Raw genomic sequence first — 55961 nt, 5'->3', positions numbered from 1 at the left:
CGCGGGAAGGGTTACAGCTTCGTCACCGTTCCTGAGTTGTACGGCTCGGCAGGGATGCAGGCCGGACACCTGTACCGGTCGGGGAGCGAGCTGCCGGGTAAGCGCCCCCTGACGTAGGACACGTATTGGGGGGACGTATAGTTGGCGCTCGTGACCCGAACCGTTCTGTACGCCCGCCTGCATGTGGACCTCTGCAGGCTTGCGTCCGGGCTGTGTCGTCGTTCTCCCACCTCACCCTGACTTCGACCGCGTTTACCCGCTATGCGCGGGATGCAAACGCGTGACCTTCCGAGGATCTAGCATGGATACAGAGAACGCGCCCCGGGCAACCGCGCCTCGGGCGTCGAGGAGGACTGAGCCGTGACCCAGCGCAGCGAGGGCACCAATGAGCACAGTCGAGTTTCGTTCACAGCACTGACGAGGGAGGCGCTGTGAACAAGCAGGTCCAGCAACTCGACCGCGTGATCATCAGATTCGCCGGAGACTCCGGCGATGGCATGCAGCTCACCGGCGACCGCTTCACCGCGGGCACGGCGGAGTTCGGCAACGACCTGTCGACGCTCCCCAACTTCCCCGCCGAGATCCGTGCACCCGCAGGCACCTTGCCGGGTGTGTCGAGCTTCCAGCTCCACTTCGCCGACCACGACATTCTCACGCCCGGCGACGCGCCGAACGTGCTCGTGGCCATGAACCCGGCCGCTCTCAAGGCCAACCTGGGCGACCTGCCCAGAGGCGCGGACATCATCGCCAACATCGACGAGTTCACCAAGCGCAACCTGCAGAAGGTCGGCTACGACGCCAACCCGCTGGAGGACGACTCGCTCAGCGAGTGGCGCGTGCACGCGGTGCCGCTGACCTCGCTCACCGTCAAGGCCCTCGAGGGCTTCGAGCTGTCCAAGAAGGACGCCGAGCGGTCGAAGAACATGTTCGCGCTGGGCCTGCTCAGCTGGCTCTACCACCGGCCGACCGAGCACACCGTCAAGTTCCTCGAGCAGAAGTTCGCGAAGAAGCCGGACATCGCCAAGGCCAACATCGCCGCCTTCCAGGCGGGCTGGAACTACGGCGAGACCACCGAGTCCTTCTCCGTCTCGTACGAGGTCAAGCCCGCCCAGCTCGCCCCCGGCGTCTATCGCAACATCTCCGGCAACCAGGCCCTCGCGTACGGCCTGATCGCCGCCAGCGTGCAGTCCAAGCTCCCGCTGTTCCTGGGCTCCTACCCGATCACCCCGGCCAGCGACATCCTGCACGAGCTGAGCAAGCACAAGCGGTTCGGCATCCGCACCTTCCAGGCGGAGGACGAGATCGCGGGCGTCGGCGCGGCGCTCGGGGCCGCGTTCGGCGGGGCGCTCGGCGTGACCACCACGTCCGGTCCGGGCGTGGCGCTGAAGGCCGAGACCGTCGGCCTGGCGGTCACCACGGAGCTGCCGCTGATCATCGTGGACGTGCAGCGCGCGGGGCCGAGCACCGGCATGCCGACCAAGACCGAGCAGACCGACCTGCTCATGGCCATGTTCGGCCGCAACGGCGAGTCCCCGGTGCCGATCGTGGCGCCGATGTCGCCGAGCGACTGCTTCGACGCCGCCATCGAGGCCACCAGGATCGCGGTCAAGTACCGCACCCCGGTCATGCTGCTCTCGGACGGCTACCTGGCCAACGGCTCGGAGCCCTGGCGCCTGCCCGAAGTTTCCGACTTGCCGGACATTTCGCAGCCCTTCACCGAGGCCCCCAACGGCGCCGACGGCGAGTTCCTGCCGTACAAGCGGGACACCGAGACGCTGGCCCGCCCGTGGGCCATCCCCGGCACGGCCGGCCTCGAGCACCGCATCGGCGGCATCGAGAAGGCCGACGGCACCGGCAACATCTCGTACGACCCGAACAACCACGACCTGATGGTCCGCACGCGTGCCGCGAAGATCGCCGGCATCGACGTGCCGGAGCTGGCGGTCGACGACCCCGACGGCGACGCGAAGGTGCTGGTCATCGGCTGGGGCTCGACGTACGGGCCGATCGCCGCGGCCGTCCGCCGGATCAGGAGGAACGGCGGCAAGGTCGCCCAGGCTCACCTGCGCCACCTCAACCCGCTGCCGGCCAACACCGGCGAGGTGCTCAAGAGCTACGACAAGGTGCTGCTGCCCGAGATCAACCTCGGCCAGCTCGCGCTGCTGCTGCGGGCCCGCTACCTCGTCGACGTGATCAGCTACAACCGTGTGCGCGGGCTCCCGTTCAAGGCCGAGGAGCTGGCCGGAGTCATCCAGGACGTGATCGACAGTGACTGAGCTCGTTAACGGGAAGGGCCTGTCGCTCATCCCCAAGACCGACGTCAAGCAGACCCTGAAGGACTTCAAGTCCGACCAGGAGGTCCGCTGGTGCCCCGGCTGCGGCGACTACGCCATCCTGGCCGCGGTGCAGAGCTTCCTGCCGGAGCTGGGGCTCAAGCGCGAGAACATCGTGTTCGTGTCGGGCATCGGCTGCTCGTCGCGCTTCCCGTACTACCTCAACACGTACGGTTTCCACTCGATCCACGGTCGCGCGCCCGCCATCGCGACGGGGCTGGCCGCCTCCCGGCCCGACCTGTCGGTGTGGGTGATCACCGGTGACGGCGACGCGCTGTCGATCGGCGGCAACCACCTGATCCACGCGCTGCGCCGCAACGTCAACCTGAACATCCTGCTGTTCAACAACCGGATCTACGGGCTGACCAAGGGCCAGTACTCGCCCACCTCCGAGGTCGGCAAGATCACCAAGTCGACGCCGATGGGCTCGCTGGACAAGCCGTTCAACCCGATCTCGCTGGCCCTCGGCGCCGAGGCGTCGTTCGTGGCCCGCACCATCGACTCCGACCGCAAGCACCTGCAGTCGGTGCTGCGCGAGGCCACCGCGCACCGCGGCACGTCGCTGGTGGAGATCTACCAGAACTGCAACATCTTCAACGACAACGCCTTCGAGCAGCTCAAGGACCCCGAGGTCCGCGACGACATCACGCTGCGCCTGGAGCACGGTCAGCCGATCGTGAGCGCCTCCAAGGCCGTCGTTCGGGCGGCCAACGGCGGCATCGAGGTGGTGGCGCGCGACGGCGTGAGCGAGGACCAGATCCTCGTGCACGACGCGCACGCTCCCGACCCGTCGGTGGCCTTCGCGCTCAGCAGGCTGGACGAGCCGGCGTTCGAGCACGTGCCGATCGGCATCTTCCGGCAGATCGACCGGCCGGCGTACGACGTGCTGATGGCCGAGCAACTCGAGGAGGCCGTGGCGCAGAAGGGCCCCGGCGACCTGAGCGACCTGCTCCTGGGCGGAGACACCTGGCGCATCGGCTAGTTGATGATTAGATGGAGCCGTCGGCTCGAACGGCTCCATCTCCCGCGGAGGTCAATCCACGATGTCGTATTGGCCGGAGACCGTGGTGCTGGTGACAGGGGCGGCCGGATTCATCGGCTCACACCTGGTGACGCGCTTACGAGCGCTCGGCGCTCAGGTGCACGCCGTCAGCCGCCGCCCTCAGCAGGCTCGCCATGGCGAGACCTGGCACGTGGCGAGCCTGAGCGACGCCGACGCGACGACGCGGCTCTTCCGGTCGGTACGGCCGACGCTCCTGTTCCACCTCGCCGGTGAGGTCACCGGATCGAGAGGTGACGAGGTCCTGCGCGCCACCCTGGAGAGCAACGTCATCGGCGGGGTCAACGTGCTGGCCGCCGCGCACGAACGCGGCATCAAGACCGTCTTCACCGGCTCCATCGAGGAGCCGCGCCCGGGCAACGACCAGGCCCCGCCGTCGTCGGCGTACGCGATGTCCAAATGGGCCGCCACCGGCTACGCGCAGCTCTACCACCGGCTCTGGGACCTGCCCGTCACCGTCCTGCGCCCCAGCATGGTCTACGGGCCCGCCCAGCCCGACACCACCAAGCTCGTGCCGTACGTGACGCTCTGCCTCCTGCGCGGCCAGCACCCCCGGCTCACCAAGGCCACCAAGCTCGCCGACTGGATCTATGTCGACGATGTCGTCGACGCGTTCGTCCTGGCGGGCGAATCAGACAAAGCCATCGGACACACGCTGGATATCGGCACCGGCGTCAAGACCCCGGCTCACGAGGTCGTCGAACGGATTTATCGGATCACCGGCACGAGCACGCGACCCGAATTCGGCGCCACCCCCGATCGCCCGCACGATATTACGCAGGTCGGCGACATAGCACCGGCTGCGGACCGGCTCGGCTGGCGTCCTGTCACGGAATTGGACGAAGGGTTGCGCCGAACTGTCGATTGGTATGCGTCGCAAGAATGTCACAAAGAATCACACGCTCAGCCGGGCCCGGGATAATTCTGGGAGCATAGAGGTACTTGTCTGGCCGGAGGAGCGCCTTTATGAGCCGTCTTAATGCCCTGCGCAGCCGTTTCGTGGACGCTCCGGACTCGCTGGGGGCCAAGGCACGGGCGCGACGGTGGCAGTGGTTCGCCGACCGGTTCCCCGACCTCGACCAGATGAACGTGCTCGACCTCGGCGGCACGGCCGGGGCCTGGATGCGCGCCCCGGTCAGGCCGGCCCACGTCCACATCGTCAACCTCGAGCAGCCGCCCGCCGACCTGCCGGGATGGCTGCGGGCCGATGTCGCCGACGCCTGCGACCTACCGGCGGCGATCCGTGGCACGCGCTACGACCTCGTCTTCTCCAACGCGGTCATCGAACACGTCGGCGGGCACCAGCGCCGGCAGCGGTTCGCCGACACCGTGCACGAGATGGCCGACCGGCACTGGGTGCAGACGCCCTACCGCTATTTCCCGGTCGAGCCGCACTTCCTGTTCCCGGGGTTCCAGTTCCTGCCGCTCGCCGCGCGGACGACGATCCTGCGCCGCTGGCCGCTCGTCCACACCCCGACCTCCGACCGCGACGCCGCCCGGATGATCGCCATGGAGGTCGAGCTGCTCAGCGTGACCGAGATGCGGCACTACTTCCCCAAGTCCCAGATCCGCTTCGAGCGGCTGGCCGGGCTGGTGAAGTCGGTCATCGCGATCCGCACCTAGTCCGCGGCCAGCACGCTCGCGCCGCCGCTCTCCCAGGTGTTGCCCTTCCAGACGTTGCCGGGCCCGTTGGAGTCCCAGTACGACACCGGGCCGGCGGAGCCGCCCTTCGGCCACACCTTGCGGCTGAAGACGTTGTCGATCACCTTGATGTTCGAGGACAGGCCCTTCCGGCCGGCGCCCGCGTAGAGCGACCAGCCGCCCCCGGCCAGCAGGTTGCCCTGCACGGTGACGTTGCGGGTCACCCCGAAGTCCTGGAAGAGCGCGATCGCGCCCGTCTGGTCGAGCGTGTTGATCACGGTGTTGCGCCGGATGATCAGCTCGGTGCCGGCAGCGGCGGTGCCCGTTGACATGATCATGTCGGTGTGGTCGCCGGAGTAGTACTTCGGGTCGTGTACGTACGAGTCCTCGACCAGGCCCTGGTCGGTGAGGATGCCGTTGGAGATCGTGTGGATGTCCACCCGGCGCACGGTGATCATCTTGCCCTGGTTGAGGATGCCGAACTGGGTGCGCTGCTTGCCGTTGCCGAAGATCTCGCTGTCCTCGACCTTCAGGCCTGAGAAGCCCTCGCGCTGGAGGATGCCCCAGTAGTCGGTCTGCCCGCGCACCCGGGTGTTGCGGATGGTCACGTTGTCGGCTTCGACCGTGATGTCACCGGTGATGTCCCAGCCGTCGATGACCTTGCCGTCCTCCTTGATGACGATCGAGCCGGTCTTGCGGACCAGCTCGGTGCCCTCGGGGACGCCCGTGTTCCCGGGCCCGGGCCAGCCACCGCTCGGCGGCGGTGCGGTCGTCGGCGTCTTCGTCGGAGTGGGAGCGGGAGTACCGGGAAGCGTCCTGGTGGGAGTCGCCGTCGGAGTCGGAGTCGGCGTCCTGGTGGGAGTCGGGGTCCGGGTCGGGGTGGGGGTCCGGGTCGGGGTCGGCGTCACCGTCGGAATTGGGGTCGGCGTCCGGGTCGGCGTCACCGTCGGCGTCGAGGTCGGCGTCGAGGTCGGCGTGGACGTCACAGGAGGAGGAGTAGGCGTCCTGGTCGGCCGAGGCGTCGGTGAGGAGATCAGGGTCGGCGTCTTGATCGGCGTCGCGGTCGGAGTCGCGGAATCGCCGGGCGCCGGTGTCTCGGGCGGAGTCGCGGAATCGCCGGGCTCCGGCGTCTCCGTCGGCCTGTGCGTCGGCCGGGAGGTCGGCTTCTTGGTGGGCCACCGGGGCCACCACCAATGACCCTTGGTCTTCCGTGGCCGCGGGCTCTCCGTGGTGGGGCGCGGCCGGGACTTCTGACCGGCGGCCGCCCGCGGTGAGGCCGAAGCCCGCGCTCCCCCGCTCGCGTCCGTCAGGGCCGCCTGAGGCTTCAGCACATCAGAGGCGATGACGCCGTATCCGCCCGCCAGCACCGCCACGGCGGAGACACCGGCCAGGGATAACCACCCGGTCCGCCTCTTACTTCGCGTACTCCGCCGATGCCTTGACACAGGTGACTCCTTCCGATCACGGCCATATCGAGTCCCCAAGGGGAGAGAGTAGCCATGCCGGAAGCACTAAGAGGGGCTTTTTGCCGAAAAAGGACTCCTTTACCCCTCAATTCCCAGAAAGCTCAGCTTTCTCAATGATGATCAAAAAGCACGTTATCCCGGACTTACCGCCCCACCGTTTTCCCAGGTGTTACTGTGCCACGTATTTCCGGGCCCGTCCTTATCCCAATAAGAAACCGGCCCGGCAGACCCGCCCTTCGGCCACACCCTGCGGCTGAAGACGTTGCCGATCACCTTGATGTTCGACGAGGTGCCCTTGGCCCCGGCGCCCGCGTACAGCGACCAGCCGCCCCCGGCCAGCAGGTTGCCCTCCACCGTCACGTTCTTGACCACGCCGAAGTCCTGGAACAGCGCGATCGCGCCCGTCTGGTCCAGCGTGTTGATCACCGTGTTACGCCGGATGATCAGCTCGGTCCCGGCGGCGGGCGGCCCGGTCGACATGATCATGTCGGTGTGGTCGCCGGAGTAGTACTTCGGGTCGTGCACGTACGAGTCCTCGACCAGGCCCTGCTGGGTCAGGATGCCGTTGGAGATCGTGTGGATGTCCACCCGGCGCACCGTGATCATCTTGCCCTGGTTGAGGATGCCGAACTGGGTCCGCTCCTTGCCGTTGCCGAAGATCTCGCTGTCCTCGACCTTCAGCCCGGTGCGCCCCTCGCGCTGGAGGATCCCCCACCAGCCCTTGGTGCCGCGGACGCGCGTGTTGCGGATGGTCACGTCGTCGGCCTCGACCGTGATGTAGCCGGTCACCTCGACGCCGTCGATGACCGTGCCGTTCTTGGTCACCCGGATGGATCCGGATTCGCGCAGCGGCACGCCGCTGGGCACACCCGTGTTGTCCGGTCCCGGCCAGCTCCGCTCGGCCGGGTTCAGCGGCGGGGCCGAGGCGGACGTGGTCGGGGTCGTGGCGAGCGACTGGGTGGCGAGCGGCTTGCTCTGGGCGCCGCCGTTCTGGCACCCGCTCAGCAGCACGACCAGGCCCAGGCCGAGACACCAGCCTATGGCGGACGACCTCACTAGGCGTTGGGCTTCCGGCCGCCGACGAGGTCGGCCAGCGCGGGTGGCGTCCAGCGCTTGGCGACCTGGCGCAGGTTGCTCTTCCACGCCTCGCCGGGCCGCTGCTTGAACAGCGTGGTGTGCTCGTCGGTGGCCTCTTCCTCGGGCCGGCCGTTGGAGTAGTAGTAGAGCGCCATCGAGCGCCGCGCCCGGTCCGGCGGACAGGTCAGCGGGTCCGGGTGCCCGTGGTTGGCGTCGTCGGTCGTGGCGAACACCACGAACCGGTTGAAGAGCGGGAGGATCTTGCCCTCGCACTCGGTCATGTCCCTGTTCCACAGCTGCAGGTGCCCGCCGTAGCTCTCCTCCCAGTCCTTGTTGAGGTAGAGCAGGCCGTTGAGCCGGCGGTCGAGGTTGAGCTTCCGGCTCTTGTTGAAGTCGGCGTGCACCTTGAGGAAGCCGCCCGGCCGGATCTGGTGCAGGCCGCCGCCCTCGAAGTGCGGGTCGGAGACGAGCTGCGTGATGCCGGTCAACCGCTCGAGGAACTGGACGAACACCCCACTGTTGAACTCCGCCAGCAGATGCCGGGTGGCCGGCCCCATGCGCTCGGTGTCGGCCAGCGCCAGCTTCACCTCGCGCGCGGTGTCGAACCGCTGCCAGGTGGCGTCCCGCGGCTCGGGGAACTCGTCGAGGACGGGCTCCAGCACCTCGGGCGGCAGGAAGTCGTCGATGACCACATGGCGGAACGGCGAGGCCGTACGGAACTGCTCGGAATACTTGTCCGCCAACGGGAAGAGGTCATCCCGGCGGAAGGTGAAAGCCTGCAGATCCTGCATGAAATGTGTCTCCGTCTCTACGACACCGCGGCCCCTACCTCGTCATCGCCTCAGCCGTGTCATCTGTTACCTGTAACGCTCCATTGCTGGGGTGCGATGGGGACATGTGAAGCCCGGCTGCCCCCGAGTCGCGATCGTGATCGTGACCTACAACAGCGCTCCGGTCCTCGGCGGTTGCCTGGCCTCTCTGCCCGAGGGCGCCGATGGGGTGGATCTCGCCGCCGTCGTCGTGGCGGACAACGCCTCCAAGGACGACTCGCTCCGCATCGCCGAACAGGCCACCGACCTGCCCATGCGTCCCGTGCCAGTGGGCAGGAACGCCGGGTACGCGGCGGCGATCAACGCCGGCATCGCGGCGCTCGACCTCCACGAGCTCGACGCGATCTTCGTGATGAACCCCGACTGCCGCCTTCGTCCCGGTTCGCTGGCCGTGCTGAGCGAGGCCCTCGGGCGTCCGGGCACCGGCATCGCCGTCCCCCGGCTGACCAGCACCGAGGGTGTGCTCCACCACTCGCTCCGCCGCACGCCGGCCGTACGCCGCGCGCTGGCCGAGGCGGTGCTCGGCGGGCACCTGGCGGGCCGCGTCGGCGCGCTGGGCGAGATGATCGTCGATCCGGACCGCTACGAGCGGCCGGGCCCCGCGGACTGGGCCACCGGGGCCGCCATGCTCATCTCCGTCGCGGCGCTCACCGAGGTCGGCCCGTGGGACGAGTCCTTCCTGCTCTACAGCGAGGAGACCGAGTACGCGCTGCGGGCCGCGGACGGGGGCTGGAGCCTCTGGTACGAGCCCGCCGCCGTGGTCGAGCACATCGGCGGCGAGGCGAAGACCAGCCCGATGCTGGCCGCGCTGCTCACGGTCAACCGCGTGCGGCTGTTCCGGCAGCGCCGGGGCAGGATCGCGAGCGCGGGCTTCTATCTCGCGGTCCTGCTCGGCGAGGCCATGCGGGCCGCCGCGGGCCGCCGCACGGCCAGAGCGTCGGTCGTGGCCCTCCTGCGGCCCTCCCGCCGGTTGCGGACCCTACCTGGATGAGAGGAACACCATGAGAGTCGAGCACCTGGAGCTTGAGGGCGTGCTGCTGTTCGTGCCGGCGCCCAGCCACGACGATCGGGGCTTCTTCACCAGGACCTTCGACGCCGTGATCGCCGCGGAGCACGGGCTGGACCACACCGCGTTCGTCCAGGACAGCCAGTCGCGCTCGCGCCTGGGCACGATCAGGGGGATGCACGGCCGCTCGGGCCGGGGCGAGGCCAAGCTGGTACGGGCCGCGCACGGCGCGGTGCTCGACATCCTGGTGGACGCGCGGCCGGCGTCGCCGACGTTCGGCTCCCACATCACCGTCCGGCTCGACGACGTGTCGTTCGCGCACCTCTACGTGCCGCCGGGCATCCTGCACGGCTACCAGGCGCTGACCGAGCACGCCGACGTCTGCTACCGCATCGACCGGGAGCACGACCCCGCCGAGGACCTGGCCGTCCGCTACGACGACCCCGACCTCGCGCTGCCCTGGCCGTTGCCGGTCACCGCGATCAGCGAGCGCGACAGGTCGGCGGGCTCCTGGAAGGAGCTCAGGACCATCTTGTCCGCCTGACCCCGGCGCTCGAACCGCAGCAGCGCCCCCGCCGCGCCGACCAGCAGGAACATCACGCTGGTGATGCCGGGGAAGGAGAGCAGGTCGAAGGTGGCCGCCCCCAGCAGCGGGATCACCAGGCAGGCGGCGATGGTCAGGCCCAGGTTGCGTACGTTCGGGTCGGAGCTCAACCGGCGGACCCAGAGGGCCACGACGATCCCGCACCCGATCACGCCGACGAACCCCAGCACGCCGAGCACCCCGGTCTCGACCAGTGACAGCAGGTACTGGTTGTCGAACACCTGATGCTTGAACGGGTACCAGGTGCCGAGCCCACGGCCGAAGACCGGGCTCTTGTCGAACTCCCGCATCGCGAACGGGTAGTCGTGGGTGCGGTAGATGATGCTGCTGTCCTCGCCGGCGCCGGCGAACAGGTTGTAGAACGTTCCGATCAGACCCGGCGCCAGGACCTTCATGAAGCCCAGGAACACCACGAACGCGCCGATGGTGACGATCCGGCGCCGGTTGGACCAGCCGAGCAGGAGGATCAGCCCCGCCCCCGCCAGGCCGAGGACGGCGGTCCTGGAGACCGAGAACATCAGGCCGGCCGCGATGATGGCGGCGCAGATCCACCAGCGGGTCGCGGCCTGGCCGCGGCTGCGCGCCTGGAAGCCGAGATGCGCGGCCAGCGGCAGCAGCATCGCCGACACCGCGCCGAACTCGATCGGGTGCCCGAGCGTGCCGGCGACGCGGCGCAGGTCCGATCGGGAGATCACGGTCGGCACCTCCTCGACGGAGGAGTGGCGCAGCCCGGGGATCTGCATGTACTTGGTGAGGTCGAAGTCGAGCCTGAACTGCAGCAGGGCGACGATCGCCGCGAACGTGCCGCCGATCACGACCGCCTTGAGCACGAAGTCGAGGCGCTCGCGGCTGTCGATGCCGTCGCAGACCATCAGCAGCAGGCTCACGTAGCCCGCGTAGAGCACGAACGTGTGGTCGGAGAGGTTGAGCTCGTCGGACGGCAGGTACAGGTAGGTCGTGTACCCGTAGATCGCCAGCAGGAGCATGCCGTACACGAAGATCGAGGTGCGGACCGGGTTGCCGCCCTTGGCCACGCCGGCCGTACTGATCATCTGCGCGCACACCCACACCACGCCCAGCACCAGAGCCATGATCTCGGCGGGCGTGAGCGACAGCGGAAGCCCGGCCACCGCCAGGCGGGCCGGAAGCATCAGCAGGACCACGACGAAGAAGCAGACCAGCGTGGCACCGTCGGCGCGCCGGAGCGGCCGCTGGGCCAGGTTGGCCCCGGTCATCCTTCGCGTCCAGCCAGCGACCGCGTTCCGTTGCTCGCGACGGGCTCGTAGAGTCCGAGCTCGGGCGGCGTCGGGCGGCGGCGCGCCCGGCGATGGCGGGCGAAGCTCTCGGCCGCGAAGGCGGCGAACAGGCTCATGAAGAACGCCAGCGCCCCGGTGACCACCGCGCTGCGCATCCGGCTGCCCTTCTTCTCGTCGGGTTGGGTGGGCGGCACCACGACGGTGGCGCTCACGTAGGTGGTGGGCGGCGCCTTGACCTGCCGCTGCCGGGCGCGCAGCTCCTGCTGGGCCAGCTCGGTGACCTTCACGACGATGCCGTGGGCCAGCTCGGCGCTCGGCGCCTCGCAGGTGATGACGATGAAGGGGGTGGCCGGCATCATCTCGGGGTTGGTGCCGCCGCTGGTGATCTTGAGCGTGACGTCGCCGCCGATCGGCGCGCCGACCTTGGCGACCGCCTCAGGGGTGTTCAGCGCCTGGATGAGGATCGACGAGGTCATGCTCAACCCCTGGTCGAAGGAGACCAGGGGGTTGGTGCGGGGGTTGGGGAACCTGGGGTCGCTCGGCACGCTGCCGCCGGTGACCGGCAGGGTGAGGACGAGGGCCGAGCTGGAGATGAAGGTCTTGGGCGCCACGGCGAAGACGCCGACGGCTCCCACGACCGTGAGCAGGAAGGCCGGAATCGTCACGTACCACCGCCTGAACAGAACGGTCGCCGTCGCCCAGAAGTCCATGCGCGGGCCTCATCCCTCGCCGTTGTCCTGGGCCGCCTTGCCGGGCCAGGGCACGGGCGAGAGAGGCTCCCCCCGGTAGATGGGGAACTCCATGGTGCTGGAGCTGTCCTCGTCGAGCTCCGCCAGTTCGACGGGCTCGTCCACCTGCGCCGCCACCGGCTCCGGCGCCGGCGCCGCCACGGGAGTGACCACCGGAACCGCCACCGGGACCGCCAAGGGTGCCGCCAGGGGTACCGCCGGGGGTAGCGGGGGCTCCGGCTGCTCCGGCTGCTTGGGCGCGCGCCTGGTCACCACGCCGTAGGCGATGCCGAGGCCCAGGAGCAGGCAGAGCACGGCGCCGCCGAGCGCCCCCTGCCAGTTCACGCTGTGGTCGGCCTCGGGCCTGGACGGCGGCACGATGTCGGTGGACGTGATGAAGGTGTTCGCCGGAGCGCCGAGCGCCTTCTGCCATTTGAACAGCTCGGTCGCCACGCGCTCGCGCGCCGCCATCAGCACGGCCGTGGCCTGCCGAGGAGACTCGCTGTCGACCCTGATGTAGATGTAGGGCCCGTTGATGTCCAGGACATTGGGGTTGGAGCGCCCGTCGTCGATCGTGATCTCCGTCGGGCCGTCCTTGGGCGCGCCGAGCTGCGTCCAGACGTCCTGCGTGTTCATCGACAGGATGACGATGCTCGCCCCGGTCTTCAGCGCGTCGTTGAAGGAGAGGAACGGGTTGGTGAGCCCCTGCTTGGTCCTGTCGGAGGGGACGGTGCCCCCGTTGACCGGCGTGGCCAGCACGAGGGAGACATCGGTCGTGTAGTGCGCCGGAATGACCGTGTACACCACAACGCCCACCAGGATCGAGAGACAGATCAGTGGCGGGCCAATGAGAACTCGGCGGAGAAGACCAAGGATCGTCTTCCAGAACTCCATTTTGGTACGTTCCCCCGCATCAGCAATGCTTGCTCTATAGCGGACCATCGCCTATTCGCGGCCAGACGTTACATCTCCGTAGAACGGTTACACCGCGCGTAGTCGCAGCGATAGACCTACCGACTACGGCGACGGGGGCTTCGGTGGGGATGACGGTAGAGCGTCCGGCGACGCGGCGCAGGCTGACCGGGCTCGACGGCTTACGGGGGCTGGCGGCGTTGTTCGTCGTGCTGCACCATTGCTGGCTCCTGTCCTTCCCCGGGTTCCCGGTCAACGACGCGCCCTGGTGGACGGGATGGCTGCTCTACGGCCATTTCGCGGTCGTGGTGTTCATCGTCCTGTCCGGCTTCTCGCTGGCGATCTCGCCCGCCCGGTCCGGCTGGCAGCTCGGCGGCATCCCCACGTTCCTCAACCGCCGCGCCTGGCGCATCCTGCCGCCCTACTGGGCGGCGCTGGCGTTCAGCCTGGTGATCGCGTGGACGGTCATCCCGCAGCCCGGGCAGCAGACGCCCACCGGGCAGTCGGCCCTCATCTACGGGCTCCTTCTGCAGGACGTCTTCGGCTCCCCCAGCCCCAACGGGGCCCTGTGGTCGATCGCCGTCGAGGCGCAGCTCTACCTGGTGTTCCCGCTGATGCTGCTGGTCCTGCGCAAGATGGGCGCGGCGGTGATGCTCGGCGCGGTGACCCTGATCGTCGTGGCGGTGGGGGCACTGGCCCCCTCCGTGCCGGCCGTGGACCTGCTGATGCGGCTGACGCCGCAGTTCGCCGTGCTCTTCGCCGTGGGCGCGGTCTGCGCCGGCGTCGTGCGCGCGCAGGAGCGTACGGAGCGCCTGCCCTGGCACTGGTTCGCGGCGGCCGCCGCGGTCCCGGTGCTCCTGCTGATCGTGGTCGCCGGGCCGGTCTGGGTGGTCGCGAACTTCTTCTGGGTCGATCTGGCGGTCGGCCCGGCCGCCGGGTTGTTGCTGACGGGTGTGGCGACGGGCAAGCCGGTCTGGCTCGTACGGCTGCTCGACACGCGTCCGCTCCGGCGGCTGGGCTCCTTCTCCTACAGCCTCTACCTGATCCACTCACCGCTAGTCGTCATGATCAACCGGCTGGTCGTCGCCCCGCACGTGCCACCGGGCATGCCGACCTTTCTCCTCACGCTCGCCCTGGCAGTGCCGGTGAGCGTGGGGACGGCGTGGTTGTTCGCCTCGGTCTTCGAGTTGCCCTTCCAACGGCACCGGAGCTGGAGGGGCCTGCGCGACGCCGTACGCGCGCGGTTCGTCAGGTGAGCTTGGCCAGCGCCTCGGCCTCGGCCTCGTACTCCGCCGCGAGCTCCTCCGGGATGCGCGTCAGGTCGTCGGCCCGGTAGAAGTCGCGCAGGGTGGTGCCGCGGCAGGTGGCGTCCACGTTGGGCGCCGCCGCGCGGGAGCGGACGTCGTCGATGTGGACGGTGCGGAAGTCGATGCTGAACCGGGTCCTGCCGGAGGTGTTGGTGACGGTCGAGTGCAGGTGCGCCCCGGAGAAGAGCAGCATGCCGCCCGGCTCCGGCACCAGCCGGAGCTCGGTTTCGAGGTCGAGCGCCTCCTCCGGCTTGGGCTGCTCCCGGGTGTCGCTGTGGATGTGCTGGGCGGCCGTGGGCCGGCTGACGGCGGTCCACTCCGCGTAGTCGTAGCGGCCGCTGCCGTTGCGTACGGGGCGGTCGAAGTACTGCGGGTGCAGCGCGAAGACGTTCTCCGGGACCACCTCGTAGATCGGGATCCACCAGTTGACCTGGCAGAACGGCGCGGCGTACCAGCAGTCGCGATGAGCGTGGTAGGCGTAGGAGATGCCGGAGTCGAGGTAGTGATCGGCGGTGGAGGTGCGCAGCCTCGGCACGTCGAAGTAGGTCTTGTCCAGCGCCATGCCCAGCTCGTCGAGCAGGGTGACGAGGAGCTTCTTGCTGGTGGGGTGGTGGATGAAGCGCGGCTTGAGGTCCGCGAGCAGTGCCGCGAACTCCTCGACCGGCATCTCGTACTGGGCGGTCTGGGGGTCGCGGCCCTCGAACGCCTCCTCGATCAACTCGCGGGCGAACTCGATCAGCTTGGTCGAGGCAGGCGTCGCCGAGTAGAGGAAGAGGTCTCCCTGGAAGAGCATTTTGCGCCGGACATCATCGTTGATTCGGCTATTTGCCAATAAAACGGACATAGCGAGATTTTCCCCCTCGCGTGGTTCTTTTCCCTTCTCTCGCCTTAGCCCGCATCTTCGTTACAGGGGGTTGGAGGGGTTACAGAGGCAACTGCGTCTGCGTGTCCGGCCTGCCCACGTAGACCGAATAGTCCGGGTGGTCGAAGCGGTGCAGCGCCTGGATGTTGTCGTTCCAGGGAGCCGGAACCGGGCGCTTGTGCCGCAGCCCGTTGATCGGCGCCAGCTTCATCAGCTCGTTGTCCTCGTTGAACTCCCGGATCGCGCTGAGCTCGCCGACGTACTCGTTGTGGATGATCTGGTCGTCGTCGCCGACCGTGTCGTCGAGGTAGCAGAACACGCGGGGCAGGAAGTACTTGTGGTCGCCCCCGAACAGCCGCAGCGCCGCCGCGGTCGAGGAGTAGAAGTCCACGTCGATGGAGACGAACCCGATCGGCGCCGGACGCTCGCCGTCCAGGAACTCGCCGACCGTGTCCTCGATGTTGCCCAGGATCAGGGTGGCCTCTCCCAGCCGGGCCCGCAGGGCGTCGACGTCCATGACGAAGTCGCCTTCGCGCCAGATGTAGGGCAGGTCCCGGAAGTCGGTGGGCTTGGGCAGCCCGGCGCCGGTGTCGAAGCCGTACACGTCGATCTTCACGCCCGACGCGGCCGACGCCAACGCCGCCATGCGGTTGAGCTCCACCATGCCCGCGCCGCCCGCGACGCCGAACTCGACCACGCTGATCCGGCCGACGCCGAGGCGCCTGGCCAGCTCGGCCGCCTGCTGCACGCCGTAGGCGTAGTGCGGCCTCGGGTAGAGGTCGAGCGAGCAGCGCAGCTCGTACGAGCCGAACGGCAGGCGCCGCATGGCGGCCAGCAGGATCCGGCCCGGCTGCATGAGCAGCCGCACGATGCGAATCAACACGAGCAGATCACCCTTTCGAGGAGACGAGTCGGGCGGCCAACCCGGCGAGTTTGCGGCTGCGGTGCGTCAGCATCTGGTGCTGCCGGCGATAGTAGGTACGCAGCAGCACGGCGTGGGCGCGGTTGCGTTGCTCCGTGGACAGCTCCATGAGCCGCACGGCTCGGTACATCGCCCGGAACTGCAGCGTGGTGGCGAAATGCGCGGTCCAGGCCGGCACCCCGAGCGCCGCGGCGATCCCGGGCAGGCGCCGCTCGCGCAGATTGCGGTGGGCGAGCGTCTCCGGCACGTGACCCCAGGGCGCGGTCAGCGCGAGCATGGTGGCGTAGACCTCGTCCTCACGGATCATCAGCGGCCGGGGCACGGCGGCCACCTGCTCGCGCCGCATCAGGCCGTAGAGGGGGTCGAGTCCGTGGTGCTGGGTGGTGACGACGTCCCACAGCTCGTCCAGGCGGTCGATGGGGTCGTCGGAGAGCATCTGGGTGCCGCGGTAGCGGGGCTGGTGGACCGTCCCGTCCGCCCCGGTGTAGCTGACGTCCGAGGTGACCAGGATGAGCCGCTCATCGGCCAGGAACGGCTCCAGGCTCCGGGAGACGTAGCCCGGTTCGAGCAGGTCGTCGTCGCCCATCCAGCGGAAGAACTCCCCCCGCGCCCGCCGCAGCACCTCCACGAAGTTCCCGACCACGTGCAGGTCACGCGGCTGCCGGTAATAGGCGATGCGGCCGTCCTGCCTCGCCAGCTCGCGGCAGAGCTCCTCCGTGCCGTCGGTGGAGGCGTTGTCCGAGATCACCACCTCGATCTCGGCGTGGTCCTGGGCGAGCGCCGAGCGTACGGCCGCCTCCAGGCGGTCCGCACCGTTGCGGACCGGGATTCCGATGGACACCAGCATCGCTTCTCCTCGAGGTCATCGCGCGCGGGCGGGAAGCAGCCGCACCAGGCGATCGCTCACAATGTGGAACTGGTCGCGGGTCACCACGACCAGCACGTAGGCCAGCAGGCCGCCGCCGCCCGCCACGATGAGCTGGACCAGGGGGCTCCCCTGGGTCAGCATCGCGAGGCCCAGCATGACGGCCGCGCACACCAGCGCTCCCGCCGCCGGGCGGGCGAGTCCCGGCAGGGCCGGGGCGAGCCGTACCCCGGCTCTCTGCACGGCGAGCACGGCGAGCGGAAGCGCGACGAGCACGGCGGCGGCCGCCTGCCCGATCGCGGCGCCGCGGATGCCGTCGAGATGCGTGCCGACGATGACCGCCGGGATCATCGCCGCCGCGTGCCCGAGGTTCATCCAGACCGTCGAGCGGGTGGCGCCCTGCCCGTTCAGGATGTCGAGCGCGAAGGAGGTGAGCATGCGCACCACCATCAGGACCGCCAGGAACCGCAGCACACCGGCGGCCAGCTCCCACTTCGGGCCGTAGATGAAGATGATCAACGGGTGCGCGAGCAGCGCCATGAAGACGGCCAGCGGCAGCACCATGGCGATGAGCAGCGGCACGGTTCGCTGCACGCCGAGCGACAGGGACTCCTCGTCACGTTCGGCCAGCCGGGAGAAACCGGCGATCGACACCATGCGGATGGCGCTGCCGATGATGCCGGGCACCCAGCTCGACACGTTGAAGGCCATCAGGTAGAAGCCCAGCCACGCGTCGCCCATGATGTTGCCGACGATGATGTAGCCCACGTTGAGCAGCATGATCTCCAGCGCGATCCCCGCCGCCGAGGGGATGCCGAACCGCAGCAGCTTGGCCGCGATCTGCCGGTCGAACCCGAACCGGTAGGGCAGGCGCGCGTAGAGCAGCATGAAGACGCCGGTGACCACGGCACCCGCGAGCTGCCCCCAGGCGAAGCTGTACGCGCCCGCCCCGTTGACCGCCAGGATGATCGCCACCGGCGCGTTGACCAGGAAGCCGGCGAGGACCGCCTTGGCGTTCTTGCCCGTGCGGAACCAGCGCAACAGGGCCGCGCTGCGCACCGCGGTGACCGCCTCGACGAGGATGACCGCGGTGAGGATGCGCACCACGGACGTGGCCTCCGCGCTGCCCGCCAGCGCCGAGAAGTACGGCGCGCCGACCCAGAAGATCCCGTACAGACCCAGTGCGGAGATCATGGTCAGGGTCGTCGCCGTGGGCGCGATGTCCTCCAGCCGCCCGCGCCACTGCACGACGGCCGACATGACGCCGACGTCCTTGACCACCATGACGAACTGGGTGGCCGCGAGCGCGACGGCGTAGACGCCGAAGTCCTCCGGCGCGAGGAGTCTGGCCAGAATCAGGCCGAGGATGAACGAGCCCGCGCGGGTGACCAGTGTGCCGAGAAAGCTCCACACGGCCCCTCGGCCCGCTTTACGCCCGATGTCGCTGATGTCCGGGCCCGATTGGTCTGCCATGCCGGCCTTCCCTAGCTAGGCTCGCTGATCCGCTCCAGCCAGATCTCCCGCCAGAACGGGACGAACGCGCGGGGGCAGTTGGACTTGTAGACGCCGTCGCAGATGATTCCTTCGAGCGCGATGCAGGGGTTCTTCATCTCCAGCATCTCGCCCGTCTTCTCGTCGATGCAGCGCTCGACGCGGGCGCTCACGCGGGCGACGCGGCCGCACGAACGCGCCATGTCCTCCTCGAAGCCCAGCCCGCGGTTGAACCCCTTGGCGTTCAGCGTGGCGATGATCTCGTCCCTGGACTTGATCCGCACCAGCTCACCCGGCTGGAGGTCGGTCGTTCCCGTCGGCGTGGGGCCGGCGTGCGGGCCCGGCCGTACGAAGCCCCAGGCCAGGCCGTCCTTGATGCGCAACCATTTCGGGAACTTCCTGGACACGCGCTGGTAGCGGTTGAACAGCCCGAAGAAGAGCGTGCGGAGGGTCGGTCCGACCCCGGCGTTGCCCACCTGGATGTCGGTGACGTACTGGCTCATGTCCCGGAACGGGAGCCGTTCCGGGGCGGCGCGCAGCAGCTCGGTGGCCTGGCAGCGGAAGCGCTCCTTGCCCTCCGGCCCCGGCTCCCGCCGGGTGTTGACCTCGAGGATCGGCAGCAGCGGCCGCTCGGGACGGACGGACGGCTCCGAGGTGGGCGGCCCGTCCACCCGCTTGAGCCAGGCGGTCTTCCAGTAGAGCAGGCAGGCCGTCTGGCAGCCGCCGTGGGCCGACCCGTCGCAGCGGGAGCCCGTCAGATGGACGGCGTCCTCCATGCGCCGCATCCCGGTTCTGGTCATCGTGTCGCAGAGCTTGTTGGCCACCTTGTGAACGGTGAGCCGCTGCCCGCAGAATCGCAGCATCTCCGGCATGAAAGGGAGGCTGTCCAGCTCCCCCTTGTCATCGAGCGTGGTGAGGATCTCTTCCGCACTGAGGACCTCGACCACGTCGCCGACTTTCAGCGCCAGGTTCAACCCATCCACTCCTTCACCAGGCCCGCGTTCTGCAGGGCATGAGCCGCGTCCGCTATTGCCTGGAACGGCAGGTTCGACCGTTCCGCGATGTCCAGGAGACCGTTCAGCCCGTCGGAAAGGCTCAACACCCACAACATCGCCATCTGCGCTTGTTTCGTGTCACTGCGCCCGCCGAGTGACCCGTACAGGCCCCGGGCCCCCAGCTGGGGCTCGCCGTACGGGCTGAGGTTCTGGTAGCGGCGGTTGCCCTCCAGAACCCGCACGGCCGTCCACAGCGTCTCAAGGGTGTCCTCCATCGCCTCGGGACGCACGAAGTCGGGATTGTCAGCCGAGGTGTGATATTCCGGGTATCCGCCGTACGGCGTCCTGGTCAACGAGCCGACGGCGAGGTTGAACCCCGGCGAGCAGTACTGCCGCTCGTCGTAGCCGTACGGGGAGAAGTCCAGGACGGTGTGCGGCCGGTCCTTCAGCACGTGCGCGAAGACCTGGTCGATCTCGGCGTCCCCGCGCCTGCTGCGCTTGTAGGTGATCGTGCCGCTGTCCCCCGCGCAGGCCAGGGTCACGCCGTGCCTGATCCGGTCGGTGCGCTCCCGGTTCAGGGCGAGCCAGGTGATCGCGCCGATGGTGCCGGGCGCGAAGATGAACCGGTAGGTGTACCAGGGGTCGGACAACCGCTGCGCCAGGGCGACGGCCACCGCCACGCCGGCCAGGTTGTCGTTGGCCAGCGAGGGATGGCAGACGTGGCAGGAGATCAGCACCTCCTGGGAGCTGCTGCCGGGGATCACGTACTCGCCGTAGGTCAGGTACCCGTCGGCCAGCGTGGAGTCGATCCTGACCTCGTACGGGCCGTCGGCCATCCCGTCCAGGGTGTTCTGGCTCAGGCAGAAGCCCCAGGTCTCGGCGTAGTAGCTGGTCCGGTACGGGATCAGGTCCGGCTGCTCGGGCAGGGTGTGCAGGTGCCCGCGCAGCTCCTCCAGGGACATCGTGGCCTCGACCGGCACGCTGTATCCCACGACGTGCAGGTTGGAGTCCTGGAAGTCGACCACCTTGTTCCCATCGGCGTCCTTGATGGAGGCGTCGCGGATGTTCCACTCCCGGGGGATCGTCCAGTCGAGGACCTTGGTCCCGGTCGGCACCTGGGTGATCTCCAGCGGGATCGACTCGCCGATGATCTCCAGGGTCTGCCGCAGCCCGTCGCCGGTGATGCTCCGACACAGCGGGTAGAGCCGCCGTACCAGAGCGTGCATTTCCGCGCCGGTCATGGGCGCAGGGTGTCGTCGACGGTGCCGGCCTCGCGCCGGTCGGCGAGCCGGGCCAGCCGGGTGAAGCGGCGCTCGAAGTCCTGCTTCGTCAGACCGTGCTCGCGGTAGGCGTCGATCAGCTCCACCGCGCCCGCCTTGACCGTCCAGCGCGCCTCGTAGCCCAGCTCGGCCCTGATCCGGGAGAAGTCGACGCGGTAGGAGCGCGGATCGGATCCCGTCTCGCCGGTGATGCTCAGCGTCGATCCGGGCACCGCGGCGACGACCTCGGCCGCGATCTCGGCGACGGTCACGTTGTTGACCTCGGTGCCGACGTTGAAGGCCGTCGTGTGCACGGCTTCGCGGGGCGCGACGAGAGCGGCCGCGAAGGCGTCGGCGATGTCCCTGGCGTGGACCAGCGGGCGCCAGGGCGTGCCGTCGGACAGCACCCGGACCTCGCCGGTCAGGTGCGCGTGGCCCACCAGGTTGTTCAGCACGATGTCGGCGCGCAGCCTCGGGGAGAACCCGAAGGCGGTGGCGTTGCGCAGGAACACCGGCGTGAAGTCGTCGTCGGCCAGCGTGACCAGGTCGTCCTCGACCCGCACCTTGGACTCGGCGTACGGCGTCACCGGCCGCAGCGGCGCGTCCTCGTCCAGCAGCTCCTCGCCGCCGGACGCGCCGTAGACCGAGCAGGTGGAGGCGTACAGGAAGCGGCGCACGCCCGCCTCCTTGGCCAGCCGGGCCAGCCGCACCGAGGCGTGGTGGTTGATGTCGTAGGTCAGGTCGGGCGCGAGCGCGCCGAGCGGGTCGTTGGACAGCGCGGCCAGATGGATCACCGCGTCGAATCCCGCCACGTGTTCGGGACCCGCGTCACGCAGGTCCACCGCGTGCGCCTCGACCTTCTCGGGCGCCGGGCCGAGCAGGCAGTCGGCGAACAGGCCGGAGTCCAGGCCGACCACCACGTGCCCGGCCTCGGCCAGCATGGGGGCCATCACGGTGCCCAGGTAGCCCTGGTGGCCGGTGAGAAGTACCCGCATCAGTTCTCCAGATCGACGGTGAGCTTGGAAACGTGGAACGCCTCGGCATAGCGCGCGTGGCACTCGATGCCGCGGATGCGGGCCAGCCCCAGGAACGCCTCGCGGTCGTACCAGGGCCGATGCCGCTGGGAGGCGTAGTGGCGCTGGAGCAGATCGACCTTCAGCTCCGCCACCTCCTCCGTCAGCGGCTGGAAAACGGCGGGCGCGGCGAGGTCGCCGTCCCATTTGACGATCTCGTAGCCGAGCGTCAGGTGGTCGCGGAAGGCCGTGGGCACCAGCTTGGCCAGCCCGCGGTGGTCCTGGTGGGCGTCGCCCCGCCAGGGTGCGAAGATCAGGCCGGGGTCGGTACGGGCGCGCAGCTCCTCCACCGCGGCCTTGGCCTCCTCCCACCTGGCCGGCAGGTAGCCGTCGGGCAGCTTCAGCACGGTGACGCGGAGCTCGGCGCCCGGGCAGAAGTCCGCCAGCGCCGCGCGCTCCTCGTCCTCGCGCTCGGTGCCGCCGCCGGACAGCACCAGCGCGTCCACGCGGATGCCGGGACGGGCGGCGCAGACCGTCAGCAGGCTGCCGCCCGCTCCGATCGCCAGGTCGTCACAGTGCGCGGCGAGCGCCACGATGCCGTCGAGCCGCCCCGCGCGCAGACCGATCACCGGGACCGTTCCCAAAGGGCCCACGGGCGCTCGCCCCGGGAGTAGGCCTCGTCCAGCTCCATGCGCTGGTTCACGGTGTCGGTCGGCCGCCAGTAGCCGCGGTGCGGGTAGGCCAGCAGGCGTCCGCGCTTGGCCAGCTCCACGCAGCCGTCGGCGACCAGGTCGCCGTTCTCCGGGATGTGCTCGAAGACCTCCTGGGTCAGCACGAAATAGCCGCCGTTGACCCACACCGGCATCTCGCTGACCGGTGAGATGCCGCCGATCAGGCCGTTCTCGCCCACGTCCACGCAGTGGAAGGTCTGGGACGGCGGCACGACCATCATCGAGGCGGCCGCGCCCGACTCGGTGAAGCGGTCGATGATGTCGGGCAGCGGCGCGTCGGTGAGCACGTCCGCGTAGTTCGCGAGGAACATCTCGTCGCCGTCCAGGTGGTGACGGACGCGGCGCAGCCGTTCGCCGATCGGGGAGTTGGTCCCGGTCTGCACGAACGAGATGGACCAGTCGGAGATGTCGCTCGACAGCAGCTCGACCTTGCCGCCGCGTAAGACGAAGTCGTTGGACGTGGCTTCCTGGTAGCCGAGGAAGAAGTCCTTGATGTGGTGGGCACCGTAGCCCAGGCACAGGATGAACTCCTTGTGCCCGAAGTGCGCGTAGTAACGCATGACGTGCCAGAGCAGCGGCCGCGGGCCGACGAGCGCCATCGGCTTGGGCACCTCGCCCGGCACACCCGTACGCATGCGCGTGCCGAAGCCTCCACAGAACAGGACAACCTTCACACGACCTCCAGGTGTGGGATCGGGAAGACCAGACGGCCTCCCCATTCGTGCACATAGGAGAGCTGAGCGGTGAGCTCTTCGCGCAGGTTCCACGGCAGGACCAGCACATAGTCCGGGCGATCTTGAGCGATGCGCTCCGGAGCGGCGATGGGGATCCGGGTGCCCGGAGTGAATCTGCCGTGCTTGTAGGGGTTGCGGTCAACCGTGTAGGCCAGCAGGTCCTGGCGGATGCCGCAGTGGTTGAGGAGCGTGTTGCCCTTTCCCGGCGCGCCGTAGCCGACGACCGTCTTGCCTTCCTCCGCGGCGTCGATCAGGAAGCGGAGCAGGTCGCGGCGGACGCGTGCGACCCGGTCGGCGAACCCGGCGTAGCCGGACAGATCATGAAGTCCGGCCGCCTTCTCCCGCGCGAGCACGTCGAGCACCCGATCGGACGGGCTCCCCGACGGCCTGGCCCACAGCCGGATGGATCCGCCGTGGGTGGGCAGCAGCTCCACGTCCACCAGCGTCAGCCCGCCGGAGGCCAGCGCCCGCTGCGCGGAGGCGACCGTGTAGTACTGGAAGTGCTCGTGGTAGATCGTGTCGTACTGGTTCAGCTCCATGAGCGTGAGCAGGTGCTGGACCTCGATCGACACCCACCCGTCGTCGGCCACCAGGGCACGCAGGCCCTCGGTGAAGCCGACCACGTCGGGGATGTGCGCGTAGACGTTGTTGGCCACCACCAGATCGGCCGGCCCGTGCTCGGCCCGCACCGCGGCGCCCGTCTCCGGCGTCAGGAACGCGGTGAGCGTCGGCACGCCCTTGTCCTTGGCCGCCTGTCCCACGTTGGCCGACGGCTCGATGCCCAGGCACCTGATGCCGCGCTCGACGACGTGCTGCAACAGGTAGCCGTCGTTGCTGGCCACCTCGGCCACGAACGACGGCTTCAAACGTTCCACAGCGGAGTCGACGAACTGCCGTGCGTGTTCCACCCATGAGGCGGAATAAGACGCGAAGTAGGCGTATTCGGTGAAAGTTTCTTCCGGTGTGATCAGCGGCGGTATCTGCGCCAGCCAACAGCTGGTGCAGACCCGCAGGTGAAGTGGATAAGTGAGCTCGGGCTCGTCGAGCTGTTCCGCGGTGAGGAAGAGCTCACAGGGCGGAGTCGCCCCCAGATCCACCACACCGACCAGGTCGGCCGAACCACACAGCCGGCACGATGTCCTCAACAATGGGCCCCACCCGAAAATGACAAGATTTCCCCCTATGGCAAACCCACAGCCGTACTTCGGGTGGGCGCCAAGGAGTGTTACAAGTATCTTCATGAAGCACCTGAGCATCAGTGGAGCATTTGTCTACACCCCCCGCATCCACAGCGATCCGCGGGGCGACTTCCTGGAAAGTTTCCGCGCCGCCGACCTGCGGGAGGCGCTGGGGCAATCGATGGACCTCGCGCAGGTGAACTGTTCGGTCTCCAGACGCGGCGTGCTGCGCGGCGTCCACTTCGCCGACGTCCCCCCGGGCCAGGCCAAATACGTCATGTGCGTCTCGGGCGAGGTGCTCGACGTCGTCGTGGACGTGCGCGTCGGCTCCCCCACCTTCGGCCGGTGGGAGGCGGTGCGGCTGAACGACGTGTCGCGCTGCGGGATCTACCTCTCCGAGGGCCTCGGGCACGCCTTCATGGCGCTCAGCGAGTCGGCCACCGTCCTCTACCTCTGCTCCACCACCTACGATCCGGCGCGTGAGCACGGCGTCCACCCGCTGGACCCGGATCTCGGCATCGAATGGCCGCTCGACGGGGAGCCGATCCTCTCGGCCAAGGACGGCGCGGCGCCCACGCTCAAGCAGGCTCAGGAAGCGGGGATACTCCCATCGTGGTAAGTGTCGTGATACCGGCCCACAACGAGGCCAAGGTGATCGGCCGCTTGCTGGACGGCCTGCTCCGGGAGGCCACGCCCGGCGAGTTCGACGTCGTGGTGGTGGCCAACGGCTGCACCGACGGCACGGTGGCCGCGGCGCAGCCGTACGACGTCCGCGTCGTGACCACGCCGGTCCCCTCCAAGCGCGAGGCGCTGCGGCTGGGCGACGAGGCGGCACGCGGATATCCCAGGCTGTACGTGGACGCCGACATCGAGCTGAGCACCGCCTCCGTCCGTGCGCTGGCCGATGTGCTGGCCGCGCCGGACGGGCCGCTCGCCGCCGCGCCCGAGCGGGAGCTGGCGCTGGCCGATCGCCCGTGGCCGATCCGGGCCTACTACGCGATCTGGACGCGGCTGCCGCACGTGCGCGCCGGGCTGTTCGGCCGGGGCGTCATCGCGGTGAACGACGAGGGCAACGCGCGGATCCGCGCCCTGCCGCCGGCGATGGCCGACGATCTGGCCGCCTCGCTGGCGTTCACACCGGATGAGCGCGTGATCGTGGCCGGCGCGCGTGCGGTGATCCAGACTCCGCGTACCGTCGCCGACCTGGTGCGCCGCCGGGTGCGTGCCACGACCAGCGTGAGCGAGCTGGAGCAGGCCTCGGCCACGGCCGGGGAGCGCACGGGCATGCGGGACCTGCTGGCCATCGTGGCCGGAGACCCGCGCCTGGTGGGCGCGGCGGTCGTCTTCGTCATGGTGGCGGTGCTGGCCAGGCGGAGAGCCGCCCGCGCGATCCGCGCGGGCGACTACACCACCTGGCTGCGTGACGAGAGCAGCCGGGACTAACCGACCGGCGTGTTCATGTCGGTGGTGATCTCGGCCGCGGTGAGTGCCTTGTTGTAGACGCGGACCTCGTCGATGAGGCCGCTGAAGTACTCGCCGGAGCCGCTGTTGCCACCGATCCGCAACGGACTCGTCCCGGTACGCAGGTTGCCACCCGTCGGATTGGTGGCGACCTGCGCGCCGTTCACGAACATCCGCAACGTCGACCCGTCATACGTCGCCGCCACATGACTCCAGGTGTTCAACGGCAGGTTGCTCGCCGCAGGAGCATTGGCCCCCGACGACGTGTAGATGAACGCCGCCGGGCCGCTGCTCCCGCTGCCCATGATCGCGTAGGCCAGGTCGGCGCCGAACTCCTTCATCAGCACCGTCCGCCACCCCGAGACGTTGTCCGGCCGTACCCATGCCTCCAGGGTCATCCCGCCGGTCAGCCGCAACGACGCGGAGTCGGCCACCGTCACCCAGCTCGACGTGCCGTTGAACGACAGCGCCTGGCCGTACTTGCCGGCCGACCAGGAAGCCGCGGTGGCCGTGCCGTTGTTGCCGTTGCCGGAGGCGTCGGCGACGGCGGTGCCGTTGCCCGTGTTCATCCCGTAGGCGGCCACCAGCCCGCTGACCGTGGGCGGCTGGGTCACGGCGGCCGACGCCTCGTTGGACGACGGGCTGGTGTTGCTGGACCCGTCGAAGGCCACGACGCGGTAGTAGTACGTGCCCGCCGCGACACCCGCGTCGGTGAACGAGGTGCTCGCGGTCGAGCCCACCTGGTTGGCGCCGGACGGGGTGAACCCGGCGGTGGCGGACCGGTGGACGGTGTACCCGGTCACCCCCACGTTGTCGGTCGAGGCCGTCCAGGTCAGCTGGGCGCTGCCCGGGCCGCCGGTCGCCGCCAGCGAGGCCGGTGCGGTGGGCGCCTGGGTGTCGGGCGGTCCCGGCTGTCCGACGGGGGTGTTCATGTCGGTGGTGATCTGTGCCGCGGTGAGTGCCTTGTTGTAGACGCGGACCTCGTCGATGAGACCGCTGAAGTACTCACCCGAACCGCTGTTGCCGCCGATCCGCAACGGACTCGTCCCGGTACGCAGGTTGCCGCCTGTCGGGTTCGTGGCCACCTGCGTGCCGTTCACGAACATCCGCAACATCGACCCGTCATACGTCGCCGCCACATGACTCCAGGAGTTCAACGGCAGATTGCCCGCCGCCGGCGCATTCGCCCCCGACGACGTGTAGATGAACGCCGCCGGGCCGCTGCTCCCACTGCCCATGATCGCGTAGGCCAGGTCGGCGCCGAACTCCTTCATCAGCACCGTCCGCCACCCGGAGACGCTCGTGGGCCGTACCCACGCCTCCAGGGTCATCCCGCCGGTCAGCCGCAACGACGCGGAATCGGCCACCGTCACCCAGCTCGACGTGCCGTTGAACGACAGCGCCTGGCCGTACTTGCCGGTCACGTTCCACGCGGTGTTCGCGGCCGTGCCGTTGTTGCCCTTGCCGGAGGCGTCGGCGACGGCCGTGCCGCCGCCCTCGTCCATCGCGTAGGCGGCCACCAGGCCGTCCGGCGTCTGTGACCGCTGGTAGGTCGCGGTGTAGGTCGCCGCGGTGGCGGGCGCGGTGAGGTTGTGGCTTGCCGCGCCGCCGTCGGACCAGGAGGTGAACGTGTGGCTGAAGCCGTCGGCGCTCTGCGGCGAGGGCGCGGAGACCGAGTTGTGGGAGCCCGCGATCACCGTCCGGGTGAAGGGGGCGACGGTCTGCTCGCTGTTGAAGCCGAGCTGCAGCCCGGTGGGCGCGGTCTGGAAGGTCAGGTTCACCGTCTTCGGCTGGAGTGTCACGCTCTTGGTGTCGGTGAGGCCGTGCGCGTCCGTCACGGTCAGCCTGAGCTCCAGGTGAGCGGGGTATTCGTGGTCCGGCGCGGCGAAGGATCCGCTCGCGCCGGTGAACGTGGTGATCTCGTGCTCGTGGCAGGTGCCGGGGCAGTGATGCATGATCAGCTTCCAGGACATCCGCGACCCCGGGATCGTGCCGTCCTGGGCGTCCGTGCCGGTGCCGGAGAACGCGATCGTGTCCCCGACCGCCCAGGTGAGGGCGGCCGACGGGGAGTTGATGGTCGCGGTCGGCGCCGTGTTGCCCACGTTGATCGTGACGGTGGCGTCCCCCAGGCCGCCGCGCCCGTCGTCGGCGCGCAGCTTCACCACGTAGGAGCCCGGCTGGGTGTAGGTGAAGGACGGGGTGGCCGAGGTGGAGTCGTCGAAGTCGCCGTCGCCGTCCAGGTCCCACCGGAAGGTGAGCGGGTCGCCGTCGGCGTCCGCGGATCCGGCGGAGGTGAAGTTCACGGCGAGCGGCGCGTTGCCCGACGTGGCGCTCGCGCCGATGACCGCGGTCGGCGGGGTGTTGTTGTAGAGGTAGCGGATGATCTGCCCGTTGGTGAAGTCGACCGCGAAGAGGTCTCCGCCGGGGCCGGTCTGCAGCTCCACGGCGGGCATGCCCGAGTCGAACGTGGTGATGGTGGCCGGGTCGGGCAGGCCGTTGGCCCCCTTGGTCATGACCCAGACGCACGATCGGCTGTAGTCGGAGAAGAACATCGCGCCGTCGTAGGCGTCGGGGTAGGGGCCGCCGCTGTAGAAGGCCACGCCGCTGGAGGAGGAGCCGCCGGACGGGCATGGGTCGTTCGGCGCGGGCTTGGAGCCGTGGTTCCAGGAGAAGTACGGCTGCGCGTGCGCCGCGGCGCCTTCCGCGTAGAGGTTCTCGCAGAGGGTCAGGTTGAGGTTGTCGTAGCCGCCCTGCCTGGCGGCGCCCTCGTAGCAGGGCCAGCCGAAGTTCTTCACCGGGCCGGTGGGGTCGGCGATCCGGTTGATCTCCTCCCACGTGTTCCAGCCGACTTCACCGGCCCAGACCTCGCCGGTGCCCGGCCGGATGGTGAAGCGGAACGGGTTGCGCTGGCCGTAGGCGATGATCCTGGCCACGTTGGGGTCGCTGCTGCCGGCGTTGGGGTTGCCGGGGGCGGCCGCGCCGGTGTTCGGGTCGATCCTGATGACGGTGCCGTTGAGTGCCGCGGGGTCGCCGCCGGTGCGCGGGTCCTGCGAGCGCAGCGCGCCGCCCTCGGCGGCCGGCGGGCTGAGCGCCGTGCCGACCGGCGACGGCGGGTCGCCGCACGGGTTGTCCGGGGTGACGTCGGAGCTGGTCAGGTTGTCCTGGCCGTAGTCGGCGAAGTTGAAGCTGGCACCGTCGCCGCCGCTGGCGTAGAGCATGCCGTCGGGGCCGAACTTGAGGTCGCCGACGGAGTGGCTGGGGTGCTGCTGGCACCAGTCGGTGATCAGCGGGGTCTCGACGACCGAGCCGCCCGAGGGCGCCAGCGAGGATAAGCGCCCGGTGATGAGGCACCCGTCGCCGGTGGCGCCGGGCGGGGTCGGGCAGGGGTCGGCGCTCACGCCCGCCGTTCCCCAGCGCGGCGCGGTGCCGCCGGGCACCGCGTCGTAGGCGTACAGGACGTAGATGCGCGGGTCGGCCGGGAAGTTCGGGTGCAGGGCCATGCCGAGCAGCCCGCGGTCCCAGAAGTTGTGCACCTGCGTGCGCAGGTCGGCGTAGATCGCCGGCGTGGTGTCGGTGATCGAGTCGAAGACCTTGATCAGGCCGCTCTTCTCGGCGACGAACACCCGGCCGTCCGAGGCGAACTCGATGTTGGTCGGGTTGGTCAGTCCGCTGAAGACGACCTGTCTCTGGAAGCTGCCCGGTAGCGCCTGCGCCGCGGACGGTGCGATGAGCGTCAGGCCGGTGGTGAGTAGCAGGACGGAAAGGAGCGCATGGCGAAGCCGCCTCAACACGAGAACCCCCTTGAGCCGAAACTCCCCCGAGCCCTGAACTCGATCTATCGCACCGAATCAGGCGGAAGTCACGAGGGCTGTCCACAAGTGGACAGCCACGCGTACAGCAACCACCCCAGCTCGTACGGCCGGCACTCCCGATCGACGGCGACCGGCGGATAGATCCGGTCCAGCACGCCGAGGCGCATCCCCTGATGCACTCCCGTGGCCACGGCCCGCACCCCGCGCACCAGTTTGCGGGGATCCGCCCTGGCCTCCTTGCGCCACGTCAGAGCGAGCTCTTCGAGCACGAAGGACGGCCGCTCGATCATCCAGTCGAGCCCCTTGGAGATCTCCGCCACGTAGGCGGTGCCCCCCGAGTCGGCCAGGTCGAGCAGTGCCATCGGCCCCATCGACAGCTGATGGACGCTGTAGACCGGATAGCCCTCGACCACCGACCCGGTACGGGCGTCGTAGTGCCACCACCACTCCCCCTGCGGGCCCTGCGCGTGGCAGATGCCCTCCGCCACCTGCTCGGCCGCGCGCAGCGCCTCGGCGTCGCCGGTGGCGGCGTGCAGCCGGGCCAGCGCCTGCAGCGGGTAGACCTGGTCGGCGAAGCAGCCCACGTGGGCGCGGTACCGGGGGACCAGCGCCCCCTTGCCGAGCGCGTGCGGGTAGAGCCGGTTGCCCGCCAGCCCGGCCAGCAGCCGCTCACGGGCGCGCTCGGCCCGGCCGTCGGTCACGCCGGCCGCGACCAGGGCGGCCAGCGCCCACGCCGCCTCGACGGTGTAGATCGGGCCGCCCGCGTCCAGCTCCGCGAGCCGGTTCAGCGCCAGATCCAGATCGGCGTGCCCGGCCTCCGCGGCCGCCCAGCAGATCAGCGCGGCGTCGCCGGCCCCCGTCACCTCCGGCAGCCGTTTGATCAGGTTGCCCACCAGGTCGAGGAGGCTGTCACCGGCCAGGGCCGCCCGCTGCCGCTGCTCCGTCAGGGTCCCCACGCCGAGCGCGACGATCGCCGAGTAACGGATGCTGCGCCCTTCCGGCACCGCCGTCCACGTCCCGTCGTCGTTCTGGCGGCCGCGGCGGGTGAACACGAACTCGCCGTCGGCATAGCCCGGCGGCAGCCCGCGTACGGACAGGTCCACCATGCCCGTCACGAAGTCCTGATGTCCGGAGCTCAGCAGAGCGATCCGGTGATCCATCACGTCGTCTCCTCGATCCTGCGTTTGACACCGGCCCGCTCCCGGAGCACCAGGAGCAGGAATCTGCCGTTGGTCCGCACGTAGCGCGGGCCGAGCCGCAACGGCTCCTGCAGCATGCGGTAGAGCCATTCCAGGCCCAGGCGCTGCCAGCGCACCGGCGCCCTGCGGGTGTGCCCGGCCAGCACGTCGAACGAGCCGCCCACGCCGTGGATGATCCGCGCCCGGGTGCTCTCGCCCCACTCGCGGATGAAGATCTCCTTCTTCGGCGAGGTGATGCCGAGGAACAGCAGGTCGGTCTGGGATTCGGCGATCTCGGCGGCGACCTCGGCCGAGTCCTCCACCGGGAAGTATCCGTTGCGCGAACCGGCGATGCCCAGCCCGGGGTAGCGCAGCCGTACCTCTGCCAGCACCCGGGCCAGCACCTCGTCGGTCGCGCCGAGGAAATAGGCGCGGTAGCCGCGCCGGTGCCCCTCGGCCATCAGCTCCGTGAACAGGTCGATGCCCGCCACCCGCTCGGGAAGCCGGTGACCGAGCATCCGCGCCGCCCAGACCACCGCCTGCCCGTCGGCCAGCACGAGATCGCTGTCGACCACGGACTGCCGTAACGCGGCGTCCGTACGCATGTTGACCACCTTGGCGGCGTTCACCACGCCGATGGTGAGCCGCCTGTTCTCCGAGACCGCCGCCACGCACCGCGCGATCACCTGACGCATGGTGAGGGCGTCCAGTGTGGTGCCGAGTATCGTCTTCCTGGAGGCCTGCTCCGGCAACCTCGTCATCCATCCCCCTGGGTGTCCATGACATATCGGTTCCGGCTCCGGAAACGTGACATCACGGGAGGACCAGCTCGGTGAGCGTCGCGCGATGGTCGGTCCGGGGCATCCGCAGGGTCTGGAAGCTCCGGATCGCGATCCGGGGGTCGGCCAGCACATGATCGATGGCCACCTTCGGGAACAACCGCGGCTGCTGGTAATAGGGCCAGGTCATGGCCAGCCCCTTGCCGGTGACGTCGGCGGCGTCCCGGTAGCCGGTGGCGATCAGGTCGCGCAGCACCGCGTGGTCCAGGGTGGAGTTGAAGTCTCCGGCCAGCACCCGCAGGCGTCCTCCGGCGGGTGGCAGGGCCCGGATGCTCGACGCCCAGCACGCCGTACGCCAGCCCTCGGAGGGCGCGCACGCGTGGACCGCGACGAGGTCCACCTCCCGCCCGCCCGGCAGGGTGACGACGGCGGGCAAGTGGCGCGGGCTCTCCACGAAGGCGGGGGCCGCGATCGGCGCGTCCCCCGGCCGCAGCGGGTAACGCGAGTAGATCGCCGCTCCCTGGGAGTCCTCCCCCGGCAGAACGATCTTGTACGGCAGCAGCCGCCCCAGCCCGAGCTCCTCCACCCGTTCCCGCATCAGGTCGGTGAACTCCAGCAGGTGCAGCACGTCCGGCCGCTCACGCTCGACCGCGTCGACCAGATCGGGCGGCAGCACGGAGGAGTGCAGCAGGTTGACGGCCATCACCCGCAGCACCGGGCCGCCGGCGGGCGGGTTGCCCTCCGGGATCGCGCGCGGCAGCACGATGACCGCGAAGGCGACGGTCACGACGAGCGCGGCCGCCAGCAGCGCCCCGGAGCGTAAGAAGACCGCGAACCCCAGCGGCACCAGCGCGAGCACGGCCGCGTACGGCGTGAACGACACGAGCTGGGACCAGACGAACTTCGGCTCCCATCCGCACAGGCGCAGGCCCGCCCACCCGGCGAGGCCCGCGACCATGAGCCACAGCATCGAATCCCTCAGGCGACGCTGCACCGGCGTCCACGCATCAGCACCGGCCAGGCCGCGTGCAGCGCCGCCTGCCAGTGCCGGATCGGCTCCCCCCGGGTGTGCGCGAGCACGCTGTAGGCCGGCCGCTTGGCCGGGCGGGGGAAGGCCTCGCTGGTGACGGGGCGCACGCGGTCCGGGTCGGCGCCGAGCAGGCTGAAGATCTCCTTGGCGAACCCGCACCAGGTGGTCTCGCCCGCGCTGGTGCCGTGGTAGACGCCCGGCGGCAGGTCCGACCGGGCCAGCCGGACGAGATAGTCCGCCAGGTCGGCCGCCCAGGTCGGCTGGCCGTGCTGGTCGTCGACCACGTCGACCGTGGGCCGCTCGGCCGCCAGCCGGATCATGGTCGACACGAAGTTCGCGCCGCCCGCGCCGTAGAGCCAGGCGCTGCGCACCACGTAGTGCCCGTGCTCCAGCGCCGCGTACTCCCCGGCGAGCTTGGTCCGCCCGTACGCGTTGATCGGCCCCGTCGGCGCGTCCTCCGCGTACGGCACCACGCCGTCCCCGTCGAAGACGTAGTCGGTGGAGACGTGCACCAACCGCGCCCCCGCCAGGTCGCAGGCCTCGGCCAGCCAGCGCACGGCATGCCCGTTGACCGCCAGCGCCTCCGCCTCGCTCGCCTCGGCGTCGTCCACCGCGGTCCAGCCGGCGCAGTTGATCACGACTCTCGGCCGGTAGGCGGACACGAAGTCACGCACCGCGCGCCTGTCGCGCAGGTCCAGCTCGGCCCGGCCGAGCGCGAGCACCGGCTCCCCCGTCAATGCCGCCCTGTCCAGGACGTCGGCGGCGAGCATGCCGCCGGCGCCCGTGATGAGCCACCTCATGCCGCCTCCCGGCGCAACCGATCGATCACGAGGTCCACCGGTCCCGGTGCTCGGCGTACCAGCGGACGGTGTCCTTCAGCCCCTGCTCGAACGGGATCTCCGGCCGGTAGCCGAGCGCCCGCAGCTTCGCGTCGTCCATCGAGTACCTGCGGTCGTGGCCCTTGCGGTCCTCGACGTACTCGACCGCGTCCCAGTCCCTGCCGCAGGCCTGGAGCAGGCGGCCGGTCAACTCCTTGTTGGTCAGCTCGGCCGTGCCCGCGATGTTGTAGACCTCGCCGGGCTCCCCCTTCTCGGCCACCAGCCGGATGCCGGCGCAGTGGTCCGCGACGTGGATCCAGTCGCGGACGTTGCCGCCGTCGCCGTACAGGGGGACCTTCCGGCCGCGCATCAGGTTCGTGAGGAACAGCGGGATGAGCTTCTCCGGGTACTGTCCCGGCCCGTAGTTGTTGCCGCACCTGGTGATCGAGACGTTCAGGCCGTAGGTGATCGCGTAGGCGCGGGCGATGAGGTCGCCGCCGGCCTTCGACGCCGCGTACGGCGAGCGCGGCCGCAGCGGCGCGTCCTCGTCCCACGAGCCGATGTCGATCGACCCGTACACCTCGTCGGTCGACACCTGGACCACCTTCGGCACCCCGGCCTCCAGGCACGCCTGGAGGAGGGTCTGGGTGCCCAGCGCGTTGGTGCGCATGAACTCGGCCGCGCCCTCGATCGACCGGTCCACGTGCGACTCGGCCGCGAAGTTCACCACGAGGTCGTGGCCGGGGACGACGCTCCTGAGCAGCTCGGCGTCGCAGATGTCCCCGTGCACGAACTCGTGCCGCACTCCCTCAAGGTTGGCCCGGTTGCCGGCATACGTGAGCTTGTCCAGCACCGTGACGTACATGTCGTGCAGATTGCGGACGAAGTGCGAGCCGATGAAGCCCGCACCGCCCGTCACCAGGATCCGGGTCATGAACTGATCTGTACCTTGCTGTGATCGCCCAGCACGAGACGGTGGGCTCTGGGCGTGTTGGGCGCGGGGGTGACCTCGACGTCGTGGCCGATCAGCGACGACTCGATGCGGCCGACCCCGGCGATGGAGGCCCTGGGCAGCACGATCGAATACTCGATCTCGCTGCCGGTGACGGCGCAGTCGGCGCCGATGGAGGTGAAGGGGCCGACGTAGCTGTCACGGATCCGCGCACCGTGGCCGATGATCACCGGGCCGACGATCCTGGACCGCTCGACCACGGCCCCCTCCGCGACGACCACCCGGCCCACCAGCTCGCTGGCGTCGTCCACCTGCCCGCGTACGCTGGGCTCGACCGACTCCAGGACCAGCCGGTTGACCTCCAGCATGTCGGTGACGTTGCCGGTGTCCTTCCAGTAGCCGGAGATCACCGAGGACTCGACGCGCAGGCCCGCCTCGATCAGCCACTGGATCGCGTCGGTGATCTCCAGCTCGCCCCGCCACGACGGCTTGAGCTCGGCCACCGCCTCGTGGACGGCCGGGCTGAACAGGTAGACGCCGACCAGCGCCAGGTCGCTCTTGGGGCGGGCGGGCTTCTCCTCCAGGCCGACCACCCGGCCGGAGGCGTCGAGCTCGGCCACCCCGAACTGGCGCGGGTCGCCGACCCTGGTGAGCATGATCTGGGCGGCGGGCCGCTCGCGGGCGAACCTGTCCACCAGGTCGTTGATGCCGCCCACGACGAAGTTGTCGCCCAGGTACATGACGAAGTCCTCGTCGCCCAGGAACTCCCTGGCGATCAGCACGCCGTGCGCGAGCCCGAGCGGGGCCTCCTGCCGCAGGTACGTGACCTGTAGCCCGAAGGCCGAGCCGTCCCCCACGGCGGACTCGATCTCCGCGTGGGTGTCGCCGACCACCAGGCCGAGCTCCCTGATCCCCGCCGCCGCGATCGCCTCCAGCCCGTAGAAGAGGACCGGCTTGTTCGCGACCGGCACCAGCTGCTTGGCCGAGGTGTGCGTGATGGGCCGGAGCCGTGTGCCCGACCCCCCGGCGAGCACGAGTGCTTTCACCGCTAGTAAGCCCCTTCTCCACGGGTGACGACGGACCAGGTCTTCCAGAGGATCTGCAGGTCGAGGATGAGCGACCAGTTCTCCACGTACCGCAGGTCGAGGCGTACGGACTCCTCCCAGCTCAGGTTGGAGCGGCCGCTGACCTGCCAGAGCCCGGTCATGCCCGGCTTGACCACCAGCCGGCGGCGGACGTCGGCGCCGTACTGACCCACCTCCTCCGGCAGCGGCGGGCGGGGGCCGACCAGGGACATCTCTCCTCGGAGCACGTTCAGCAGCTGGGGCAGCTCGTCGAGCGAGTATTTCCGCAGGAAAGCGCCTACCCGCGTGATTCTTGGATCGTTCCTAATCTTGAAGAGCACGCCGTCGAACTCGTTCGCTTCCAGAAGCGCGCTCTTGAGCCGCTCCGCATCAACCACCATCGTACGAAATTTCACTACATGGAACTCTTTGCCGCCTTTGCCGACCCTGATCTGGTGGAACAGCGCCGGCCCCTGGCTGGTGAGGCGGATCACCAGCGCGATGGCCAGCAGCGGCAGCGCCAGGAGCAGCAGGGCGGCCGCCGCGACCAGGCGGTCGAAGACGGTCTTCGCGACCTGCTTGGTGCCGTCGAACTCGGGGTGCTCCAGGTGCAGGAGCGGCATCCCCGCGACCGGCCTGATGCTGATGCGCGGCCCGGCCACGTCCATGAGCGCGGGGGCCACGAAGAGGTCGGTGCGCGCGGTCTCCAGGCTCCAGGCCAGCCGGCGCAGCGCGGCCCCGTCCAGCTCCGGGCAGGCCAGCACGGCCACGGCGTCAGCCTGCACGCGCTCGACCACCGTGGCCACGTCGCCGAAGGAGCCGAGCACGGGGATGCCGTCGAGGTCGATGTCCATCGCGCTGTCCGGAAGGCAGGCTCCCACCACCTGCATTCCGTGGTGCGGCTGCCGCCTGAACTGCATCACCAGGTCGAGAATCGACTCCCGGTGCCCGACCGCGATCACCTGACGCATGTAGTCGCCCACCGCTCTCCTTCGGTGGAGACGCTTACGCATCCGGTAGCGGAAGTACAGCGTGGACAGCAGCGCCAGCGGCAGCATCGCCATCACGAAGCTGCGCGCGACCGCGGTCTGCGTCGCGTAGGCCAGGATGGCGACGGTCGCCATCAGACCGACACCGCCGTTGAAGACCGCCTTGAACTCGTCCGTTCCCTCGCCGTTGGCACGCTGCCGGTACGCGCCGCCCATCATGAGCGCGATGGGCCAGGCGGCGATCAGGCCGAGTCCGAGCATGAACTCGACCCACGGTATGAACACCCCGGCGATGAGCCGGATGCCCAGCACGCATACGCATGCCAGCAGTGCGCATGTCGTATCACCGCCTAACAGGAGCCGTAGGTACGCGCGCGTCCAGATGCTCGACGCGCGACGTGGCACGGCCCCGAGGAGCACGACAACGGACTCCCCAGTCCCCACCCTCATAGCACCACCCTGAGAACTCTTGTGCACCGCGATAACAGGACGTTCCTTGAACCACATGGGTTGACATGTCCCACGCACAATCAAGGGCGGCGGCCCCCACTAAAGAGTAAAGATCGATTCCGGTACGGGGAATAACGTCCAATGTCCACAATCGGACGAGGGCTCAGCAGTTGAAGGGCTTGACGGAACGATCCATAAGTGCAGCGGTCTAGCTGGCAAAATGTACGGTTTACGGTGGAATTTCGGCAGGTTGCCGCCGAATCAAGCCGCTAGTCGTACTCCAGATCCGGCAATGCGGACGGCGGGTCAGGACTGCGCCAGACGACCACAACCCCGTCATGCGCGGCGTCGGCGGCCAGGGCCAGCCGATCGAGGTCGAAGTCCGGCAGATAGCGCAGCCGAGCCAGGAAGGTGGCGTCCGTGGCCGAACGCGGCACGACACAACCGTCGCCGTCGCGGTCGAGCAGGATGTAGAGGACGTCCTCCCCGACTTCGGTGACGACACGGACCTCCACCACGTCCTCCCAGGCGAGAGCCTCGACGCTGCCGTCCGCGTAGTGACGGGTGACGCCCTCTTCCGTGACATATACGTAGGAGTCCGGCATCGGATTGCCGTGCATGGGCGCGATTCTTGCGAGTTCAGGGGCTGTCCCGCAAGGGTTCGCACACAATGGTGCGGTTGACCCCGTCAGTGACCGCCCCAGGAGTGGCTGAGATGCGCGGCCACCGCCGCCCTGGCCGCGTCCTCCGGGCCGTCGGCGATGGCGTCGAGCAGCTCGCGATGCTCGCGCACCAGGACGTCCCGGTCCGTGTAGACCTCCCGGAGCCGCACCGTCCCGAGCCGCGTCTCCGCGGCCAGGACTGCGTAGAGCCGTTCGAGCCGGGGGCTCCCCACGGCCTCGATCAGCGCCTGGTGCATCGCCATGTGCTCGGCCACGCACTCCGACCAGGGCGTGTCGGCGGGCAGGGCCGCCATCCGGTGCAGTGCGGCCTCCGCCCCGGGGACCCGCTGACCGGCCACGGCCTGCGCCATGAGGTCTTCGAGCGGTCTGCGCACGTACATGAGATCGTCGAGGTCCGAAAGCGTCACCTCGGGGACATAAGCGCTGCGGTTGCGCTCGCGTCTCAACAGCCCCTCGTGGACGAGGCTCGCCAGCGCTTCCCGCACGGTCGGCCTGGCCACGCCGTACGAGGCGGCGATCTCCTGCTCGGGCAGCGGGGTGCCGGGCGGGATCTCGCCGGACAGCACCCTGCTGCGCAGGGCGTCGGCGAGCGCGCCGACGGTGGAGACGGGTCTGAGCGGCAACGTCACGGCTGCGACTCTAGCTCCCTTTCCGGCACAAGCTCTTGGCCGCGTACTTTCTCCGGGATCGCCACGGCCACCAGGCTCAGCGCGAGGAGCACCAGGCCCGCGATCGAGATCGGGGCCAGCCGCTCGCCGAGCACCACCAGGCCGAGCAGCGCCGCGACGGCCGGCTCCGCCAGGGCCAGCGTGGCGGCCGTGGCCACCGGCGTGGTCCGCAGGCCCCTGCCGTACAGGAAGTAGGACAGGGCCGTGGTGCCGAGGCCCAGGTAGACGACGGCGAGCAGCCCGCGCGGCTCGACCGTCCAGGCGACGCCGTTCGCCAGCAGGACGGGCAGCATGATCAGTGCCGCGCCGCCGAACATGACCCCCATGACCGCGTTGGACTCGGCCCCGCGGCCGATCGCCCGGGCCGCCATGACCGCGTAGAAGGCGTAGACCAGGCCGCCGAGCAGCGCGAACAGCACTCCCGAGACCGTCTGCCCGCCGGCCTCGGCCCCGCCTCCCACGATGACCGCGGCGCACCCGCAGATGGCCGCCGCGGTCGCCGCGGCCCACCGCCCGCTCGGCCGGTGACCGTGCAGGATCCAGGAGAGCACCCCTGTGAAGACGGGCCCGCTCCCGATCGCCACCACGCTGCCGATGGCGACCCCCGTGCGGCCGATGGCGGCGAAGAAGCAGAGCTGGTACGCGGCCACCGCGACGGCGGCCAGCAGCAGGCTCGGCCTGATCGCCTTCCTGACGCCGGCTCCGGCCACGAGCGCGAGCACCGTCCCCCCGATGACCAGCCGCGCGGCGGCCAGCGCGACGGAGTCGGCGGAGACGAGCAGTCCTGCCGTCCCGGCCGTGCCCCAGAGCACGGAGGCAGCGACAACGGCGAGTGGTCCGTTTCTCATGACCACCATTGTCTGACAATTAGACAATTTCGTCCAGTTGCTGGTCGATCAGCCGCCCCGCCGGGGCCACCACCTCCCCCGCGTAGTCGTCCAGCACGGCCAGGGCGTCGTGGATGTCCGGCACGCTCTTGCGCGGGAGCTCGAACAGCGTCTCGTCCTCCGCGGTGATCGACCCCTCGATATGGAAGGCGCCGGCGGAGACGGCGATGGAGACCTCGAAGCGGACCTCGCGGCCATCGGGCAGCGTGAGGCCGGTGCCGACGCGGGCGCCCGCGGGCGGGAGGAAATAGGAGAAGGGCTCGCTTCTGGCGAACGGGTGACGTAATTCCGCGAGCATCCCTGACGCCCGGCTCAGGGCTTCCAGGAGACCGGCCGCGGCCAGACTCTCGCTGTCCACCAAGAAAGGGTAGATCAGCGGGGCGGTACGTGGCCAACGGGTCAGCTGTGCGTGACGGTCACAGAGCAGCAAGGAAGACGGCGATCGGGGGGTCGGTCGCCAGGCGGGCGTGGCGTTCGACGTCGTGGCGGACGCCGTCGTGACGGAGCTTGCCGCGTTCGATGCCCTCCGGCCGGAACCCGGCCTTCGTGGCGACCCGGCACGACGCCGGGTTGTTGACGCGATGCCCCAGCTCCAGCCGGTAGAGCCCCAGCTCGCCGAACGCCCACCGGGCCAGCTCCCCGGTGGCCGCCGCGGCGATGCCGCGCCCCCTGGCCTCGGGCAGGACCCAGTAGGACACCCAGCCGTTGTCCTGCTCGTCGAGGCGGGAGACCGCGACGTTTCCGACCACCTGCTCGCCCCCGGAGCCCCCGACCGTGACGGCGAACGCGTGGCCCACCCCCTGCCAGGCGGTGATCCACCCTGCGGCGTCCTTGAGCGTGACGACGGGCCAGGACGCCTGCGTCCGCAGGTCCGGAGCCCGGAAGGCCCTCAGCACGACCGGCGCGTCGTCCGCGCGCCACTCCCGCAACCGAACGTGCACAGCGCCCACAATGCCCGACATTACCCGTAATGCACCTATAACGCGCCCTGCCCGATTTGATGCTTGGCCTCGAACTCGGCCACCATCGCCTTCGGCGCGGTCAGGCACCAGGCCTCGGCCACCAGCTCGAACAGCTCGTCAGAGTCGATCTTGTCGAGGTGCACCACCACCCAGCCGAACCGCCCGGCCGTGAACTGCACCTCGAACACCTCGGGCCGCTCGGCCACCAGCGCGATCTGCTCCTCGATCGTGGCCTTGAGCCCGACGGTCTCGGTCGCCTCCCACAGATAGCCGAAGCCCTTGTCGCGGACCTTGAGGCCGATCCACTCGCCGCCGTGGCTCATGCGGACCCCGGGCAGCTCGTCCAGCAGCTGGAGGAACTCATCGACGCTCACACCCATGCCCGCCTGTCTACCAAACCCGACCGACAGTTCCGACCGCGGCGCCGGAGCCCACTAACGTGAGAGCGATGGCCGACACACGTACCAAACTGCTCGATGCCGCGCTGGAGACGCTCAAGGAGCACGGCATCGCCGGCGTCTCCGCCCGTACGATCGCCGCGGCGGCGGGTGTCAACCAGGCCCTCGTCTTCTACCACTTCGGCAGTGTCGACCAGCTCCTCGCGGCCGCCGTCGAGCACGGCTCCCAGCAGCGCATCGCCCTCTACCGCGCCCGCTTCGCCGCCGTCACCACCCTCCGCGAGCTCCTCGACCTCGGCCGCGCGCTGCACGCGGAGGAACGGGCGGAAGGCACCGTCGCCGCCCTCGCCCAGATCCTCGCGGGCGGCCAGACCGACCCCAAACTCGCACCGGCCACCACCACCGGCCTCAACCTGTGGATCGAGGAGGTCGAGCAGGCCCTGGGGAGGGTGCTGGCCAAGTCGCCGCTGGCGGAGTTCGTGGACGTGACGGGCCTGGCCAAGGCCACGGCGGCGGCGTTCGTGGGCCTGGAGCTCTACGAGGGGGTGGACCCGGACGGCGCGAACCAGGCGTTCGACGCCCTGGAGAGCCTGGCGGGCCTGGTGACGGCCCTGGAGGACATGGGCCCCCTCGTACGCCGCGCCGCCCGGGCCAAGCTCCGCCGTCACTCGTAGTAGCGCACCTCCAGCACGTTGCCGTCGGGGTCGGGGAAGAACATCGTCTCGGGGGCGATGCCCTGCGCGCCGAAGGAGTTGACGCCGGAGCCCGTGATCTCGACCCCGTGCCGCTTCAGCCTGACCTGCAGCTCGTCGAAATCCTCCTTTCCGACGGCCAGGCAGAAGTGATTGATCGGATGCCCGGCGCTGCCCTTGACCCCGGTGCCCTCGTCCACTCCCATGGAGGCGTCATACGCCATCAGGTCGAGGATGGTCTCGGCCGAGATCCGTACACTCGGAAACGCCGTCTTTCCCTCGCGAAACGCCTCGGCCCGCACCCCCGGCAGGCCGATAACCTGCTCGTAGAAATGCAGGGAATCGAGCTGGTCGGAGACCCAGCAGACGAGATGGTCCAGCCGCACGTCCATGCATACCTCCGCTTCTGCCGCCCGAATCCGCCTGTCCACCTGCGGTTCCATGGTTGGACGGTGATTCAGCGGCCGACACCGGCCTGCGCCGTACTCATTTCATAATGAAAGAGCCGGATGACAGCGAAGTAAACACGGCAGGTCCGGCGGCGACCGCACCGCGCCAATTGAGAAATGCGAATCCGGTGAGGATGTCGTCAGCAGCCGGCGAGGCGACCACCTCGACCCGCCCGCCCTCATGGAGGGCCGCGCCTGCCTGCCGTGACGCCAGGCCGGCTGATCGCCAAGGGACGGTGATCAAGCCTCGACTATCCTCACGTCGGGGAGCTGGTTCCGCTGGAGGTCGCCGGTGAGTTCTGAAGGTCTGACGCGGGCCAGGTTCCGCCTTCTCGGCCCGGTGGAGCTCCAGACCGAGACCGGACACGTCGTCCTGACCGGCAAGCAGGGGGCGTTGCTGACGATCCTGCTGCTGAGCGCCAACCGCGTGGTGTCCGTCCAGCGGCTGGCGGAGTCGCTGTGGGGCGAGCCGCTGCCGAATTCCCCTTCCTCCCGCGTCAGGATGCTGATCTCCGACCTCAGGAAGACGTGCGCCGCCGCGGGGGACGAGCTGATCCGTACGCAGCGGCCCGGGTACGTCGTGCGGCTGGCACCCGACCAGCTCGATCTGGCCAGGTTCCTCGACGGTGTGGCGCGGGCCCGCAAGGCGGCGACCGCAGGTGACCCGGAGACCGCGGTGACCCGCTACGACGAGGCGCTGGGCCTCTGGCACGGTGCGCCACTGGTGGGGATCGACGGCTCGTTCGTCCCGGCGGAAGTGGCCAGGCTCGAGGAGCTGCGGCTGGAAGCGGTGGAGGAGCGGGGCTCGGCCATGCTCGCGACGGGCAGGCACGCCGAAGCCGTCACCGAGCTCACCGCGGTCGTCGCGGACCATCCCCTGCGCGAGTCGGCACACGGTCAGCTCATGCTCGCGCTGCACCGCAGCGGCCGGCGCGCCGACGCCCTGGCGGTCTACCGGAGACTGCGCGAACGGATCAGCGAGGAGCTGGGGCTGGAGCCCGAACGCGAGCTGCAACAGCTCCACCAGCGGATCCTCACCTCCGACAGCACGCCGGAACCCCGGCCACGTCCGGTGCTCTCGCCGATCCCCCGGCAGTTGCCCGCTCCGCCACCGCACTTCGTCGGCCGCGAACGCGAACGCGCCGAGCTGGACCGCCTCGCCCGCGACCGGACCAGGAACAGCGTGGCCATCGCCACCATCAGCGCCACCGGGGGAATGGGGAAGACCTCGCTGGCCCTGCACTGGGCGCACGACAACAGCGACCTCTTCCCCGACGGCCAGCTCTACGTCAACCTCCACGGGTTCGACCCGGGCAGCGACCCCCTGCCGGCCCATGTGGCGCTGCGCCATTTCCTCGGCTCTCTCGGTGTCCCGGCGGCGGCCATTCCGGCCGGTGAGGAGGCCCAGGCCGGGCTCTACCGGTCGCTGGTCGCCGACCGCCGCCTGCTCGTCGTCCTCGACAACGCCCGCGACGTGGCACAGGTCGAGCCCCTGCTGCCCGGCAGCCCCGGCTGCGTCGTCGTGGTCACCAGCCGCAACCGCCTCCCTGGCCTGAACGCCACCCGCGGCGCGAGCCTGATCGGGCTGGACGCCCTCACGCCCGTCGAGACGCGCCGCCTGCTCGGCCGTCACCTGGGCGAATCGAGGATCGGCGCGGATCCCGACAGCGCGGCCGCCCTCGTGGAGCACAGCGGCGGCCTCCCCCTCGCGATCAGCGTGCTCTCCGCGCGCGCGGCCATGCACCCCGGCTTCCCCCTGTCGGTCCTCGCCGAGGAGCTGAGCAGCCCCGCGACCCGCCTCGACGCCCTGCAGACCGGCGACCTGAACGCGGACCTGCGGGCCGCTTTCACGTCCTCGTACGAGGCCCTCCACCCCGGCACCGCCCGGCTGTTCGCGCTGCTGGGACTGGCGCCGTGGCCGGACATCAGCCTGCGGTCGGCCGCCGCGCTCGCCGGCCTGCCCGCCTCCCGCACCAGGGTGTCGCTGCGGCGCCTCGAAGCCGCCAACCTGATCCAGCAGCACCGTCCCGGGCGGTATCGCACGCATGACCTGGTCCGCCTCTACTCCGCCGAACGCGCGCAGTCCGATCTGCCCGATCACGAGCGGGCGGAGGCGCTGACCCGCCTGGTCGACGCCTACGTGGTCACCGCGTGCGCCGGCGACCGGCTGCTGAACCCCAACCGTCCCTTCGCCGCGCGGATCTCCGGCGAGGCCGTGCGGGAGGAGTTCGAGGACGCCGCGTCGGCCTGGGCGTGGTTCGAGGACGAGCAGTCCAGCCTCATCGCCGTTCAGCGGCACGCCGAGAGGCTGGGCCTGGACGCGGCCGTCTGGCGGCTGGCCTGGGCGATGGACACATACCACAAGCGGTGCCAGCACGAGCTGCGCACCCGGTCTTGGGAGACGGCCCTGGCCGCCGCCGAGCGGCTGGGCCGGCCGGGCCCTCGGGCCTTCTCCCATTGGTATCTCGGGTACGCCTACGCGCAGGACTCCCGGGCCGACGACGGCCTGGAGCACCTGCTGCTCGCGTTCGAGCTGTTCGAGCAGGAGGAGGACCGCGCCGGGCAGGCGCACACCAGCCACACCCTCGGGTTCGCCTGGCTGGAGCGGGGCGCACCCGAGCGCGCGCTCCCGCACATCGAGAACGCCCTGCGCCTCCAGCGCGAACTCCGCGACCCCCTCTGGGAGGCCAACGCGCTCAGCGCCGCCGGCTGGTGCCACGCCAAGCTCGGCCACTACCCGCAGGCGCGGTCGTACTGCGAGCAGGCTCTGGAACTGTTCCAGAAGCACGAGGACCTGAACGGCGAATCCGCCACCCTCGACAGCCTCGGCTACATCGCCCACTGGGCCGGACAACATGACCAGGCGCTCGACCATTACGGCCGATGCCTCGAACTACGCGAGCAACTCGGCAACGCCTACCAGCGCGCCGACACCCTCGTCCGCATCGGCGACGTCCACCACGAAACGGGCCGGCCCGCCGCCGCCCGCGAAGCCTGGCAGCGAGCGCTCGATCTCTACCACAAGCAGCACCGCGCGGTCGAAGCCGGGAACGTCCAGGAGAAGATCAGGCGCCTTGCCGCACCGCCTTCCGCTCCAGCCGGACCCTCAGGTCACGCGGCACCAGCAGACCGCTGAAGTCGGGCACCATCGCCGTCTCCTGCGTCCGCGCCAGGTTCATGCCGCTGACCAGCCAGGCCGTCGCCAACGTCAGCTGCATCATGCCGAGCTGGGTCCCCACGCACACCCTCGGCCCGGCGCCGAACGGCAGGTAGGTGTGCCTGACGGGCGCGGCACGAGGCTCCAGCCACCGTTCCGGCACCAGCTGGTCGGGGTCGGACCACCAGCGCGGATCGCGATGCAGCCGATACAGGCTGAACAGCACCTGATCCCCCGTCTTGAGACGCCACCCGTCGAGCTCGGTCCCGTGACGTACGGTCCTGCCGATCAGCCAGGTCGGCGGCCACAGCCTGAGCACCTCCTTGACGAACGCCTCGGTGTACGGCAGGTCCCCCATGACCGGGACCTCGCCGGCCGACGCGGCCTCGGCCTCCAGCCGGGCCAGCACGTCGGGCCGCGTGCTGAGCTCGTACACGATCCAGGTGAGCGCGGCGGCCGGGACGCCCAGGGCGGCCAGCATGATCCCGCGCAGGAACCGCTCGATCTGCAGGTCGGACAGCTGCTGATCGCCCGGGGCGAGCAGCACGCCGAGGAGATCCTGGGCTGAGGACTCCCCGGCCTGCCGGCGGCGGCGCACGATGTCGGTCATGAGCGCCAGGAGCCGCTTGCGGGAGCGGGCGAAGCGCCGCACCTTGCGCGACGGCCACCACGGCGGGAGCTGCAGCGAGTCGCGCGACAGGGGGTCGATGGCCGCGACGTTCTCGGCCAGCGTCTCCGGCACGCCTTCCGCGTCCGCGCTCAGGCAGAAGTCGGCGGTCGCCCGGCCGAAGAAGTCGGCCATCGTGGCGAGCACGTCGATGTCCCCGTCATCGACGGTCTTGAGGAAGATCTCCCGCAGGCGTTCGGCGTGCGCCTGCGCGACCCTCCGGTGCAGCCCCTGCCAGCCGGCGCGGCGGGTCGTCGTCCACAGCTCGGCGTCGGCCGCCATCCGCTCGGTGTCCGTGTTTCCCGCCAGCGGCGAATTCTCGGCAAGGAAGTCTCGGTTGGTCCTGGTGAGCAACGCATGCACCTGATCCGGTGAGGACACCACGATGGTGCGGGCGTCGAACGAGAAGACGTCCCCGTATTCATGGTGACACCGTTCCAGGAAACCGTTCCTGTCCCGGTCGTACTCCTCGGTGTTGCCGAACAACCAGTGCCCTCGGGGCCCGGGGGGCCGCTCCGAACCAGGTGCGTGCGTCACTCGTCGGGCCCCTCTTAGTTGAAGAAGTTCCAGTAGGTGTACATGCCTCCCATGCGGACCCGGCCCACGAGGCGGACGGCTGCGTGTCGGATGTGCTTCATGCGTAACCTCCGTAGCGCGACTGACGTCACTGACCACGATCGATCACGGGGCGCATGATCTCCGCATGAAACCCGCCTGCCCGTCGCCGTCACCATGGGTAATGGTAGAGTTACGGTCAGCTATGGAAGTCGTCAGCGGATTGCCGCGTCACGTGGCTTGTGTGATGGACGGAAACGGGCGGTGGGCCGCGCAGCGATCGCTGCCGCGCACCGCGGGCCACGAGGCGGCGGAGGCCGCCGTCATGGACATCATCGAGGAGGCGCGTTCGGCCGGCATCAGATGGTTGAGCCTGTACGCCTTCTCCACCGAAAACTGGCGCAGGCCGGCGGGCGAGGTCGACATCCTGATGAGGCTCGTGCGCCGGGCCGTCCGCAAGCACGCGCCGGCGTTGCACGCGCGGGGCGTCCGGTGCAGGTTCCTGGGCATGTCCGATCCGCGGATCCCACCGGCCCTGGTCCGGGACATCACCGACCTGATGACGCTCACCGGCGACAACAGGCAGATGACGCTGACGGTCGCCTTCGATCATGGGGGGCGGCGCGACATCGTGGAGGCCGCCCGCTCGCTGATCCGCGCCGACGTGCCGGCCGAGCAGGTCACCGAGGCCACCTTCGCCCGGCATCTCCCCTACTCCGACACGCCGGACGTGGACCTGGTCATCCGCACCTCCGGAGAGCAACGCATCTCCAACTTCATGCTCTGGCAAGTGGCCTACGCCGAGTGGGTCTTCCCTCAGGTGCTGTGGCCGGACTTCCGCGCGACCCACCTCTGGGAATGCCTTGACGCCTACCGGTCGCGCCAGCGCCGGTTCGGCGATGTCCGCCAGTCGACCGCCGCCACGGGAGAGGAATCTCAATGAGCCAGAGCACCGCCGACGCCTTCGGGCCGGACTCGATGCTGCGCCGCCTCGTCAACGACGCACGGTGGGGCCTCGCGGTGACCCGCGCCACGGTTCTGGAGGCCGCGCATCCGCAGATCGGCGCCGCGTTGATCGAAAACTCGACGTTCGTGGCGCATCCGTGGCGGCGGCTGCGCAACACCTTGGTGAGCATGCAGCGCGTGCTCGACCCCGACCAGCACGTTCGCACCCGGGAGGCGACCCGCCTCAACCGCCTGCACGCCCGCATGTCGGGCACCGACCCCCAAGGCCGCCCCTACGACGGAAAGGACGCCGAGGCCCGCGCCTGGGTGGTGGCGACCCTGTTCGAATCGACGGTGACGATGTACCGGCTGAGCGGCGAGTCGCTCGACGGACCCGCGCTCGAACGGCTCTACGCCGAGTTCCGTGCGTTCCTGGCCCTGATCGAGGGCGACAGCGACCGGCTCCCCGCGACGGTGCGGGAGTTCTGGTCCTACTACGACGACATGATCGACCACCGCCTGGAGAGCACCGAGGCCGTGCGCGTCATCCTCTACCGGCTCTTCGCCAACGTGCCCGCACCGCCCCTGCTGCGCAACCATCCCGCGGTGTGGGTCGCGGGCCGGACCGTGGCGGGCCCCGTAGCCGCCGCGATCACCATCGCGTCGCTGCCGGAGTCCTTCTGCCGGCGGGTCGCCCTGCCCGACCTCCCGGGGGCGCGGACGCTCATGCACGGGGCGTACCTCACCGCCGGAATCGCCACCCGCGTGCTCCCGGACGGCTGGGTGGACGTCAACTCGCTCGTGAGCCTGCTGGATCCCGGCCACGACGGTGGTTCCGGGCCCTGGCAGACCGTACGCCGCAAGGCCGGCCAGGCCGCGGCCATGGTCAGGCTCATCACCCCGGCCCCCGACGACGTCAACCCGACCACCCGCTCGGCCGACCGGTTCTTCACCGAGGTCCTGGACCAGACGGGCGACGGCTACCTCACCTGGCCTGACCTGGCGGCCATGGCAAGAGAGCTCGCCACCCGGCTCGACCTGGACGAACAGGACGAGGAGCGGCTCTACAACGCCTATGCCATCTGGTGGCGGGAGTTGCAGACCAATCTCGACACCGACGGCGACGGGCGCGTCACACGACAGGAATACGCCGCCTCGGCCGTCTCGCTGCCCGGCTCAGGGCTGATCAAGGTCGCCGACGTGCTGTTCGACGTCACCGACGGCGACGACGACCAGGCGATCGACGCGCAGGAGTTCCAGAACTTGTTCCGCACGGCCTTCCACCGCGATCTGGCCGGCGGGGCCGACGCCTACTCGCGCGGCGCTTTCGTCAGGCAGTTCCTGTCCTTCATGTCAGGGCAGCGGCACTCGGTCGCGTACGACTCCCTCCTGTCCTAGCTTCGATCAACGACGGAACAGGACGTCGAGTTCGCTGAAGTCCAGCGAGCCGTCCAGCGCCGTGAGACCTCCCGTGCCGAGCAGCTCCGCGGCGGCTCTCCGGGTCGCGGCGTACGCGGCCTGGGCCAGAGCGGTGCCCAGGCTGACCCTGCGTACCCCGGCCTGCGCGAGCTCGGTGACACTCGGCCCACCCGCGACGGCCATCGCGTTGACCGGCAGCGGCGATGCCGCGCAGAGGGTGTTCAGCGCGTCCAGGTCGAGCAGGCCCGGAACGAAGATGCCGTCGGCTCCCGCCTCCGCGTAGGCCTCCGTCCGCTCCAGCACCTCGCCCAGCCGCCCGTCCGGTGCACCGATCCCGAACAGGAAGACGTCGGTACGGGCGTTGACGAACAGCTCCGGCAGAGCCGCGGCGGCCGCGGCCTCCCTGGCGGCGCGCAGCCTGGCACTCTGCTCGGCCACGTCGAACAGGGGACCGCCGACGGCCGCGGAGTCCTCCAGATTGACACCCACCGCCCCGGCCTCGACGACCGCCCGCACGGTCGCGGCGACATCCGCCGGATCCGGCCCGTACCCTCCCTCCACGTCGACCGTCACCGGCACGTCGACGGAGTCCACGATGCGCCGCGCGGCCTCCACCATCTCGCCCCGGCCGAGCCGCTGCCCGTCCCCGCGGCCCAGCGACCACGAGACGCCACCGCTGGTCGTGGCGATCGCCGTGGCGCCGGCCGCGGCGATGACGGCCGCACTGGCGGCGTCCCAGGCGTTGGGCAGCACCAGCACGGGCTCGGCGCTCAGGGCGCGGAACAGCCGCGCCTTCCGCTGAGTCGCGGCATCGACGGAGGAGGAGATGTACATGACTGCCTTTCGCGTTGTCCTGCTTCCGGGATACTGCTGGGCAGAGGGTCGAGGATCCACTGATTAAGCTGAGACCGAATCATGGAGGAAGCATGAAGGCGCGGCTCGCCTTCTCGGTGAACGATCTGGCCGAGACCCGGTTCGCCGTCTCACCCATGTGGGAAGTCGTCACCAGCGTCAGAGCGCTGGCCGCCGCGGTCGTGCCGCGCCCGCACCGCAACTGGGCCGACCAGGTACGCCCCCGGCTCGCCGCCGCGGGCCTCGATCGCGGCTGGCTGGCCGACATGATCCCGCCCAGCGGCCACCTCCCCGACTTCCTCAACCCGGCGCCGACGACAACCTCTCCCGGCCTTGCCGACGAGCTGGCCGCCATCGAGGCCACCGACCCCGAGCAGGTACGGCAGGACGTCGATCGCCTGGCCGCCGAGCGCGACGGCGCTCTGTCCTCCCGGCTGCGGAGCCTCCACCGCAGCCCGCAGAGCTGCCTGCCCCGGATCGTGGCGGAGATCGAGGTCTACTGGGGGCTGGCGATAGCGCCCTACTGGGCCAGGATCCGCTCGGTCCTGGAGGCGGACATCTTCCACCGGGGGCGCCAGGTGGCCGAGCAGGGTACGGCCCAGGCGCTGGACGAGCTGCACCACACGGTGCGCTGGGCCGGCGGCAGCCTCCACCTGGTAGAGCGGCACTGCCCCATCACCAGGATCGAGACCGAAGCCGGGCTGCTCCTGGTGCCGTCGGTCTTCGCCTGGCCGCGGGTGCTGACCCGCTCCGTCGCGTCCGAACCACCGCAGCTGGCCTACCCGGCGCGCGGGATCGGCCTGTTGTGGGAGCGCCGGACACATGCGCACATGGAAGCCCTCGCCGCCGTGATCGGCCGGTCCCGGGCGTTGATCCTGGCCGAACTGGACACCCCTGCCTCAACCACCGAACTCGCGCAGCGGTCGGGCCTGTCCGCGGCGGGCGTCTCCCAGCACCTCACCGCCCTGCGGGCCGCCGGCCTGACCAGCACCCACCGAGCGGGCCGTTCGGTCCTCTACGCCCGCACCGGCCTCGCCGACGCCCTGCTCACCGCGCAGGCGTGAAAACCCTGCGCTCCCGCGTCAGCGCTGTGTGGTGCGGAGGTGGATGCGTTCGCCCTGCTTTCCGAAGAGGCTGAGCACTTCGACGCTGCCACGCCCGGCGGCGCCGAACCAGTGCGGAATCTGGCAGTCGAACTCGGCCGCTTCGCCCGCTCCCATGATGAAGTCGTGGTCAGCCAGTCTCACGCGGAGCCGGCCGCGCAGCACGTAGAGCCATTCGTAGCCTGCGTGGGTCCGCAGGTGGGGCTGTTCGTCGTGCGCCGGAATGGTCATCTTGTACGCGCGTGGTTCGCCCTGATGCCGCGACAACGGGATCAGCACCCGGCCGTCTTTCCCGGTGGGCCGCTGCGGCACGCGCGGATCGAGAATCCGGGGTGCGGCGACGATCTCGTCGAGGGGGATGCCCAGCGCCGCGGTGATCGGAAGGAGCAGCTCAAGGCTCGGTTTGCGCTGAGCTGATTCGAGCCGGGACAACGTGCTGGTCGAGATGCCGGTGGCGCGCGCGAGGTCGGCCAGGCTGACGCCCTTCTTCTCGCGGGCGCGTCGCAGCCGAGGGGCGATCTGCTCGATCACCCCGCTGACGCTCGGTTGCCGTTCCACGGGACGCAGTCAATCAATGTGTCCCGGAATCGGCAACGAAGTTTGTCGATTCCGGGCCGGCCTCCCGATCCTCTTCGCATGAACGCAACAACGGATTCGACGCCATGGGACGCGATCGTCATCGGCGGCGGGGCCGCCGGGCTCTGGGCGGCCGGGAACGTGGTCACCCCCTGGGCGCAGGTCGTCACCGCCATCGGCATGACCGCCTGGCTGCTGGAACGGGAGCTGTCCGCTGCCGTGGGTGCGATCTGATGGGCGGTATCACCGCGCCCGCGGAGACGTCCCGGAACACTCCCTCCGACAGGTTGCCCGCCGGCGTGTACCTGCTCGCTCTCAGCCTGTTCGCGATGGGAAGCGCCGAGTTCCTGCTGGCCGGCGTACTGCCTGCCGTGGCCGCCGATCTGGACGTCACACTCTCTTCGGCCGGATTCCTGATCACTGCGTTCGCACTGGGTGTCGTGATCGGCGGGCCGCCGTTCGCCATGCTGAGTCTGCATTGGCCTCGCCGTACCGCGTTGGTGGCGACCCAGGGCCTCTTCGCCGCCGGCGTCGTCGTCGGACTGCTGGGCGACTACCAGGTCCTGCTGCTGACGAGGGTGGTTTCGGGGATCGCCTACGCGGGCTTCTTCGCCGTCGCGTCGGTGACCGCGATCAGCCTGGTGACACCGGGCCGGAACGCCCGCGCCTCCGGAGTCGTGGTCAGCGGGCTCAGCGCGGCAATGGTCGTCGGCGGTCCCGCCGGCACGCTGCTCAGCCACTTCGTCCATTGGCGCGGCGGCTTCTGGGCCGTCGTCGCCCTGACGGCCGCCGGGGTCGTCGGCTGCCTCCTCGGACTCCCCGCCACCACCCCGGACACCCGCCGGCCCAGCATCTCGCGAGAGCTCACCACGATGCGGAAACCGATGCTCTGGAGCATGTACGCGATCACGATCCTGACCACCGCGGCGTACATGATCACGTTCAACTACCTGAGCGCCATGCTCGCCGAGATCACCGCCATCCCCGAGGTCTGGATCCCGGCGATCCTCGCGCTCTTCGGGGTCGGCGCCTTCGTCGGCCTGTCCATCGGCGGCCGCGTCTCCGACCGGCGCCCCCACCTCGCACTCCTCACCGGAGCAGCCGCGATCGTGATCCTTTCAGTCGTGTTGGCGGTCGTGATCCAGCAGGTCTGGGCGGTGGTGCCCACGGTCTTCCTGATCGGCGTCGCCGCGTTCGTACTGAACCCCGCCGTCTACGGACGCGTCTTCGCCATCGCAGCCGGCGCGCCGACCCTCGCCGGCGCCACCACCGTGTCGGCATTCCAGCTCGGCATCAGCATCACCCCCCTGTTCGCGGCCGCCTCACTCACACGAGGGGCCGCTCTCACATCGGTCTGCCTGATCGGGGCCGGCCTCGCCGCGACCGCCGTACCGTTCATCCTCCTGGACCGGACGCGGCAGGCCCGCTCGACGCGACGCGCGGTGGCGGACCCAAGCTCAGCCGCCATCCGTTCGGCTCACGACGAGGTCACCACGGCCCGGGCGGATCCTGACAGGGACCACCGGTGACCATCTCCGCTCCCCCACGGACCTCGCGGCCTATTGAGGCTCGGACTGGTAACCAAGAGCGGCAACGACCGCATACTGCCTGCGCAGATACCGCCGGCCCAGGACCCCGTACCAGATCATGACGGGCAGGTGGAGAGCATACCCGAGCTGTTCCAGTGCCCCCGTAGGGCCGGCGGTCCCGGTCGTCCACGGAAGCACGACCGAGGCCAGGCCGCTGAGTGCGGCGATCAGGCCGGTGACACGAAGCCCGGCGGGCATCGGGATGCCCACCGCGCCGGCGGCGGTGGCGGCGACCCACAGCAGCCCGGCCAGATTGACCGCCCATTTGGCGGTGAGCAGGACGGCCAAGGCCACTGTGGCGGCCGCCGGGGCGGTCGGGCGGGCGGCCAGCTGGGTCAGTGCCAGGTTTCCGGCGTCATGAAGCAGGCCGGCCAGCCCGGCGGCGGCCAGCAGGCCACCGGCGAGCGTCACCAGATACGGTCTTGACGTCTCGGCCGGGCGAGCGGCCATCACCAGCCCGGCCGCGGTCAGTGCCAGCCAGCCCAGCACGTCGAAGGCCAGCTCGGTCAGGTGCAGCCCGACCTGCTCGCGTACCGCGTCCAGCGCGGCACCGGGGTCGGACGGATTCAGGGTCAACCCCGATGGCACCACGATGGCCGTTCCGGCGATCATGGCTATCAGCGAGGTCAACAGCAGCACACCGGTGAGCCGGCGCCGAGGGTTCGGATCGGTCATGGACCGTGACGGTAGAACCCTGACGCTGGGACAAAGTCAACATGCCAGGAGGGGGACGCCATGTGGCGGATCGGGCAACTGGCGCGCATGGCCGGCGTATCCGAACGGACCCTGCGCCACTACGACAAGATCGGGCTGCTGCTTCCCGCCGCGGTCGACCGTGCCACCGGCTACCGCTGGTACGGCGTGGCCGAGCTGTCCCGGCTCGAACGCATCCGCGGGCTGCAGCGCCTCGGCCTGCCGCTGCGCCAGATCGCCGATCTGCTGGACGCTCCCGAGGCACAGGTGCGGCAGGCGCTCACCGAGATCGTGGCGAACATCAGGCGTGACATCGCCGCGCTGGCCGCGACCGCGGCTCACGCCGAGGACCACCTCGCCGTGCCGATGTCGATCCTGCCTCAGCAGACCGCGGTGGACTCGCGTCGACTCCGCGTCCGCCGCATGCGCCTCGACCATCCCGCCGAACTGGCCGCTGTCTGCCCGGCGCCACCGGCGGCCCTGCTGACCTGGCTTCGCGGGCGGCCGACGGGCGGGTTCGCCGCCGCGGTGACCACCGACGGCGCCGGCGAGCAGCTCTTCCTGCCTGCCCGCACCGTCGTACGGGCCGTCGTTCCGCCCTCGGCAGGGGTGGTCCGCGCCGGGCAGGACCTCTTCGGCTGGCTGCACCGCCACCGCCTGGAGGTCACCGGCCCCACCGTGGAGGAGCATCTCATCGACGCCGACGGCGCTCACGCCATCGTCCTTGAGGTAACCGTGAACTCACGGCGGTGCATCCGCGCCGCTTGACCGTTCCCCGCTCATCCGGCGACCGCCGTGGTCGGCACCGCGCCGCTCTCCCCGGGCGGCGGCGGGACCGGGTCCTCCTGGTAGCCCTCCGCCTGGGTGCGGAAGAGCCCGCGCGCAGCTCCCGCAGCCGGTCGTGGACCGCCGCCTCGGCCACCGCGTCGAGGCCGGAGCTGGGCTCGTCCAAGATCATCAGATCACGGCCCTGGCGCATCTGTACCTGTCAGAGGACGTCAGGTACGGCTGGCAGCATGGGCCGCACATCTCGCGAAAAGGAGTTGGCTGGATGAGCGGCATCGAGAAGACCCTGGTAGAACTCGAGCAGCGGATGCTGGACGCGGACGCTGCCTATGACGAGACATTTTTCGAGGAGTACTGCGCCGACGACTTCGTAGCCATGGGACATTACGGAATCGTGTCCAGGCAGCAGGTTCTCGACATGTACGTCAAGGGGAGCGGCAATCCGGAACGGTACAACCGAGCACACGATGTCGTGGTCAAGCCACTCGGCGACGCGGGAGCCGTGGTGGCCTACAAACTGACGAGCACCATCGGCGATGAGACGTCGTCATGGCATGCGTCGACGGTCTATCGCCGCACCTCCGAGGGCTGGCGCGTCGTCCTCCTCCACCAGACACCCATGTAGGGTGCGGCACACGGTCTTAGACGGGGACCACCTGCACTGCTTTCCCGCCCCTACGTATCTCTACGCGTCGCCGGACGTCAGCCCAACGGGGCGAGCGACGCCTGTGCCCCGCTGGTAGCGGATCTCCCAGTCGGCAGCCGGCGGTGGCATCCAGCGGCTTGTGGATCGCGCTCCCTCTTCTCAGCCAGGCCACGCGTCGGACCGTCCGGCGAGCTGCCACTTGCGACGTCCTGCCGAAAGGGCTCGCCGCGCCACAGGCAAGGCAAATATTTTAAGTACCTTTACTAATAATTTCACGCGTGTGATACTCGCCTCCCAGCAACCCTCACAGAAGAGGATCACATGCGCCGACGAATGATCACCGTCATCATCGTTGCCTTGTGCGCGGTCCCCGCCCTGGCTCCGGCAGGCTCGGCGACCGCCGCCGAAGTGTTCTTCCAGGACACCGGAACTCTGACCGGCTGGAGCAACTACCCACAGGAGCCCCAGAAGCAAGGCGTGATCCGTACGGTCAGCAGCCCTGTGTACAAGGGGACCACCGCCATCGAGGCGCAGCAGACGTACGTCGACGAGGGCGGCGGGTACCACTCTGAGACCGTCCAGAGCCGGACCCAGGCCGTGGGCCAGGACCGCTACTACGGACAGGCCATCTACCTGCCGCCGAACTGGCAGTTCCACAACCAGAACGTCACCTTCCAGCAGTGGTCGCCAGAGGACCCGGAGGGGCCCTGGGAGCTGATGTTCGTCCAGAACGACGAACTCCGGATCGGCGGCTCGGGCGGCTTCGCGGCCACACTCGACAAGATCACAAACCTTCGTGGCACGTGGATCAGGATCGTCACCCGCCTGAAGTTCCACAGCACCGCGGGAGCCTTCGAGGTCTGGGTCAACGGGCGGAAGGTGTGGAGCAGGACCGGCGTCGCAGTGCTGCCCAAGACATCGCAGACGATCCGCTGGTCGTCAGGCATCTACTGCACCGCTTGGCGGAACGGGACGCCCGCCGGCCCGCGCGTACTGTCGATCTATCACGACCACGCCAGGATCGCCTCCTCCTACTCCTCGGCAGAGCCCGCCAACTGGTGACACAGCGACGCCTCGCCATGCCCGGCCCGGGGGCCAGGAGCTGAGCGCGACCGACCCCCGGGCGTCAGCGACGATCGCGGCCCATCAGCACCGAATCAGACCTCCGACCAATATGCAGCACCATCCGTCGCATATTTCAGGACATATCCCGAGGGCGTATGCGAAACCTGCGCTGCTAGCAGGGCATACGTGGTGAGTCTTGATGGATTTTGTAGGTTTCTTATCTATTAATCGCCTCTTGACGATGAGAAACACCCAATGTTAACTGCGCGTGACATGCCACTTCCTAACCCCCCAAAAGGTGAGCATGGTGAAGAGGTTGTTACGCTCCCTCCCCCTGGCAGCGCTCCTCAGCGCGTTGCTGTCCGG

At 69.7% G+C, this 55961-nt stretch carries 58 protein-coding genes (1 of these 58 running past the window's edge); 21 read left to right on the top strand and 37 right to left on the bottom strand.

The window, feature by feature from the left end; genetic code table 11:
* The 6 genes from AB0L65_RS54805 to AB0L65_RS54780 form a co-directional block, all read left to right on the top strand.
* A protein-coding gene (locus tag AB0L65_RS54805) for a polysaccharide deacetylase family protein (RefSeq protein WP_364264239.1) crosses the window boundary here: on the top strand, window positions 1–117 show its 3' portion. Its footprint begins 1359 nt before the window's first position; the window shows 117 of its 1476 coding nt (coding positions 1360–1476); the start codon falls outside the window, past its left edge; its stop codon occupies window positions 115–117.
* Between the two features lie 33 nt (window positions 118–150).
* Window positions 151–240, top strand: coding sequence for a putative leader peptide (locus tag AB0L65_RS54800; RefSeq protein ID WP_350733556.1), 90 nt, complete (start codon window positions 151–153; stop codon window positions 238–240).
* Between the two features lie 191 nt (window positions 241–431).
* Window positions 432–2276, top strand: a complete 1845-nt coding sequence (locus AB0L65_RS54795) for a 2-oxoacid:acceptor oxidoreductase subunit alpha (RefSeq protein ID WP_364264236.1) — start codon at window positions 432–434, stop codon at window positions 2274–2276.
* Window positions 2269–3315 carry a 2-oxoacid:ferredoxin oxidoreductase subunit beta gene (locus tag AB0L65_RS54790; protein ID WP_350733553.1) on the top strand — a complete coding sequence of 349 codons (1047 nt, stop codon included), beginning with the start codon at window positions 2269–2271 and terminating at the stop codon, window positions 3313–3315. Before AB0L65_RS54795 ends, AB0L65_RS54790 begins: the two co-directional genes overlap by 8 nt.
* A 61-nt stretch (window positions 3316–3376) precedes the next feature.
* A complete protein-coding gene (locus AB0L65_RS54785) occupies window positions 3377–4315 on the top strand; it encodes an NAD-dependent epimerase/dehydratase family protein (RefSeq protein WP_364264233.1) in 939 nt (312 codons plus the stop codon).
* A gap of 44 nt (window positions 4316–4359) precedes the next feature.
* Window positions 4360–5016 carry a class I SAM-dependent methyltransferase gene (locus tag AB0L65_RS54780; RefSeq protein ID WP_364264230.1) on the top strand — a complete coding sequence of 219 codons (657 nt, stop codon included), beginning with the start codon at window positions 4360–4362 and terminating at the stop codon, window positions 5014–5016.
* Here the strand turns inward: AB0L65_RS54780 and AB0L65_RS54775 are convergent.
* From AB0L65_RS54775 to AB0L65_RS54760, 4 genes are all read right to left on the bottom strand, one after another.
* Window positions 5013–5642, bottom strand: coding sequence for a hypothetical protein (locus AB0L65_RS54775; RefSeq protein WP_350733548.1), 630 nt, complete (start codon window positions 5640–5642; stop codon window positions 5013–5015). The genes AB0L65_RS54780 and AB0L65_RS54775 overlap by 4 nt on opposite strands.
* Before the next feature lie 22 nt (window positions 5643–5664).
* The gene (locus tag AB0L65_RS54770) at window positions 5665–6213 is read right to left on the bottom strand and encodes a hypothetical protein (RefSeq protein WP_364264227.1); all 549 of its coding nucleotides are present in this window, start codon (window positions 6211–6213) and stop codon (window positions 5665–5667) included.
* Window positions 6214–6632: 419 nt separating this feature from the next.
* Window positions 6633–7556 carry a right-handed parallel beta-helix repeat-containing protein gene (locus AB0L65_RS54765; RefSeq protein WP_364264224.1) on the bottom strand — a complete coding sequence of 308 codons (924 nt, stop codon included), beginning with the start codon at window positions 7554–7556 and terminating at the stop codon, window positions 6633–6635.
* Window positions 7556–8368 carry a 2OG-Fe(II) oxygenase gene (locus AB0L65_RS54760; RefSeq protein ID WP_364264221.1) on the bottom strand — a complete coding sequence of 271 codons (813 nt, stop codon included), beginning with the start codon at window positions 8366–8368 and terminating at the stop codon, window positions 7556–7558. Before AB0L65_RS54760 ends, AB0L65_RS54765 begins: the two co-directional genes overlap by 1 nt.
* A 91-nt stretch (window positions 8369–8459) precedes the next feature.
* On the opposite strand from AB0L65_RS54760, the gene AB0L65_RS54755 reads away from it, so the two are divergent.
* A complete protein-coding gene (locus AB0L65_RS54755) occupies window positions 8460–9398 on the top strand; it encodes a glycosyltransferase family 2 protein (protein WP_364264218.1) in 939 nt (312 codons plus the stop codon).
* Between the two features lie 10 nt (window positions 9399–9408).
* Window positions 9409–9957 (top strand): dTDP-4-dehydrorhamnose 3,5-epimerase family protein, encoded by a 549-nt coding sequence (locus AB0L65_RS54750; protein ID WP_350733541.1) that lies wholly within the window; start codon window positions 9409–9411, stop codon window positions 9955–9957.
* Here the strand turns inward: AB0L65_RS54750 and AB0L65_RS54745 are convergent.
* Genes AB0L65_RS54745 through AB0L65_RS54735 form a run of 3 tightly spaced genes read right to left on the bottom strand, consistent with a single transcriptional unit; the run spans window position 9846 to window position 12808 of the window.
* Entirely contained in the window at window positions 9846–11252 is a 1407-nt protein-coding gene (locus AB0L65_RS54745; RefSeq protein ID WP_364264215.1) for an O-antigen ligase family protein, read from the bottom strand. The genes AB0L65_RS54750 and AB0L65_RS54745 overlap by 112 nt on opposite strands.
* Window positions 11249–11983 carry a hypothetical protein gene (locus AB0L65_RS54740; RefSeq protein ID WP_364264212.1) on the bottom strand — a complete coding sequence of 245 codons (735 nt, stop codon included), beginning with the start codon at window positions 11981–11983 and terminating at the stop codon, window positions 11249–11251. Before AB0L65_RS54740 ends, AB0L65_RS54745 begins: the two co-directional genes overlap by 4 nt.
* 9 nt (window positions 11984–11992) lie before the next feature.
* Window positions 11993–12808, bottom strand: coding sequence for a hypothetical protein (locus AB0L65_RS54735; RefSeq protein ID WP_364264209.1), 816 nt, complete (start codon window positions 12806–12808; stop codon window positions 11993–11995).
* Window positions 12809–13044: 236 nt separating this feature from the next.
* Between AB0L65_RS54735 and AB0L65_RS54730 the strand changes: the two genes are divergently transcribed.
* Window positions 13045–14169: an acyltransferase gene (locus AB0L65_RS54730; protein ID WP_364264206.1), complete on the top strand. Its 1125-nt coding sequence runs from the start codon at window positions 13045–13047 to the stop codon at window positions 14167–14169.
* Here the strand turns inward: AB0L65_RS54730 and AB0L65_RS54725 are convergent.
* From AB0L65_RS54725 to AB0L65_RS54680, 10 genes are all read right to left on the bottom strand, one after another.
* Entirely contained in the window at window positions 14162–15013 is an 852-nt protein-coding gene (locus AB0L65_RS54725; protein ID WP_350733534.1) for a hypothetical protein, read from the bottom strand. The two genes, AB0L65_RS54730 and AB0L65_RS54725, sit on opposite strands and share 8 nt — an antisense overlap.
* 130 nt (window positions 15014–15143) lie before the next feature.
* Window positions 15144–15965, bottom strand: coding sequence for a hypothetical protein (locus tag AB0L65_RS54720; protein WP_350733533.1), 822 nt, complete (start codon window positions 15963–15965; stop codon window positions 15144–15146).
* Between the two features lie 7 nt (window positions 15966–15972).
* Window positions 15973–16851: a glycosyltransferase family 2 protein gene (locus AB0L65_RS54715; protein ID WP_364264203.1), complete on the bottom strand. Its 879-nt coding sequence runs from the start codon at window positions 16849–16851 to the stop codon at window positions 15973–15975.
* Window positions 16852–16866: 15 nt separating this feature from the next.
* The gene (locus AB0L65_RS54710; RefSeq protein WP_364264200.1) at window positions 16867–18342 is read right to left on the bottom strand and encodes an oligosaccharide flippase family protein; all 1476 of its coding nucleotides are present in this window, start codon (window positions 18340–18342) and stop codon (window positions 16867–16869) included.
* Window positions 18343–18353: 11 nt separating this feature from the next.
* Window positions 18354–19334, bottom strand: coding sequence for a hypothetical protein (locus AB0L65_RS54705; RefSeq protein WP_364264197.1), 981 nt, complete (start codon window positions 19332–19334; stop codon window positions 18354–18356).
* Entirely contained in the window at window positions 19331–20596 is a 1266-nt protein-coding gene (locus tag AB0L65_RS54700) for a DUF4910 domain-containing protein (protein ID WP_364264194.1), read from the bottom strand. Before AB0L65_RS54700 ends, AB0L65_RS54705 begins: the two co-directional genes overlap by 4 nt.
* Complete coding sequence (locus tag AB0L65_RS54695) at window positions 20593–21609, bottom strand: SDR family oxidoreductase (protein WP_364264191.1); 1017 nt, start codon at window positions 21607–21609, stop codon at window positions 20593–20595. Before AB0L65_RS54695 ends, AB0L65_RS54700 begins: the two co-directional genes overlap by 4 nt.
* On the bottom strand, window positions 21609–22256 hold the full coding sequence (locus AB0L65_RS54690) for a PIG-L deacetylase family protein (protein WP_350733522.1): 648 nt from the start codon (window positions 22254–22256) through the stop codon (window positions 21609–21611). The genes AB0L65_RS54695 and AB0L65_RS54690 overlap by 1 nt, the downstream gene beginning before the upstream one ends.
* The gene (locus tag AB0L65_RS54685; protein ID WP_355206657.1) at window positions 22253–23032 is read right to left on the bottom strand and encodes a sugar phosphate nucleotidyltransferase; all 780 of its coding nucleotides are present in this window, start codon (window positions 23030–23032) and stop codon (window positions 22253–22255) included. The genes AB0L65_RS54690 and AB0L65_RS54685 overlap by 4 nt, the downstream gene beginning before the upstream one ends.
* Complete coding sequence (locus AB0L65_RS54680) at window positions 23029–24333, bottom strand: class I SAM-dependent methyltransferase (RefSeq protein WP_363981195.1); 1305 nt, start codon at window positions 24331–24333, stop codon at window positions 23029–23031. Before AB0L65_RS54680 ends, AB0L65_RS54685 begins: the two co-directional genes overlap by 4 nt.
* On the opposite strand from AB0L65_RS54680, the gene rfbC reads away from it, so the two are divergent.
* Window positions 24332–24889 carry a dTDP-4-dehydrorhamnose 3,5-epimerase gene (gene rfbC / locus AB0L65_RS54675; RefSeq protein WP_350733516.1) on the top strand — a complete coding sequence of 186 codons (558 nt, stop codon included), beginning with the start codon at window positions 24332–24334 and terminating at the stop codon, window positions 24887–24889. The genes AB0L65_RS54680 and rfbC overlap by 2 nt on opposite strands.
* A complete protein-coding gene (locus AB0L65_RS54670) occupies window positions 24883–25713 on the top strand; it encodes a glycosyltransferase (protein WP_364264188.1) in 831 nt (276 codons plus the stop codon). The genes rfbC and AB0L65_RS54670 overlap by 7 nt, the downstream gene beginning before the upstream one ends.
* On the opposite strand, the gene AB0L65_RS54665 is transcribed toward AB0L65_RS54670, so the two are convergent.
* The 14 genes from AB0L65_RS54665 to AB0L65_RS54600 all read right to left on the bottom strand — a co-directional run bounded on the left by AB0L65_RS54665 (window position 25710) and on the right by AB0L65_RS54600 (window position 40383).
* A complete protein-coding gene (locus AB0L65_RS54665; RefSeq protein ID WP_364264185.1) occupies window positions 25710–29522 on the bottom strand; it encodes a LamG-like jellyroll fold domain-containing protein in 3813 nt (1270 codons plus the stop codon). The genes AB0L65_RS54670 and AB0L65_RS54665 overlap by 4 nt on opposite strands.
* Window positions 29523–29590: 68 nt before the next feature.
* The gene (locus AB0L65_RS54660; protein ID WP_364264182.1) at window positions 29591–30706 is read right to left on the bottom strand and encodes a hypothetical protein; all 1116 of its coding nucleotides are present in this window, start codon (window positions 30704–30706) and stop codon (window positions 29591–29593) included.
* Window positions 30703–31482 carry a WecB/TagA/CpsF family glycosyltransferase gene (locus AB0L65_RS54655; RefSeq protein WP_364264179.1) on the bottom strand — a complete coding sequence of 260 codons (780 nt, stop codon included), beginning with the start codon at window positions 31480–31482 and terminating at the stop codon, window positions 30703–30705. Before AB0L65_RS54655 ends, AB0L65_RS54660 begins: the two co-directional genes overlap by 4 nt.
* A 52-nt stretch (window positions 31483–31534) precedes the next feature.
* The gene (locus AB0L65_RS54650; RefSeq protein ID WP_364264176.1) at window positions 31535–32470 is read right to left on the bottom strand and encodes an endonuclease/exonuclease/phosphatase family protein; all 936 of its coding nucleotides are present in this window, start codon (window positions 32468–32470) and stop codon (window positions 31535–31537) included.
* An 8-nt stretch (window positions 32471–32478) separates the two neighbouring features.
* Window positions 32479–33330 (bottom strand): dTDP-4-dehydrorhamnose reductase, encoded by an 852-nt coding sequence (gene rfbD, locus AB0L65_RS54645; RefSeq protein WP_364264173.1) that lies wholly within the window; start codon window positions 33328–33330, stop codon window positions 32479–32481.
* Between the two features lie 25 nt (window positions 33331–33355).
* Entirely contained in the window at window positions 33356–34282 is a 927-nt protein-coding gene (gene rfbB, locus AB0L65_RS54640; RefSeq protein ID WP_364264170.1) for a dTDP-glucose 4,6-dehydratase, read from the bottom strand.
* Window positions 34279–35346 carry a glucose-1-phosphate thymidylyltransferase gene (locus AB0L65_RS54635; protein ID WP_350733503.1) on the bottom strand — a complete coding sequence of 356 codons (1068 nt, stop codon included), beginning with the start codon at window positions 35344–35346 and terminating at the stop codon, window positions 34279–34281. Before AB0L65_RS54635 ends, rfbB begins: the two co-directional genes overlap by 4 nt.
* A 2-nt stretch (window positions 35347–35348) precedes the next feature.
* Window positions 35349–36803 (bottom strand): sugar transferase, encoded by a 1455-nt coding sequence (locus AB0L65_RS54630; RefSeq protein ID WP_364264167.1) that lies wholly within the window; start codon window positions 36801–36803, stop codon window positions 35349–35351.
* A 269-nt stretch (window positions 36804–37072) separates the two neighbouring features.
* Window positions 37073–37423 (bottom strand): hypothetical protein, encoded by a 351-nt coding sequence (locus AB0L65_RS54625; RefSeq protein ID WP_364264164.1) that lies wholly within the window; start codon window positions 37421–37423, stop codon window positions 37073–37075.
* 68 nt (window positions 37424–37491) lie between these two features.
* Window positions 37492–38115: a GntR family transcriptional regulator gene (locus AB0L65_RS54620; RefSeq protein WP_364264161.1), complete on the bottom strand. Its 624-nt coding sequence runs from the start codon at window positions 38113–38115 to the stop codon at window positions 37492–37494.
* The gene (locus AB0L65_RS54615) at window positions 38112–39002 is read right to left on the bottom strand and encodes an EamA family transporter (protein ID WP_364264158.1); all 891 of its coding nucleotides are present in this window, start codon (window positions 39000–39002) and stop codon (window positions 38112–38114) included. The genes AB0L65_RS54620 and AB0L65_RS54615 overlap by 4 nt, the downstream gene beginning before the upstream one ends.
* 19 nt (window positions 39003–39021) lie before the next feature.
* A complete protein-coding gene (locus tag AB0L65_RS54610) occupies window positions 39022–39399 on the bottom strand; it encodes a hypothetical protein (protein WP_350733494.1) in 378 nt (125 codons plus the stop codon).
* A 58-nt stretch (window positions 39400–39457) separates the two neighbouring features.
* Window positions 39458–39982 (bottom strand): GNAT family protein, encoded by a 525-nt coding sequence (locus tag AB0L65_RS54605; protein WP_364264154.1) that lies wholly within the window; start codon window positions 39980–39982, stop codon window positions 39458–39460.
* A gap of 35 nt (window positions 39983–40017) precedes the next feature.
* Window positions 40018–40383: an MmcQ/YjbR family DNA-binding protein gene (locus AB0L65_RS54600; RefSeq protein WP_364264151.1), complete on the bottom strand. Its 366-nt coding sequence runs from the start codon at window positions 40381–40383 to the stop codon at window positions 40018–40020.
* Between the two features lie 68 nt (window positions 40384–40451).
* Between AB0L65_RS54600 and AB0L65_RS54595 the strand changes: the two genes are divergently transcribed.
* Complete coding sequence (locus tag AB0L65_RS54595; protein WP_364264148.1) at window positions 40452–41075, top strand: TetR/AcrR family transcriptional regulator; 624 nt, start codon at window positions 40452–40454, stop codon at window positions 41073–41075.
* Here AB0L65_RS54595 and AB0L65_RS54590 read toward each other — a convergent pair.
* Together AB0L65_RS54590 and AB0L65_RS54585 are read right to left on the bottom strand one after the other, a co-directional pair.
* Window positions 41066–41485, bottom strand: a complete 420-nt coding sequence (locus AB0L65_RS54590) for a VOC family protein (RefSeq protein WP_350733487.1) — start codon at window positions 41483–41485, stop codon at window positions 41066–41068. The two genes, AB0L65_RS54595 and AB0L65_RS54590, sit on opposite strands and share 10 nt — an antisense overlap.
* Before the next feature lie 94 nt (window positions 41486–41579).
* Window positions 41580–41786 carry a hypothetical protein gene (locus AB0L65_RS54585; protein ID WP_364264144.1) on the bottom strand — a complete coding sequence of 69 codons (207 nt, stop codon included), beginning with the start codon at window positions 41784–41786 and terminating at the stop codon, window positions 41580–41582.
* Window positions 41787–41834: 48 nt separating this feature from the next.
* Here AB0L65_RS54585 and AB0L65_RS54580 point away from each other — a divergent pair, with 48 nt between their 5' ends.
* Entirely contained in the window at window positions 41835–44678 is a 2844-nt protein-coding gene (locus AB0L65_RS54580) for a BTAD domain-containing putative transcriptional regulator (RefSeq protein ID WP_364264141.1), read from the top strand.
* Here the strand turns inward: AB0L65_RS54580 and AB0L65_RS54575 are convergent.
* A complete protein-coding gene (locus AB0L65_RS54575) occupies window positions 44608–45903 on the bottom strand; it encodes a cytochrome P450 (protein WP_364264138.1) in 1296 nt (431 codons plus the stop codon). The two genes, AB0L65_RS54580 and AB0L65_RS54575, sit on opposite strands and share 71 nt — an antisense overlap.
* Before the next feature lie 202 nt (window positions 45904–46105).
* Here AB0L65_RS54575 and uppS point away from each other — a divergent pair, with 202 nt between their 5' ends.
* Both uppS and AB0L65_RS54565 read left to right on the top strand, forming a co-directional pair.
* Window positions 46106–46864 (top strand): polyprenyl diphosphate synthase, encoded by a 759-nt coding sequence (gene uppS, locus AB0L65_RS54570; RefSeq protein ID WP_364264135.1) that lies wholly within the window; start codon window positions 46106–46108, stop codon window positions 46862–46864.
* Window positions 46861–48264 (top strand): oxygenase MpaB family protein, encoded by a 1404-nt coding sequence (locus AB0L65_RS54565; RefSeq protein ID WP_364264132.1) that lies wholly within the window; start codon window positions 46861–46863, stop codon window positions 48262–48264. Before uppS ends, AB0L65_RS54565 begins: the two co-directional genes overlap by 4 nt.
* Before the next feature lie 6 nt (window positions 48265–48270).
* On the opposite strand, the gene AB0L65_RS54560 is transcribed toward AB0L65_RS54565, so the two are convergent.
* Window positions 48271–49119, bottom strand: coding sequence for an isocitrate lyase/phosphoenolpyruvate mutase family protein (locus tag AB0L65_RS54560; protein ID WP_364264129.1), 849 nt, complete (start codon window positions 49117–49119; stop codon window positions 48271–48273).
* 92 nt (window positions 49120–49211) lie between these two features.
* Between AB0L65_RS54560 and AB0L65_RS54555 the strand changes: the two genes are divergently transcribed.
* Window positions 49212–50201, top strand: coding sequence for a DUF5937 family protein (locus AB0L65_RS54555; RefSeq protein WP_364264126.1), 990 nt, complete (start codon window positions 49212–49214; stop codon window positions 50199–50201).
* An 18-nt stretch (window positions 50202–50219) separates the two neighbouring features.
* On the opposite strand, the gene AB0L65_RS54550 is transcribed toward AB0L65_RS54555, so the two are convergent.
* Window positions 50220–50771: an XRE family transcriptional regulator gene (locus tag AB0L65_RS54550; protein ID WP_364264123.1), complete on the bottom strand. Its 552-nt coding sequence runs from the start codon at window positions 50769–50771 to the stop codon at window positions 50220–50222.
* A 105-nt stretch (window positions 50772–50876) separates the two neighbouring features.
* Between AB0L65_RS54550 and AB0L65_RS54545 the strand changes: the two genes are divergently transcribed.
* Both AB0L65_RS54545 and AB0L65_RS54540 read left to right on the top strand, forming a co-directional pair.
* A complete protein-coding gene (locus AB0L65_RS54545; RefSeq protein ID WP_364264120.1) occupies window positions 50877–51050 on the top strand; it encodes a hypothetical protein in 174 nt (57 codons plus the stop codon).
* The gene (locus AB0L65_RS54540) at window positions 51050–52345 is read left to right on the top strand and encodes an MFS transporter (RefSeq protein WP_364264117.1); all 1296 of its coding nucleotides are present in this window, start codon (window positions 51050–51052) and stop codon (window positions 52343–52345) included. The genes AB0L65_RS54545 and AB0L65_RS54540 overlap by 1 nt, the downstream gene beginning before the upstream one ends.
* 30 nt (window positions 52346–52375) lie before the next feature.
* Here AB0L65_RS54540 and AB0L65_RS54535 read toward each other — a convergent pair whose 3' ends face one another.
* A complete protein-coding gene (locus tag AB0L65_RS54535) occupies window positions 52376–53080 on the bottom strand; it encodes a hypothetical protein (RefSeq protein WP_364264114.1) in 705 nt (234 codons plus the stop codon).
* 60 nt (window positions 53081–53140) lie between these two features.
* On the opposite strand from AB0L65_RS54535, the gene AB0L65_RS54530 reads away from it, so the two are divergent.
* The 3 genes from AB0L65_RS54530 (at window position 53141) to AB0L65_RS54520 (ending at window position 55592) form a co-directional block, all read left to right on the top strand.
* Window positions 53141–53866 (top strand): MerR family transcriptional regulator, encoded by a 726-nt coding sequence (locus AB0L65_RS54530; protein WP_364264111.1) that lies wholly within the window; start codon window positions 53141–53143, stop codon window positions 53864–53866.
* Between the two features lie 283 nt (window positions 53867–54149).
* Window positions 54150–54509 carry a nuclear transport factor 2 family protein gene (locus AB0L65_RS54525; RefSeq protein ID WP_364264108.1) on the top strand — a complete coding sequence of 120 codons (360 nt, stop codon included), beginning with the start codon at window positions 54150–54152 and terminating at the stop codon, window positions 54507–54509.
* 342 nt (window positions 54510–54851) lie between these two features.
* Entirely contained in the window at window positions 54852–55592 is a 741-nt protein-coding gene (locus tag AB0L65_RS54520) for a polysaccharide lyase (protein WP_364264105.1), read from the top strand.
* The last annotated feature ends 369 nt before the right edge of the window (window positions 55593–55961 follow it).

The organism is Nonomuraea sp. NPDC052116 (assembly GCF_040680035.1).
Lineage (GTDB): Bacteria > Actinomycetota > Actinomycetes > Streptosporangiales > Streptosporangiaceae > Nonomuraea > Nonomuraea angiospora_A.
The sequence above is the reverse complement of the archived record's forward strand: the minus strand, read 5'-3'. Positions and strand labels throughout refer to the sequence as shown.

Bases quoted from the DNA above. Each gene is read 5' to 3' on its own strand.
- AB0L65_RS54595 (WP_364264148.1), top strand. From the start codon at position 40,452: ATGGCCGACACACGTACCAAACTGCTCGATGCCGCGCTGGAGACGCTC.
- uppS (WP_364264135.1), top strand. From the start codon at position 46,106: ATGGTAGAGTTACGGTCAGCTATGGAAGTCGTCAGCGGATTGCCGCGT.
- AB0L65_RS54695 (WP_364264191.1), bottom strand. From the start codon at position 21,609: ATGCGGGTACTTCTCACCGGCCACCAGGGCTACCTGGGCACCGTGATG.
- AB0L65_RS54650 (WP_364264176.1), bottom strand. From the start codon at position 32,470: ATGCTGTGGCTCATGGTCGCGGGCCTCGCCGGGTGGGCGGGCCTGCGC.
- AB0L65_RS54740 (WP_364264212.1), bottom strand. From the start codon at position 11,983: ATGGACTTCTGGGCGACGGCGACCGTTCTGTTCAGGCGGTGGTACGTG.
- AB0L65_RS54710 (WP_364264200.1), bottom strand. From the start codon at position 18,342: ATGGCAGACCAATCGGGCCCGGACATCAGCGACATCGGGCGTAAAGCG.
- AB0L65_RS54625 (WP_364264164.1), bottom strand. From the start codon at position 37,423: ATGCACGGCAATCCGATGCCGGACTCCTACGTATATGTCACGGAAGAG.
- AB0L65_RS54745 (WP_364264215.1), bottom strand. From the start codon at position 11,252: ATGACCGGGGCCAACCTGGCCCAGCGGCCGCTCCGGCGCGCCGACGGT.
- AB0L65_RS54545 (WP_364264120.1), top strand. From the start codon at position 50,877: ATGAACGCAACAACGGATTCGACGCCATGGGACGCGATCGTCATCGGC.
- AB0L65_RS54525 (WP_364264108.1), top strand. From the start codon at position 54,150: ATGAGCGGCATCGAGAAGACCCTGGTAGAACTCGAGCAGCGGATGCTG.
- AB0L65_RS54700 (WP_364264194.1), bottom strand. From the start codon at position 20,596: ATGACCGGCGCGGAAATGCACGCTCTGGTACGGCGGCTCTACCCGCTG.
- AB0L65_RS54535 (WP_364264114.1), bottom strand. From the start codon at position 53,080: ATGACCGATCCGAACCCTCGGCGCCGGCTCACCGGTGTGCTGCTGTTG.
- AB0L65_RS54520 (WP_364264105.1), top strand. From the start codon at position 54,852: ATGCGCCGACGAATGATCACCGTCATCATCGTTGCCTTGTGCGCGGTC.
- AB0L65_RS54715 (WP_364264203.1), bottom strand. From the start codon at position 16,851: ATGCTGGTGTCCATCGGAATCCCGGTCCGCAACGGTGCGGACCGCCTG.
- AB0L65_RS54630 (WP_364264167.1), bottom strand. From the start codon at position 36,803: ATGAGGGTGGGGACTGGGGAGTCCGTTGTCGTGCTCCTCGGGGCCGTG.
- AB0L65_RS54565 (WP_364264132.1), top strand. From the start codon at position 46,861: ATGAGCCAGAGCACCGCCGACGCCTTCGGGCCGGACTCGATGCTGCGC.
- AB0L65_RS54725 (WP_350733534.1), bottom strand. From the start codon at position 15,013: ATGCTCTTCCAGGGAGACCTCTTCCTCTACTCGGCGACGCCTGCCTCG.
- AB0L65_RS54785 (WP_364264233.1), top strand. From the start codon at position 3,377: ATGTCGTATTGGCCGGAGACCGTGGTGCTGGTGACAGGGGCGGCCGGA.
- AB0L65_RS54560 (WP_364264129.1), bottom strand. From the start codon at position 49,119: ATGTACATCTCCTCCTCCGTCGATGCCGCGACTCAGCGGAAGGCGCGG.
- AB0L65_RS54540 (WP_364264117.1), top strand. From the start codon at position 51,050: ATGGGCGGTATCACCGCGCCCGCGGAGACGTCCCGGAACACTCCCTCC.
- AB0L65_RS54615 (WP_364264158.1), bottom strand. From the start codon at position 39,002: ATGAGAAACGGACCACTCGCCGTTGTCGCTGCCTCCGTGCTCTGGGGC.
- rfbB (WP_364264170.1), bottom strand. From the start codon at position 34,282: ATGACCCGGATCCTGGTGACGGGCGGTGCGGGCTTCATCGGCTCGCAC.
- AB0L65_RS54600 (WP_364264151.1), bottom strand. From the start codon at position 40,383: ATGGGTGTGAGCGTCGATGAGTTCCTCCAGCTGCTGGACGAGCTGCCC.
- rfbC (WP_350733516.1), top strand. From the start codon at position 24,332: ATGAAGCACCTGAGCATCAGTGGAGCATTTGTCTACACCCCCCGCATC.
- AB0L65_RS54760 (WP_364264221.1), bottom strand. From the start codon at position 8,368: ATGCAGGATCTGCAGGCTTTCACCTTCCGCCGGGATGACCTCTTCCCG.
- rfbD (WP_364264173.1), bottom strand. From the start codon at position 33,330: ATGAGGTGGCTCATCACGGGCGCCGGCGGCATGCTCGCCGCCGACGTC.
- AB0L65_RS54530 (WP_364264111.1), top strand. From the start codon at position 53,141: ATGTGGCGGATCGGGCAACTGGCGCGCATGGCCGGCGTATCCGAACGG.
- AB0L65_RS54590 (WP_350733487.1), bottom strand. From the start codon at position 41,485: ATGGACGTGCGGCTGGACCATCTCGTCTGCTGGGTCTCCGACCAGCTC.
- AB0L65_RS54555 (WP_364264126.1), top strand. From the start codon at position 49,212: ATGAAGGCGCGGCTCGCCTTCTCGGTGAACGATCTGGCCGAGACCCGG.
- AB0L65_RS54750 (WP_350733541.1), top strand. From the start codon at position 9,409: ATGAGAGTCGAGCACCTGGAGCTTGAGGGCGTGCTGCTGTTCGTGCCG.
- AB0L65_RS54730 (WP_364264206.1), top strand. From the start codon at position 13,045: ATGACGGTAGAGCGTCCGGCGACGCGGCGCAGGCTGACCGGGCTCGAC.
- AB0L65_RS54655 (WP_364264179.1), bottom strand. From the start codon at position 31,482: ATGACGAGGTTGCCGGAGCAGGCCTCCAGGAAGACGATACTCGGCACC.
- AB0L65_RS54780 (WP_364264230.1), top strand. From the start codon at position 4,360: ATGAGCCGTCTTAATGCCCTGCGCAGCCGTTTCGTGGACGCTCCGGAC.
- AB0L65_RS54680 (WP_363981195.1), bottom strand. From the start codon at position 24,333: ATGAAGATACTTGTAACACTCCTTGGCGCCCACCCGAAGTACGGCTGT.